Genomic DNA, 55374 nt, shown 5'->3' with positions numbered 1-55374 from the left:
AGCCGACTTCCCGATGCCCGCTGCGATGGGCGAGACCGAACCCTGCCCGGCCGAGAAATCCCGAGGCTCCTTCAACCCGCCACTTCGACCAGCCTCGCGTCCGGTGTTCAGCGATGAAGCTTTCCAGCCGCTCGCGGGTTGCCGCGCGAGTCTGCGGACCGGTCGTCATGTGCTGCATGACTTCACGGTCGGCGTGCAGTGCGGCGAGGTCGTCCAGATCGTCGGGCAGCCAGGTGGTCAGCCGCAGCCGCGGGGTGCGGAGGATTTCTTCCCGCCCGGTCACCAGCCGGGGTGGTACGGCGGCAGCGGGGTTTTCGGCCGCAGCCACGCGCCGGTCGCGCGATGCGCCGCCAGCACCAGAGCGGCGACCGGGACGATCAGCCAGAGGAAGCCGCTCGGGAACGTCATCTGCAGCGTCGTAGGCGCGCTCTTCCGGACGAAGCTGGAACCGATGCTGACGATCATGAAGACAACGATGTCGAGCACCGCCAGACTGCTGCCGACCAGCACGCAGACCCGGCCCGCCGAAGAGCGTTTGAACAGGCCGATCGCACCGGCGACGGTCAGGGCCGCGATCGCCAGGTCCGCGGCGCCGACGATTCCGTTGGACAGCAGCCTGGACGACGACGGATTGGCGATCATCCGGACCACGGCCACGACGAAGCCGATCGTGGCGACTAGGCCGATGACCGACGCCAGAGTCGCCGCTGCGACGGCGGTCGCGCCGAAGTACGCGGTCTGCGGCGCTGGCGGCTGCGGCATCGGAGGCTGTGTCGCGAACTGGCCGCTGTACGGGGCTTGCCCGCCGTAAGCGGGCGGCAACGGCGAGTACTGCTGCGGTTCCGTTCCGGGGTAGGGCGGCTGTCCGGGTTGCGGCGGTTGCGTCACGACGGCGGTTCCTCCGAGGTCAGGAAGACATTCGCGGCTCATCCTGCCAGTTCAGCGGGCCTTTCCCGGCCCGACCGCCCGAACGGGCGGCGCGCGGTTCGCCCGCCCCTCTCGCGATGCGGCCAGATAGGTGTTACCTTAGGTAACAGTGAATCGCGGTAACGCCTAGATCGATGACGCTCAGGGAGGACCGAATGACCAGCGCAGACGTGCGACAAGCACCGGAAGCAGCCCCGTCCGGCCGGCACGAGACCGCGCAGCGGCTGCTCGACTCCTCCGCGACCCTGTCCTACGACCCGGCGACCGAGGTCGACTGGGAAACCCCGCTGGACAAGGACTTCCACGGGGCCAGCCCGGAGTGGAGCACGCTCTACGGCACGAGCTACTGGGCCGAGATGACCCCGGAGCAGCAGAAGGAGCTGACCCGCCAGGAGGCGGCGTCGGTCGCGAGCACCGGCATCTGGTTCGAGATGATCCTGCAGCAGATGGTGCTGCGCGATTTCTACGCCAAGGACCCGACCGACCCGGCGTTCCAGTGGGCGCTCACCGAGATCGCCGACGAATGCCGCCACTCGATCATGTTCGCCCGCGGCGCGCAGAAGCTCGGCGCTCCCCCGTACCGGCCGCGCAAGCTGGCCGTCGAACTGGGCCGGGTCTTCAAGGCCGTGGCCGGCGGCGAAGCGGCGTACGCGGCGATCCTGGTCGCCGAAGAGGTTCTCGACGTGATGCAGCGCGACTGGATGCGCGACGAGCGCGTGGTCCCGTTCGTGCGCACCATCAACAACATCCACGTCGTCGAAGAGTCGCGGCACATGAAGTTCGCTCGTGAGGAAACGCGCGAGCAGCTGGAGGGCGCGGGAGCCGTGCGCCGTCAGTTCAACGCGCTGGTCATCGCGATCGCGTCGTACTTCATCGTCAGCAGCATGGTCAACCGCGACGTGTACAAGAACGCGGGACTGGACGCCGAGCGCGCGCTGCGCGAGGCGAAGGCCAACGAGCACCACAAGTCGATGATGCGGTCGAGCTGTGCCGGGCTGATGGAGTTCCTCGGCTCGTGCGGGCTGCTCACGAAGCCGGCGCTGGTGTTCTACAAGCGGGCGAATCTGATCTGACATGGCCTTCGCGATCACCCAGACCTGCTGCAACGACGCGACGTGCGTGTCGGTCTGCCCGGTCAACTGCATCCATCCGACGCCGGACGAGCCGGACTTCGGCACCACCGAGATGCTCTACGTCGACCCGGCGTCCTGCATCGACTGCGGCGCGTGCGCCGACGCGTGCCCGGTCGACGCGATCTTCCCGGTGGACCTGCTGACCGATTCGATGAAGGTCTACGCCGGGATCAACGCGGACTTCTTCGCCGACCGCCCGCAGGTCGCCGCGAACCCCGCGCCGAACTTCCACCGGTGGGGCCCGCCGACGTTCGACCGGGACATCCCGAGCGACCTCGAGCCCGCGGACGTGGCCGTCGTCGGCACCGGCCCGGCCGGGATGTACGCGGTGGAAGACCTGTTGCTGCACACCAACGCGCGCGTCACGCTGATCGACCGGCTTCCGGTCGCGGGCGGTCTCGTGCGCTTCGGCGTCGCCCCCGACCACCCGGACACGAAGCGAATCGGCGAAACCTTCTCGCGGTTCCACAACCACCCGCGGTTGAAGCTGAAGCTCGGCGTCGAAGTCGGCCGCCACGTGACCGTCGACGAGCTGGCCGAGCGGCACGACGCCGTGATCTATGCAGTCGGCGCTTCCTCCGCACGCGCTCTCGGTCTGGCTGGCGAAGACCTCCCCGGCAGCCTCGCCGCGACGACGGTGGTCGCCTGGTACAACGGCCATCCCGACGTCCCCGCCCACGCGGTCGATCTCTCCGCGGAACGGGTGGTGCTGATCGGCACCGGCAACGTCGCACTGGACGTGGCCCGGATCCTCACTGCCGATCCCGACGATCTCTCCGGCACGACCATCGCCCCGCATGCGCTGGAACGGTTGCGCTCCAGCAAGATCCGCGAGGTCGTCCTGCTCGCTCGGCGCGGTCCGGAAGACGCCGCCTACACCTCGCCCGAGCTGATCGCGCTGGCCCAGCGGGAGAACGTCCCGCTCGTCGTCGACACCGAAGACCCGCGCACCGCCGCCGCGATCGACGCTGGCGATGGAAAAGCCGCGCTGTTGAAGGACTTGGCCCGCGAAACGGTCGACTGGACGGCCCCTCCTGCGGACGGCCCACGACGGATCGTGCTGCGGTTCCACTCCGCGCCGCTGGAGATCACCGGCGACCGGCAGGTGCGCGGGCTGCGGGTCGACGGACCTTCCGGTCCCGTCGAGATCGCCGCGGGCCAGGTTGTCCGCGCGGTCGGCTACCGGGGCCGCCCGGTGCCCGGTCTCCCCTTCGACGAGGCGGCCGGAACGATCCCGAACACCGCGGGCCGGGTCGAGGGCCGCACCGGCGCGTACGTGGTGGGCTGGATCAAGCGCGGCCCGTCCGGCGGGATCGGCGCGAACCGGACCTGCGCCCGGGAAACGGTGGCTACCTTGCTGGCGGACATCACTTCCGGCGAGGTCCCCTTGCGGGGACGCCGGTCTCCGATCGCGGCGCTGGCTGCGCGGTTCCGGGGGCGGGTCAGCAGCAGCACGCCCTAGAGATCCGTGAGGGGAACCCTGAGGGAATCTGATTCCGTCAGGGTTCCCCTCACGAACCTCCGCACAGGTCAGGGAGAACGCCGCGGGGCGGTCACTCCGTCTTCTGCCGAGCTGCCAACGTCTCCTCCACCTCCGGCACCCAGTAACTCAGCTCCAGCGTCTTCACACTCGCCCAATGCGACAGCAGCCGCCCCTGCGCGACCAACGCCGGGCACGCCACCGCGAACAGCACCGCGGCGCACGCCGCGAACACCCAATGCGACCCGACGATCAGCTCCACCACCGACGCCACGAACCCGAACACCATCGCCGGGCTGGAGTTGCGCAGCATCAGCCCGGCGGTGCGCAGCCGGGTCGCCTCCATCGCCCCGTCGGCGTCGTGCAGCTGCAGCGCAGAAAGCAGCAGGAACGAGTCCGCATCGACGAACGCGCACCCGCGCGCCGACGGGTTCCGCCGCAGGAACTCCTCGCGCGCGTTCCGCTTCCGCCGCCGCGGCAGCCACCTCGACATCCGCGCGCCCAGCGGATAAGCCAGGTACCCGAGCAGATAGCTGGCCACCGCGACGCCGATCACCAGCAGCACTCCCGGCCCGCGGGCGACGGCGACCAGGTCGATCCAGTGCAGCCGTCCGGCGAGATAGGCCAGGACCGCCAGGTGCAGGGCGCCGGGAACGGCGTAGGCGAAGAGGTCGAAGAGTCCGATCGCGAAGGTCACCCGGCGATCCAACTACGACCGGACCCCCTCCGGTACGGCTTTCCGGCAATCACGCCGACGAACCGCCTCCCCTGGCGAGCGCCTCCACGCGGTTCATCGGCCCGTTGTAGTAGTTCTGGTCGCCGGGCAGGCTGCCGGTGCGCGAGAACTGCCAGATGCTCTGCTTGTCCCAGCCCGCCGGGAGTTCGCCGATCTCCGGGGCGTACCGGGCGAGCCACAGCGGGTTGGTGTCGCCGAATCCGCCCGCGTTGCCGGTGCAGAGCTTCCACCACGACGTCGAGGTGTAGATGATCGCGCTGCGCCGCTGTTTCGCCAGGTAACGGTGGGTGAAGTCGGCGATCCACGCGGTCATGTCGGCCTGGCTCTTGCCGTAGCAGGCGTCGCCGTACGGGTTGTATTCGATGTCCAGCGCGCCCGGCAGCGTCGTGCCGTCGCCATGCCACGCGCCGCCGTGGGCGATGAAGTAGTCGGCTTGTTCCGCGCCGCTGGAGACGTCCGGGCGGGCGAAATGGTAGGCGCCGCGGATCAGGCCCGCGTCGTGCGCGCCGTTGTACTGCTGGTCGAACTGCGGACTCACGAATCCGGTGCCCTCGGTGGCCTTGACGTAGGCGAACCGGGCGCCCGCGCCGGCGGCCTGGCCCCAGTCCACCGCGCCCTGGTGCCCGCTCACGTCGTGGCCGAGGGTCTGCCCGGTCGACGGGTCGAGCCGCGGGCTACCGCTTCGCACGCCCTCGTGCCGGAGGATTTGGGAACCGGCCACGTTTTCGGCGGCCTTCGAGTAGTCCGCGGCCGCGGCGGGGCCGGCGGTCGCGACGCCGCAGGCCATCGCGAGAGCCGACGCGACGGCGGCGAAGCCGAACCGCCAGGTGTTGTCCGTTGCTGTCCGGGTCACCGAGACTCCGATCTTCACGGCGGCAGGTCCAAGGTCATCGTGGAACACAACGCGGCGCGAGGCAGGCTGGGTCACCCGGACGTGAACGGAATTCCGATAGCCGGAATCGCGAGTGGTCCAGACAACCGTGACCGAGTTGTGACCGGCGGCGCCGAGCGGGGCGTTTAATTTGTTGTGGCCGACCACAAACTGGTGGGTAAATTCCCTACCGCGGAGGTGTCCCCACATGAACCGCGCTTCTCGACCACCCGGACGGCCGTCCCGATCCCGCGGACCTGCACTGATGGCGCTGACCCTGCTCGCCGCGGCCGGGCTCGCCGTCCCCGCCGCCGCGGCCCCAGCGTCCGGGCAGGCTGGCTGCACCGGCTCGGATCAGCCGGATTTCGGGCCGAACGTGCACATTTTCGACCCGGGAATGCCTTCCGCGACGATCCAGGCCCAGCTGGACAAGGACTTCGAGGCGCAGAAGGACACCCAGACCGCGCAGTTCGGCCCGGGCCGCGTCGCGCACCTGTTCAAACCGGGTACCTACGCGGTGCACGACAACGTCGGCTTCTACACCTCCGTCGCGGGCCTCGGCCAGAATCCGGACGACGTCCAGATCAACGGCGACATCACCGTGGACGCCTTCAATCCGTCCGATCAGGGCTCCGCCTTGCAGAACTTCTGGCGTTCGGCGGAGAACATGGCCGTCACGCCTTCCAGCGGCAGCGACCGCTGGGCGGTGTCGCAGGCCGCTCCGTTCCGCCGCATGGACATCAAGGGCGGGCTGCAGCTGTTCCCGGCCAGCTACGGCTACGCGAGCGGTGGCTACGTCGCCGACACCCGGGTGTCCGGCCAGGCCGCCTCGGTATCGCAACAGCAGTGGTACACGCGGGATTCGGCGCTGGGCAGCTGGGACGGCGGCGTGTGGAACATGGTCTTCTCCGGGACCACCGGCGCGCCCGCCAACTCGTTCCCGAACCCGCCGGAAACCACGCTCGACACCACGCCGGTGTCGCGCGACGTGCCGTACCTGTACGTGGACGACGGTGGCAACTACCGGGTGTTCCTGCCGTCGCTGCGTACGAACGCGTCCGGGCCGAGCTGGGCGAACGGCGGCACCTCCGGCGATTCCGTGCCGATGAGCCAGTTCCGCGTCGTCAAGCCCGGCGACACCGCGGAGAGCATCAACAGCTCCCTCGACTCCGGCTGCAACCTGTTCTTCACCCCCGGCACCTACCACCTCGACCAGACGCTGAACGTGACCCGCCCGGGCACGACCGTGCTCGGCATCGGCTACCCGACGCTGATCCCGGACAACGGCGTCGACGCGATGCACGTGTCCGATGTGGACGGTGTGCGGATGAAGGGCCTGCTGTTCGACGCGGGGACCCAGAATTCGCAAGCTCTGCTGACCGTCGGCGACCCCGGCCAGCACACGAGCCACGCGGCGAATCCGACTTCGCTGCAAGACGTGTTCTTCCGCGTCGGCGGCGACCTGGCGGGCAAAGCGACCAACAGCCTGGTAGTGAACAGTGATAACACGATCGTCGACCACGTCTGGGCGTGGCGCGCCGACCACGGCAACGGCGGCACGGTCGGCTGGACCACGAACACCGCCGACACCGGCGTGCTCGTCAACGGCGACAACGTGACCGCGACCGGGCTGTTCGTGGAGCATTACCAGAAGTTCCAGGTCGTGTGGAACGGCCAGAACGGCAAGACGATCTTCTTCCAGAACGAAATGCCCTACGACGTCCCGGATCAGGCTTCGTGGAATTCCGCGCCCGGCACCGCCGGGTACGCCGCGTACAAGGTCGGCCCGGACGTGACGTCGCACGAGGCGTGGGGCCTGGGCAGCTATTGCTTCTTCGACACCAACCCGGCGGTTTCGAGCTATCACGCGTTCGAGGTGCCGCAGAACGGCGGGGTGAAGCTGCACAGCCTGCTCACGGTGTCGTTGAACCACCGCGGCACGATCACCCACGTCGTGAACGACACCGGCGACGTCACTCCGGACGGCACCAAGCCGGTCAACGTCCCGAATTATCCGTGATCCGCGCTGGTGGCCGCCTCTCCACGCGGGAGGCGGCCACCAGCCCTCAGTCCAGCGCGGTCGCCCGGCTCACCGCCTCCCACGAGTCGAGATCCTTGGTCAGGGCCGCGATTTTGCCGCGAATCGCGTCCACCGCGTCGCCGCCGAGCGCGAGCCGAAGCGGTGCGTCCGGCGCGTCCACGGCGCGGAGAATCGCCGCCGCCGCTTTCGCTGGGTCACCGGGCTGCGTCCCGTCCATCCCCTCGATCGCGGCGCGGGTGGCGGCGGTCGATTCGGCGTAGGCGTCGATCGTCCGGGACCGGTGCATCGCCGCGCCGCCGAACGACGTCCGGAACGCGCCCGGCTCCACGATCAGCACCTTGACCCCCAACGGCGCGACCTCCGCCGCGAGCGCCTCGGAAACGGCCTCCAGCGCGAATTTCGCCGCACAGTAGGCCCCGAACGCGGGCGGGGCGAGCAATCCGCCCATCGAACTCATCTGCACGATCGTGCCGCTCCCCTGTTCCCGCAGCAGCGGGACGACGGCCTTGGTCATCGCGACCGCGCCGAAGAACATCACCTCCAGCACCGCGCGCAGCTCCGGCAGCGTCAGTTCTTCCACCGCGCCGACCGACCCGTGCCCGGCGTTGTTGACCAGCACGTCGATCCGGCCGAACTCGTCCAGCGCGGTCCGCACCGCGGCGTCGATCTGCGCCGGATCGGTGACGTCCAGCGCGGCTGTGCGCACTCGGTCTCCGCCGGAGTCCAGCAGGTCGGCGAGCGTCTCCTGCTTGCGCGCGGTCGCGAGGACCCGGTCCCCCGCGGCGAGCGCGGCCTGGGCGAGTTCGCGGCCGAAGCCGCTGGAGCACCCGGTGATCAGCCAGACGCGGCCGTCGGTTTCCTCGGTCATTGAGCAGTCCCTCCAGTGCTTTCGTCTGCCCGTCGATCGTGGCCCGCGCTCGCCGGGGTCCGCCAACACTGGTTCCCTGGCGGGCTACAGTCTCAGCCTGTGACCCCTGAGCTGCGGCAGCTGCGCTACTTCGTCGCCCTCGCCGAAACGACGAGCTTCACTCGTGCGGCCGCGACCCTCCACATCGCACAGCAGTCGCTCTCGCAGCAGATCACCGTCCTGGAACGTCAACTCGGCGCGAAACTCTTCGACCGCGACGCTCGCGGCACCCGGCTCACGCCGATCGGCGAGCTCTTCCTGCCGGAAGCACGCGCGGTGCTCGCCCGCGCCGACTCCGCGGTGGCGACCGTCGCCCGGGCGGTCCGCGGCGAGATCGGCACCCTGCGGCTGGCTTTCCTTGCCAGCACAGCGAATTACCTGCTCCCACCCGTCGTGCGCGCCCTCCGGGAACAGCTTCCGGAGTTGATCGTCACCACCGCCGAAGTCGCCATCGCGGAACTGGCCAACGGCGTGCTAGGCGGCCGCTTCGACGCTGGCTTCACCCGCCCTCCGCTGGTCGACGGCCTGGAGACGCACACCCTGCTGACCGAAGAGGTCTGCGCGGTCCTCCCGTCCGGCCACCGCTTGGCCGACCGTCCGTCGCTGCGCCTGGCCGACCTCGCGGACGAGCCGTGGGTGCTGACGCCGCGCACGTCGTGGGAACCCTGGCACCGCAAGTACGACAACGACTTCGCCGCGGCCGGGTTCACTCCGCAGGTTGTGCAGCGCACCGCGACAGTGCAGGGGTTGCTGGGCCTGGTCGCGGCCGGAGTGGGAGTGACGAGACTGGCGCGGTCCGCGCACAGCCTGCGCCGCACCGGGGTGGTGTTCGTACCGCTGGAAGGCGAGTCCGCGCACACGGTGGTGGCGTGGCGCGCGAACGGCCCGCATCCGGCCGCGCTGCTGGACGTGGTGACGCGGTTGGCGGAAACGACGGATCTTTCCGGCGCGGGCTGACATTCCGGGATACTGCCGCGGTGACATACACCGAGTGGATGGTCGAGCGGGCGCAGGATTTCGATTCGCTGCGCGGCAGGCGCATCGAGTCGTGGGCCGGCGCGGAGATGGCTCTGCGGGAACACGGCCCGGACGGCGGTCCCCAGTTCACCGACCCGGCGGTGCCCTGCCTGCAACTGTGGGGCATGCAGGCGTATCTGGACGACGGCCGCGCGCTGCGGATCGGCACGTACCAAGACGACGACCTGTTCGGGTTGTGGCCGCATCGCCGCCCGGATTCCCGGCTCGAGAACCGGGAGATGTGGGACGGCATCTATCGCTGGACGGCTCTGGCCGAACTTCCGACCGGCCCGGTCGAGGACGTCGTCGTCTTCGCCGAAGAAAACGTGCTCGCCGAAGTCGACCTGCGCGTCGGCGGCCGTTCGCTGCTTCTCGTCGCGGGCGAACTGGAGGAGTGCGGCCCCGGGCTCTCGTTCATCCGCCTCGACGAATCAGTCCTCGCGTTCACCGATCCCGCCGCGGCCGAGCGCGTCGCATGGTCGACACCCCAGCGCGACCGCGTCCGGATCGACCCGTGGCCGAAGATCAGCTTCCGCTGACCTTCACCGAAAACGCGTCGATGCTCATCCCCGCTCCCGGCGTGATGTCCGCCCCCGGGCTAGTGCACCCGCACACTTTGTTCGGATAAGACCCGCCGATCGCCACGTCGAAGATCGCGAAGAACCCGTGGTCCACCGCCGCCTTCCACGTAGCATCAGACACCTGGTTCTGCTTCACCGCGAAGGTTACCTTGCCGTCCAAGGAAAACCGCAGCTCCTCCGCAGCCGCGTCCCGTCGGTCCACCACCACCGAATACGTGTGGTACCCGGACTTGCATCCGCCGCAGTCCTGCAGGTCGCTGCTGATCCCGTCCGGATCGTGGCACTCCCCCGCCCACTGTCCACAGTGGAACGTACTGGAATGCTTGTCCAGCGCGTTGACGTTCTCCATGACGTCCAGCTCGCCGATGCTCGGCCAGTTCGTCGCGCCGACCGGCCGGGCGTCCGCGCCCATCGCCCAGAACGCGGGCCAGTAGCCCAGTCCGTGCGCGGGGTCGGGCTGCTGGATGGTCGCGCTCATCTCCATCTGCCCGCCTTCGGGGGCGCCGAAGTCGGTGCGCTGGGTTTCGATCCGCCCGGACGTCCACGCGCCGTTCGCGTCCCGCAGCGGCTTGATCACCAGGTGCCCGGCTCCGTCGTGGTAGACGTTGTCCGTCGAGTCGGTCGCCGTTTCGATCTCGCCGGTGCCCCAGTTCGCCGCGCCGCCCGGGTAGCCGGTTCCCTTGTCGTAGAGCCAGTTCTGGGGATCGAGACCGGTGCCGGCGGGGCCGTCGAAGGTGTCCTCGAACACCGTGGTCCAGGTTTCGGCCGCGTGCGCGGGCGCGGTGGCCATCGACGCGGCGGTCACGACTGCCAGGAGGAGCGGGATTCGGCGCATGGTTCGCCTTTCCGGTGGTGGGGTCCTCCCAGCAGGGTCGGCCAGGTCCGCTGACCAGTCAAAACAGTCTGCCTGCCGGTTCCGCGGCCGAGGTCCGGGCGGGCACAGCGGCGCGGGAGAGGTTTGAACCACTGCGCCGAGGGGTACCGCGAGGGTGGGAGAACCACACCCCCTTTGCGTCCCCCGCGGCCGCCGCGGCCGATCTAGCCTGGTCCTATGAGCGACAGCAACCTTCTCGGCGAGTTCCTGCGAGCCCGGCGCGGCATCACCGCACCGGCGGACGCGGACCAGCTCGCCGACACCCGGCGCCGGGTCAGCGGCCTGCGCCGGGAGGAGGTCGCCCAGCTGGCCGGGGTGAGCACCGACTACTACGTGCGGCTTGAGCAGGGCCGGGAGCGCACGCCGTCGGCGCAGGTCGTCGAGGCGCTCGGCCGGGCGCTTCGGCTCGACGACGAGGCGCTCGCCCACCTGCATTCGCTGGCCCGGCCGAAAAAGCCCAGGCGACGTCCGGCGAAGGAACGCGTCAGCTCGCGCCTGGTGCAGCTGATGGACGCGTGGCCGCAGACGCCCGCCGTCGTGCTCGGCCGGTGCATGACCGTGCTCGCGGCCAATCTGCTCGGCGAAGCGCTGTTCGCCGGGCACGAGCACAGCGGCGACCTGCTGCGGCTGGTGTTCCTCGACCCCGACGCCCGGGACTTCTACCCGGAGTGGGAGCAGGTCGCGGTCAACACCGTCGGCGGGCTGCGCTCGGCGGCGGGCGCCGATCTGGACGATCCGCTCTTGATCGAGGCGGTCGGCGAGCTGTCGCTCAAGAGCGCCGATTTCCGCCGGTTGTGGGCGCGCCACGATCTCCGGCAGAAAACGCACGAGACGAAACGGTTCCGGCACCCGCTCGTCGGAATGCTCACCCTGCACTACGAATCGATGACCGTGAACAGCGCTCCCGGCCAGCAACTCGTGGTGTACCAAGCGGATCCGGGCAGTCCGTCGGAGGCCTCTCTGGGGCTGCTCGGGAGCCTCGCCGCGGGCAACCGCTGATCCTTTTTCACCATTTCCGAATTTCTCCAGGGGTAGATCCATGTCTGAAAACACCGCACCCGTCTGGTTCATCACCGGGTGTTCCACCGGCCTCGGCCGCGCGCTGGCGGCGGCCGTCCTCGATCGCGGCCTGCGCGCGGTCGTGACGGCCCGCGATCCGGAACGCGTCGCCGACCTCGTCGCCGCGCACCCGGGACGCGCACTGGCCGTCGCGCTGGACGTGACCGACCAGCAGCAGATCACCGATGCGGTCGCCGAGGCACACCGCGTCTTCGGCCGGATCGACGTGCTCGTCAACAACGCCGGCTACGGCTACCTCGCCGCTGTCGAAGAGGGCGAGGACGCCGAGATCCGAGCGTTGTTCGAGGCCAACGTCTTCGGCCTGATGGCGATGACCCGCGCGGTCCTGCCCGGGATGCGGGCGCGGCACAGCGGCCACGTCGTCTCGGTCTCGTCGCTCGGCGGGCTGGCCGCCTTCGGCGCGACCGGCTACTACCACGCGACCAAGTTCGCCGTCGAAGGCTTCACCGAGTCGCTCGCCGCCGAGGTCGGCCCGCTCGGCATCGGCGTCACGATCGTCGAACCGGCCGCGTTCCGCACCAACTGGTCGGGTCCGTCCATGCGGGAATCCGCGATCCGCATCGACGATTACGCCGGCACCGCGGGCGCGCGCCGCACCTCGACGCTCGCCGCCTACGGCAAGCAGCCCGGCGACCCGGACCGCGCCGCGAGCGCGGTGATCGACGCCGTCGCCTCGGCCGAACCGCCGCTGCGGCTGCTTCTCGGAAAGGCGGCCTACGACATCGCCACCGCCCGCCTCGACACCCTCCGCACGACGTTCGACGACTGGCGCGACGTCACGCTGTCCGCCGATTTCCCGAAGGAAGCCGAATGAGCAAAGTCGCCCTTGTTACCGGTGCCAGCAGCGGCATCGGCGAAGCCACCGCCCGCCGCCTCGCCGCGGACGGCTGGCGCGTGATCGCCGGAGCGCGCCGCGAAGACCGGCTCGAAGAACTCGCCGCCAGCACCGGCGGCATCGAAGCCCGCCGCCTCGACGTGACCGACCGAGCCGACGTCGCCGAGTTCGTCGACCGCGCGGTGCGCGACCACGGCGAGATCGACGCGTTCATCGCGAACGCCGGGGTGATGCCGCTGTCCCGGCTGGACGCCGGGCTGGTCGCGGAATGGGACCGGATGATCGACGTCAACGTCCGGGGCCTGCTCCACGGCATCGCCGCAGCGCTGCCGCACTTCACCCGCCAGGGCCGCGGCCACTTCGTGACCGTCGCGTCGATCGGCGCGCACCAGGTCACGCCGACCGCGGCGGTGTACTGCGGGACGAAATACGCGGCCTGGGCGATCACCGAGGGCCTGCGGCAGGAATGCGACCCGTCGATCCGCGTCACCACGATCTCCCCCGGCGTCGTCACCTCGGAACTGGCGGAGACAATCAGCGATCCGCAGTCGCGGGAGTTCATGCGGAGCTACCGCAAGGACGCCATCGCACCGAAAGCGATCGGCGACGCCATCGCCTACGCTCTCGACCAGCCGGCCGACGTCGACGTCAGCGAGATGATCGTGCGCCCGGCCCGGCAACGCTGAGCGAAGGAGGCGACCGTGCCGCAGTACCTGCTCGGGATCTGCCAGCCCGACAGCGGAACCCCGGAACCCGAGGTGCTGGCGGACATCGCGGCGCGCCTCGAAGCAGTGACCGACGAGATGAAGGCAACCGGCGTCTGGGTGTTCTCCGGCGGGCTGCATCCGGCGGCCGCCGCGAAGGTGGTCCGGGCGTCCGGCGATGACGTCCTGTACACCGACGGCCCGTTCGCCGAGGGCAAGGAACACTTGGGCGGCTTCACCATCGTGACCGCACCCGACCCGGAAGCCGCGACGGAATGGGCGCGGCGAATCTCGGAAATCACCACCTTGCCGGTGGAAGTCCGGCAGTTCCAGTGATCTCGACGGCCGTGCTCGAACGGGTCTTCCGCGCCGAGCACGGCCGCGCGGTCGCCGTGCTGGCCCGCGTCTTCGGCGATCTCGGCCTCGCCGAGGACGCGGTCCAGGAGGCGTGCGCGATCGCCACCGTGAAATGGCGGGCCGAAGGACTTCCGCCCAGCCCCGCGGGCTGGCTCGTCACCACCGCCCGCCGCCGCGGCATCGACCGGCTCCGCCGCGAATCGGCCCGCGCCGACCGGCACGCGCAAGCCGCGCTCCTGCACGCCAGCGAACCCTTCGACGAAGGCGCGGTGCCCGACGAACGACTGCGGCTGATCTTCACCTGCTGTCACCCCGCTCTCGGCACCGCCGCCCGCGTCGCCCTCACCCTCCGGCTGCTGGGCGGACTGACCACCGCCGAGATCGCGCACGCGTTCCTCGTCCCGGAATCGACGCTGGCCCAACGACTGGTGCGGGCCAAAGCCAAGATCCGCGCCGCCCGGATCCCCTACCGCGTACCCGAGGCGGCCGATCTCCCTGACCGGCTCAACGCAGTTCTCGCCGTGCTGTACCTGATCTTCACCGAGGGCCACACCGCCAGCAGCGGCACCGACCTCACCCGGCCGGACCTCGCGTCCGAAGCGATCCGCCTGACCCGGATCCTGGCCGACCTGCTTCCCGGCGAACCCGAAGTGCTGGGCCTGCTCGCCCTGCAACTGCTCACCGAATCGCGCCGCGCGGCCCGGCTCGACGCCGACGGCGTCCCGGTGCTGCTGCCCGACCAGAACCGCGATCTCTGGAACCGGACCTTGATCGCCGAAGGCCAGGACCTCGTCCGCCGTTGCCTTCAACTCGACCGTCCAGGGCCGTACCAGATCCAGGCCGCGATCAACGCCGTGCACAGCGACGGCACCGATTGGGCCCAGATCGTCGCGCTCTACGACCACTTGCTCGCACTGGCCCCCACCCCGATCGTCGCGCTCAACCGCGCCGTCGCGGTCGCCGAGGTCGAAGGCCCGGCCGCCGCACTGACCATTGTGGACAGTCTGGACCTGCGAGACCGGCACCTGTTCCACGCCGTCCGAGCCGACCTGCTCGCCCGCCTGGGCCGTGCCGCCGAAGCCGCCGAGTCCTACGACACCGCGCTGCGACTGGTCGCCAACGAGGCCGAACGTCTTCTGCTGCAAAGAAAACGCGCCGCGCTCAGCTCGGCCGCCCCCGGCTGATCACGCCTTCGACGATCTTCGTCAGGTGCGCGCCGACGTTCTCGACGCCGCCGTTCTGCACCGCGATCTGCGCCCCCTCCATCGCGAACGTCAGCTCCGCGGCGCCCAGGTCCGGGTCGGGCAGGCCGAGCCCCTCGCACATCGCCCGGAGCCTGCCGAACTGCCGGGTCTTGTGCTCGCGGATCAGCCGCCGCGCGGGATGGTCCGGGTCGGGCAGCTCCGCGACCGAGTTCGTGAACGGGCAGCCGCGATGGGAGAACCCGGGCAGGCCCTCGACGATGAACCGCCCGACCGCGCGGATCTGCTCCGCGTAATCGCCGGGATGCCCCTGTTCAGCCGCGTCGAACGCGGACGAATAGTCGTGCACGACGATCCGCAGCCATTCCGCGATGAGCGCGTCCTTGGTGCCGAAGTGCCGGTAGATCGCCATCTTCGTGGTCCCGGCGCGGTCCGCGATGGCCTGGACCCCCACCCGGACCACGCCCTCGTTGAGGAACAGTTCCTCGGCCGCGTCGAGGATGCGCTCGCGGGGCGGCAAGGTCGCGACCCGCGTCGGCCGCCGGGCGGAGGCACTCGTCATCGGTTCTTCCTCCGGGGCTCTGGCAGTGCGGTGCGTCACCGGCTACGGTACACAACCGTGCCCTGTGATACCACTCGGTATCACCTGATCCCGCTGAGTCTCACGAAGGATGCGCTGGTGAAAATCTCCGAATACGCGAGCCACGACGCGGTCGGCCTGGCCGATCTGATCGCCCGAGGCGAGGTGACCGCCGCCGAAGTCGCCGACGCCGCCGCGCGAGCAGTCGAAGCGGTCAACCCGCAGCTCAACGCCGTAGTCGAAACCTGGCCGCCCGAAGACACCCCGGCACCCGGTTCTGCCCCGCTGGCGGGCGTCCCGTTCCTCATCAAGGACCTCGGCGTCACCATGGCAGGCAAACGCAGCGAACTGGGCAGCCGGTTGGCCGCAGGCGCCGTGTCGCCCGAGGACTCGTTCCTGATGCGCCGCTTCCGCCGCGCCGGCCTGGTCACGATCGGCCGCACCACCACCCCGGAAATGGCCTACAGCACCACGACCGAACCAGAGTTCTACGGCGCGACCCGCAATCCGTGGTCCGTCGACCGCAGCGCAGGCGGCTCCAGCGGCGGCTCCGGCGCAGCGGTCGCCGCCGGAATCGTCCCGCTCGCCCACGCCACCGACGCCGCGGGTTCCATCCGAGTCCCCGCTTCGTGCAACGGATTGTTCGGCCTGAAACCCACCCGAGGCCGGGTTTCGCAGGGCCCCGGCGCCGACGAGATCTTCAACGGCCTGGCCGTACAAGGCAGCCTGAGCCGAACCGTGCGCGACAGCGCCGTCCTGCTGGACCTGATCGAAGGCCCCGAACCCGGCGACCCGTACTTCGCCCCGCGCCCGGACCGCCCCTACGCTGCGGAAGTCCAACAAGACCCAGGCCGCCTGCGAATCGCAATCCTGCGTGACCCCTGGGGCGGCCGCCGCCCCACCGACCCAGTCTCCACGGCCCTGTCCGAAACCGTGCGACTGCTGGAATCCCTAGGCCACACCACCGAAGAGACCCCGCTCGCCCTAGGCGTCTCCTGGGAAGAGTTCGTCCTGAGCAACGCCCGGATCTGGACCGCGAACCTCGCCCCGTGGATCGACAGCATCGCCGCCGCCACCGGCCGCCCGGTCGACGAGACCACCCTGGAGCCAGTCACCCTCGCCAGCTACCGCTACGGCCACCAGGTCACCGCCGACGAGTTCGTCCGCGCCCTCGCGATCCGCAACCAGGTGTCCCGAACCTTCGCCCAGCACTTCGCCCGCTACGACCTCCTGCTCTCCCCCACCCTGCCCGAACCGCCGCTCCCGCTAGGCGTCTATGGCGAGGGCGCGGACCAGCTCGACGGCCTGGGCTGGCTGGACCGCGTCCTGACCTTCTCGCCCTACACCGCCGCCGCGAACGTCTCCGGCGTCCCGTCGATGTCCATCCCGCTCGCCGAACCGGACGGACTCCCGATCGGCATGCAGTTCACCGCCGCCTTCGCCCGCGAAGACCTGCTCTTCCGCCTGGCCGGACAACTCGAACAAGCCGCCCCCTGGACCCACCGCAAACCACCGGTCTGGGCAGCCGCCTGACCCTCCATGAGTCCACAATGGACAGCTACCAGGCGGTGACCCGCGTCCCAGCCTCCGCGATCCCTGACGTCGGGGCCTCAGTTCTCGCTAGACTTGGCGAGCGATGCGACGATTCCGGTGGTGGTGGGGGGCGCTGGTCCTCGCCTGCGTAGCTGTCCTGGCGGGCTTTTTCGTCTTTTTCGGCAGCGAAAGCCGCCCTGGCCAGCCCTTTCCGCGCCAAGGCCCGCCCGGCCGCGGCCCGCTGACCGTCGTCGCGATCGGCGACAGCACCGTCTCCGGCGAGGGCGCGGGCGCCTACAGCCCCGACACCGACGGCAAGAACGGCGACTGGTGCCACCGCTCGTCCGCGGCGTTCGTGCAGAAGGTCCGCCTCCCCGGCATCACCGCCCGGGTCAACCTGGCCTGCTCCGGCGCCCCCGCCGCCCAAATAGCCCTAGGCGACGCCAAACAATGGGGCGAACGCTCCCAAGCCGCCCAATTGGCCGACGTGGTGAAAAACCACCGGGTCGCAGCGGTCGTGATCGCAGTCGGCGCGAACGACGACCCGAAATTCTCCGCCCAGGTGAACGAATGCTTCAAGGCTTGGTTCTCCGCCGACGGCCCGTCCTGCAACGTCGCACTGAAAGAAACCTGGAAGTCCAAAGTGGACGCCATGGTCCCCAAAGTCGCGAACGCGGTAGGCGACGTGAAAAAAGTACTGGCCGACGCGGGATATGTTCCCGCGGACTACCAGTTGGTTCTCCAGTCCTACGCCACCCCGGTCGGCCCGGACATCCCCGCAGACCTGCAAAGCCTCAACGGTTGCCCCTTCCGCACCGACGATCTGCAGTGGATTTCGACCACCGGAATCAGCACCCTCTCCGCAGGAATCAAACAAGCAGCCACCCAATCCGGCGCCCGTTTCCTCGACCTGGCCCGAGCAGGCGAAAACCACGAAGCGTGCTCCGGCGGCCCGAACCCGGCGTCAGAATGGTTCACCCGCCTCACCCTGCACCTGAACGACCTGACCCAGGTCGACCGGGCAACCCACGCACTGCAGGAATCCTTCCACCCCAACGCCGCCGGACACGCCGCCATCGCCGACTGCCTGACCGACTTCCTCAAGACCCAGCAAGGCAACGCCTCCTGCCTAGCCGGCCCCGACGGAAAACTCCACGCCGTCCCCGAACCAGTCAGCTAGCCCCCGCCTGCCCCTTGCGCAGGCCCGTGAGGGCCACCCTCACGCCCCCTGATTCCCCCAGGGTTCCCCTCACGACCCACCACCGTCCGCGAGGGGAACCCTCACAGCCCACCCGCACCCCGGTGCCAAACGCCCCCTATGCCCATTCGGTGCATCTCACGCACCCAATGCCACATTGGGGCGCGCCCCCCGCCCTAACAGACAGCCGCGAAACCCACCCCCCGCCAAACACCCAACCCCCGCGCCCCACCCACCAACCCGCACCCCACGCACCCAACCCCCCAAGGCACCCACACTCCCCCGCACCCCGATACGAAGCCAAAAACGCGGGCGGCGGGTGCTTGTCAAGGCATCTTTCCCGCCTTGACAAGCACCCGCCGCCCGTCGTCACAATCCAGCTTCGGGGTGCCCACCCACGACACCACGGCAATGTCGCCCCCCAGGGCGACGAGCCGAACCCCCCACAAGACTCACAAATCCAACGCAGCCCTCAAAGCCACATCGATCTGCTCCTGAACATCCGCGTCAACCTCCGCGATCCGCTCCGCCAGCCAAGGCCGATACAACCGCGTGAGATTCAACGTGGACACCCAATACCGAGCATCCACCGCCACCCCGAGAATGTCCTGCGGATCCCGATCCAGCAGCTCCGTCCCGAGCAGCCAAGGCCGCTCGGACTCATTCACCCCGTCGGACGACAGCAGCACCACAGTCCGCTGCCGCGCGGGATCAGTAGGCGGGTGGTAAGTCCAGACCTCACCCCTGCGCACGCATCTCCTTCTCCGCCGCGGCCCTCTCCGCCTCGTCCGCCTCAGCCGACGGCGTGGCAGGAGCGCGCTGCGGGGTATACCCGGTCCGGACAGCCTCGCGCCGGGCCGCCTTGGACAGCCAGGACGAGACCGAGATTCCGTGTGCTTTCGCGGCTCGCTCGGCGTACTCGAGCGCACCGGTGTCGAGCGAGAGTGTCACCTTACGTGTCGCCATACCTTTTACCGTACCACTCTCACAGCGTCGGCGACCTGCCTTCGAACGGGGTGGACAGCACGACGGTGGTCCGGGTGGACACTTTCGCCGCCTCGCGGATCCGCCGGAGCAGGTCCTCGAGGCCGAGCGGGGAGGCGACCCGCACCAGCAGGATGTAGGACTCGTCCCCGGCCACCGAGTAGCAGGACTCGATCTCGGTGATGTGCTGGATCCGCTGCGGGTAGTCGTCGGGCGCGGCCGGGTCGTTGGGAGTGAGCGAGATCAGCGCGGTGAGCGGGAGCCCGATCTGCTCGCCGTCGAGCCGGGCGGTGTAGCCGAGGATGACACCGCGCTGTTCGAGGCGGCGCACCCGCTGGTGCACCGCCGACACCGACAGCCCGACCCGTTCGGCGAGGTCGGTGAAACTGCGCCTGCCGTCGGCGGCCAGCTCCTGCACGATCGCCTGGTCGAGCGGTTCCAGCGGCCCGCTCATGCCGTCACCTCCGTACCGAGTCGCACGCGGGCCGATCCGGCGGCGACGGCATCAGCAGCGATGATTCGCTCGCGAGCTTCGCTCATGCGTCCAGCACGACCAGTTCGTGCGGCCGGGTGTTCACCGGCTCGACGCCCGAGTCGGTGACGAGCACGATGTCCTCGATCCGCGCGCCCCAGCGGCCCGGCTGGTAGATGCCCGGTTCGACGCTGAACGCCATGCCCGCTTCGAGCGGCAGCGCGTTGCCCGCGATGATGTAGGGCTCCTCGTGCACGTCGAGGCCGATGCCGTGGCCGGTGCGGTGGATGAAGTACTCGCCGAACCCGGCGGCGTCGATGACGTCGCGCGCGGCCTTGTCGATGCTCTCGGCGGTGGCGCCGGGGCGGACCGCGTCGACCGCCGCCTGCTGCGCGCGCTGGAGCACGGCGTAGGTCTCGGCGACGTCGGCGTCGCGGGGTTCGCCGATCGAGTAGGTGCGGGTGGAGTCGGAGTTGTAGCCCTCGGGCACCGGTCCGCCGATGTCGATCACGACGACGTCGCCGCGTTCGATGACGCGCTCGGACACGTCGTGGTGCGGGCTGGCTCCGTTGGGGCCGGAGCCGACGATGACGAAGTCGGCGTGCGTGTGGCCCTCTTCGACGATGGCGGCGGTGATGTCCGCGCCGACCTCGGCCTCGGTGCGGCCTGCCCGCAGCCATTCGCCCATCCGCGCGTGCACGCGGTCGATCGCCGCGCCCGCCTTGCGCAGGGCTTCGATCTCGGCGGCGTCCTTGCGCATCCGCAGCTCGCGCACGATCGGCCCGGCGAGGGTCTGCTCGGCGTCGCCGAGGGCGGCGCGCAGGGACAGCACGTGCAGCGCCGGGGTGAAGTCGCTGACCGCGATCCGGCCGGGCTTGCCGAGCCGGTCGGCGACCAGCCGGTACGGGTCGTCGCCGTCGACCCAGGTGAGCACCTCGACGCCGAGTTCGTCGGTGGGCACGCCGGCGTAGCCGGGGGCCTCGAGCTTCGGCACCACGAGCGCGGGAGTGCCGTCGGCGGGAACGACGAGGGTGGTCAGCCGCTCGAACGAACCGCCCGCCTGGCCGAGCAGGTAGCGCAGGTCGGATCCGGGCGCGACGAGCAGCGCGTCGGTGCCGGCGTCGGCAGCCGCTTTCGCGGCGCGGTCGAGACGGGCGCGGAGCGCGGCGGCGTCGGGAGCGGGCGTGTGGAGGGATCGGCTCGACATGACGCCGAGCCTAGTACCCGGAGCCGCCGCTGCCGTCCCGACCGGCCGGGGACGCGGCGGGACGGTCTTCGCGCAGGCCGGAGATCAACTGCACCAGCTGTTCGCGGAACCGCTCGTCGGCGACCGCGGCCCCGAACGAGCCGGTGCGGTCCCGCTCGGCGCGGACCGCCCGCGCGTGCACTTCGCGTCCGGCCGCGGTGATCGCGACGAGCCGGCGGCGGGAGTCGGCGGGGTCGGGCGCGCGGGCGACGAACCCTTCCCGGGAAAGCCGTTCGAGGGTGCGGCTCATCGTCTGGTCGGTCACCTCGCAGCGGCGGGCGAGCGCGCGCTGCGCGAGCGAACCTTCGCCGAGCAGGTGGAGCACGATCAGCCCGGCGTGGGTCAGTCCCAGCTCCGCGAGCACCGAGGTCCACCGCTGTTCGACCAGCCGCGCCGCGACGGCGAGCAGCCGCCCGGTCGGCCACGAGGCCAGCTCGTCGGGGCCGGGCGCGGTCTCCCCTGGGTCCATCGGTCCTCTCCCGTGCGATATGTTCAGCTTGCTGAACGTTTCTCCCCGTCATTCGCCTGAAGGACTGTATCCACCATGGCCGAGCCCGCACTCCCGCCCGCGTCGAGCCGCCGGATCCGCTGGGTGCTGCCGGCGCTGCTCGTCGTCGTCTGGCTCGCCGTCGGCGGCATCGGCGGGCCGTTCGCCGGAAAACTGAGCACGGTTTCGAAGAACGACAACGCCGCGTTCCTGCCGCGCTCGGCCGAGGCGACGCAGGTGCAGGACGAGCAGAAGGCGTTCGCTCCGCGCCCGACGCTGCCCGCGGTGGTCGTCGCCGAGCGCGAGTCCGGGCTGACCGGCGCCGACCGCGCTTACCTCGGCGGCCTGCCCGCGCGCACCGCCGCGGTGGCCGGGGTCGCCGGCCCGGTGAAGCCCGCGACCTTCTCCGAGGACGGCAAGGCCGCGCAGCTCTCGGTGCCGGTCGACGCGGCCGGGAATCCGGCGCAGATCGTCAAGGAGGTCCGGGAAAAGCTCGGCGGCGGCCCGGACGGGCTGACCGTGCTGGTCACCGGGCCGGGCGGGCAGATCGCGGACCTGGTGACCGCCTTCGGCGGGATCGACGGCGTGCTGCTGATCGTCGCGGGCGCGGTCGTCGCGCTGATCCTGCTCGTGGTCTACCGCAGCCCGCTGCTGCCGTTGCTGGTCCTGGTCTCGGCGGTGTTCGCGCTGGCCCTGGCGAGCCTGGTGGTCTACCTGCTGGCGAAGAACGACGTCCTCGCGCTCAACGGGCAGAGCCAGGGGATCCTCTCGATTCTCGTGTTCGGGGCCGCGACCGACTACGCGCTCCTGCTGGTCGCCCGGTTCCGCGAACAGCTGCGCGACACCCCGGGCCGCTTCGAGGCGATGCGGCTGGCCTGGCGGGCGACGCTGGAGCCGGTGGCGGCGTCGGCGGGCACGGTCGTGCTCGGCGTCCTGTGCCTGCTGTTCAGCGATCTGAACTCGAACAAGGGACTCGGCCCGGTCGCCGCGATCGGGATCGGCGCGGCGCTGCTCGCCTCGACCACCTTCCTGCCCGCGATGCTCGTGCTGTGCGGGCGGGGCGCGTTCTGGCCGTTCATGCCGCGGCACGGTTCGCCGCATCCGGAGGCTTCCGGGATCTGGGGCCGGGTCTCGCGCACGGTCGGCACGCGCCCGCGCGCGGTCTGGGTGCTCTCGGCGCTGGTGCTCGTCGCCGGGGCGGCGTTCCTGCCGCAGCTCAAGGCGTCCGGCACCGCGCAGTCCGACGTGTTCCTCGCCAAGGTGGATTCTGTCACCGGCCAGGAGGTGCTCGGCCGGCATTTCGCCGCCGGGTCGGGATCTCCGGCGGTGATCGTCGCCAACGCCGGCGCCATGGGCGAGGTGGCCGAGGCCGCGCGGGTGCCGGGCGTCGCGGCGGTCTTCCCGCTCGCCGGGCCCGACCGGCGTCCGCTCGAAGCCGGCGGCCGGGTCGAGTTGCTCGCGATCCTTTCCGCGCCGGCCGATTCCGAGGACGCGGTGGCGACCGTCGGCAGGATGCGCGACGCCGTGCACGCGGTGCCCTCGGCGGAGGCGAAGGTCGGCGGGCAGACCGCGATCCAGCTCGACACGCAGGAGACCTCGCGCCGGGACCGGGCGGTGATCATCCCGATCGTGCTGGTGGTGATCTTCGCGGTGCTGGCCTTGCTGCTGCGCGCGCTGCTGGCTCCGCTGCTGCTGATCGCGACGGTGGTGCTGTCGTTCGCCGCCACGATGGGGGTCTCGGCGCTGGTGTTCAACCACCTGCTGCACTTCCCCGGCGCGGATCCGGTGGTGCCGTTGTTCGGGTTCGTGTTCCTCGTGGCGCTGGGGATCGACTACAACATCTTCTTGATGACGCGGGTGCGCGAGGAAACGAAACGGCGGGGCACCCGGGACGGAACGCTGCACGGGCTCGCGGTGACCGGCGGCGTGATCACCTCGGCCGGGGTCGTGCTGGCGGCGACGTTCTCGGCGCTGGCGGTGATCCCGATCCTGTTCCTCGCCCAGATCGCGTTCATCGTCGCGTTCGGCGTGCTGGTGGACACGCTGCTGGTCAGGTCGCTGCTGGTGCCCGCGCTGACGGTGGATCTCGGCGGGCGCGTCTGGTGGCCGTCGCGGCTGGACCGGCGCGTCGGATGAGCCGGCGGGCCGGGCGTGGCAGGCTGTGCGGGTGACCGGACCACTCGCTCTCCTCGATTCCGCGAGCCTCTACTTCCGCTCGTTCTACGCGCTGCCCGATTCGATGACCGCGCCCGACGGGACGCCGGTCAACGCCGTGCGCGGGTTCACCGACACGATCGCGCGCATCCTGACCGACCGCCGTCCGTCGCGGCTGGTCGCCTGCCTCGACGCGGACTGGCGGCCGAAGTTCCGCACCGATCTGCTGCCGAGCTACAAGGCGCACCGGGTCGCGGTGCCCGGCGACGGCGGGGCGGACGTCGAAGAGGTGCCGGACACGCTGACCCCGCAGGTGCCGATCATCCTGGAGGTGCTGGAGGCGTTCGGGTTCGCTGTCGCGGAGGCGGACGGGTACGAGGCGGACGACGTGATCGGCGCGCTCGCGACCCGGGAGAAGGACGCGCCGGTCGAGGTGATCACCGGCGACCGCGACCTGTTCCAGCTGGTGCGCGAGGAGCCGACGCCGACCTCGGTGGTGTACGTCGGGAAGGGCTGGGCGAAGGCGGAAGTGCTGGGGCAGCGGGAAATCGCCGAGAAGTACGGCGTTCCGGCCGAGCACGCCGGGCCCGCCTACGCGGACATGGCCGCGTTGCGCGGCGACCCGTCGGACGGGCTGCCCGGCGTGGCGGGAATCGGCGAGAAGACCGCGGCGAAGCTGATCACCCAGTTCGGTTCGCTGGAGGAACTCGTCGCCGCGGCCTCGGCCGGGGACCCGCGAGTGCCGCTGAAAACCCGGCTGCGGCTGTCGGAGGCGGCGGACTATCTCGCCGTCGCGCCCACCGTGGTGCGGGTCGCGGTGGACGCGCCGGTCGAGCAGTCCGGGCCGGACGCGGTGCCCGCCGCTCCGGCTGATCCGGAGCGCGTGGCGGAGCTGGCCGAACGGTGGAACCTGGGCCGCTCGGTGGAGCGGCTGCTGGCGGCGCTGCCCGGAGCGTGATCGTCGGGGAGGGTTCCCGCTGAACGCCGGAACCCTCTCCGACGGTCAGAAGTGCGTGCCGGTCCAGGGTTGCGCGCCGGTGCGGAACAGCGCGTCCACCCGGGCCAGCGTTTCCGCGGTCGCGCCGGTGATGCGGCCGGACAACGCCAGCGGACCGGCCTCCCACGCGCCGAGGTACAGCATGGCGAGGGTGTCGACGTCGAGCTGCAGATCCGCGTCGTCCTCGGTGCGCTCGACCCCGCTGCTGCCGACCCGGTACCGGCCGCGGTTGTTCGGCAGCATCCGGTCGTTCACCTCGAACACCACCGGTTCCGCGGAGCCGTACGTGCGGGCAGCGAGCGCCGCTTGCACGTCGAGCAAGCGCAGCCACAGCTCGTCGTCGACGCCGACCGTCTGGGCCCGGCGCGGGTCGGCGAGCAGCAGGCCCACCGGGTCGTCCACGGGGCAGCCGCGCGCGTTGACGACTTCGACCAGGTCGACCGACAGCAGGAACCGCCACAGCCCGGCCAGTGCTTCCGGGGTCGCGGCGTGCATGTCGTGGATTTCGAGCGCGGCGCCGCGTTCCGGGTCGAGGTAGCTGTTCTGCGGCACGACCTGGAAGGCCGCGTAGCCGTCGTCGCCGTCGGGTCCACTGTGGACAGCGACGCGGCGATGGCCGCCGTCGGGGTGGAGATGCCAGTTGAAGGCGATCGGCCACCACAGGTCCGGGCGGGCGATCCAGCCGGGACGGCCGGTCTCGATCCGTTGGTACAGCGAGGGAATCGTCGCGATCGCCTCGTCGGCGGAAAGCAGCCGGACGCGGCCGGGGGCGGCGACGGTTTCGCGCAGCGGAGCCGGTTTCCGGACTTGCAGGGTGGCCATGCGGGTCGCGACGCCGTAGCCGAAGCGGCCGTAGATCACCGCTTCGCTGGCGTGCAGTGCGGCGACGACGTGGCCGCGCCGCACGAAGTCGTGCAGTTGCCGGTCCATCATCGCGGTGAGCACGCCGCGGCGGGTCCAGTCCGCGCGGACGCCGACGCCGTCGACCGCGGCCATCGAAACCGTGGCACCGCCGGGGACGGTGAGCCGGGTGGCGAACGAGCTGGCGATGCCGATGGGTTCGCCGTCGTGGAACGCCCCGGTCCGGCCGTCCGCCGTCCAGGACTCGCCGATCCGCGCCCAGCGCTCGTCCGAGGGCGGGTTTCCGTGCAGGGACCGCACCAGAAGGTCGAAGGTCGCCCGGCTTTCGGAATCGGTGATCTGGCGTACCACGTAGTCGCTCATGCCCCGATTGAACCAATTGCCGCCGTCGTCCGGCTATCGGATTTACTGCGGCGGGTCGACGCGGTAGTCGCCGTCCGCGCCGGTCACCGTGATGGGGACGTGTTTCGTGGCGCCCGCGATGTCCACAGTGCACTGAAACCGCGAGCCGTCGGCGACGGGCTGCCGGTCCGGGCAGGACACCGTGCCGACGTTCGCCATCTTGTAGTCGGTGGTGAGGAGCCGGGCGACGGCCGAGGCCATCGCCCGGGAGTCGAACACCCGCCTCGCCGCTGAGCTGGGCGGCGCCTCCGACGACGACGCGGCGCCCGGCTGCGCGGGGGTGTCCGGCGTGACCGTGACGGTGCGCACCGGGGGCTCGGGAGTCCCGCTGTCGCATCCCGCGGCGGCGAGCAAACCCATGCCGCACAACAACAGCACCCGCACGGCGCGCATCAAACCCGCTCCTCTGCGCGAAACCTCTGGTCAACGGTCAGAAGAACGTACCGCACCACACCGATTCGCGCGTGCCGAAGAGAACGTCGGCGGCCTCGGGCGCGGCCGGGTCGAGCACCTCGATCCGGCCGGTGTCAGCGAGCGCGGACGCGCGCCACGTTCCGAAGTAGAGCATGGCGAGGGTGTCCACGGAGAGCCGCAGCGACGGCTCGGCGTCAGTGCGGGCGGCGCCGTCGGGGCCGACGAGGTAGCGGCCGTCGTTGCCGGGCAGCGACCGGTCGGAGACTTCGAGCACGACGGGTTCGGCCGAACCGTAGGTGCGGGCGGCGAGCGCGGCGGGCACGTCGACCAGCCGGAGCCAGCTTTCGTCGTCGGTGCTTTCGGTTTTCGCCATTCGCGGGTCGGTGAACAGCAGCGTGTGCGGTTCGTCGAGCGGGCGCATCGGGAGGACGATCTCGTCGACCAGGTCGACCGACAGCAGGAACCGCCACAGTCCGGCGAACGCGGCCGGGTTGGCGTAGTGGAACGCCATCACCTGCAGTTTGGCGTGCTCGTGGGTGTCTCCTTCGACGTGGTAGATCAGGAAGCCGTCTTCGCCGTCCGGGCCGCGGTGCACGGCGGTCTGGAGCAGTTTCGCGCGGCGGCGAAGCGATGCCTCGTGCCCCGGCCAGTAGACCTCGGGCCGGGTCATCGCGGCGACGCGGCCCATCGCGGTCGCGGCGTACAGCTCCGGCCATTTCGGGGCTGCCTCGTCGACGCCGAGGACGGTGACCTCTCCCCCGGCTGGCACGTCCGGACGCAGCTCTGCCCGATGCCGGTCCACCACGACTCGCTTCGCGAGCGTCGCGATTCCGTAGCCGTAGCGGCCGTAGATCGCGCCTTCCGAGGCGTACAGCAGCGCGAGCGCGACGCCTCGTTCGGCGAAGTCCGCGAGCTGCGCGGACTGCAACGCGCTGAGCACCCCGCGCCGGGTGCGTCCGGCGCGGACGCCGACGCCGGTGACCGCGGCCAGCGGAAGCCGGGCTCCGCCGGGGACGACCATTTCCGCCGCGAAAGACCGGGCCGTGCCGATGAGGTCCGGTTCGAAGACGCCCCAGCTGCGTTCGGCTTGGTACGCCGTCGAGACGCGGTCCCATTCTTCGTCGGTGCCGGGCTGGACGTGCAGCGCGGCCCGGAACAGGTCCCACGCCTCGCGCTGCTCGCCGGGACGGAGGATGCGGACGGTGCGGTCGCTCATGCCCCGATCATCGCCGGGACGGCCGCCGCACCGCCACTGAATTGAACGGCGTCACTTGGCCGCGGGCGGCGAGACCTCGTAGTTGCCGTCGTTGCCCTTGACCGTGATCGGGACCTGCTGCGGTTTGCCGTTGATGGTGGCGGTGCACTCGAATTTCGCGCCGTCCTCCACCTTCTGCTCGGCCGGGCAAGTGACCCCGCTGACGCCCTGGATCTTGTAGGTGTCGGTGAGCAGCTTCGCGACGTCGGTCTGCATCTGGTTGTTGTTGAAGACCTGGGTCTTGAAGAAGCCGGGCGCGACGAACCCGAGGATCGCCACGACGGCCACCACGACGACGAGCGCGCCGATCCCGATGAACAGGCCCTTCTTCGACCCGCCGCCCGAGGATTCCGGCGCGGCTCCGCCGGGCTGGCCGTAGTCGTACTGGCCGGGCTGCTGCTGGCCGCCGTACTGCTGCTGCGGCTCGCCGTAAGGCTGCTGCTGGCCGTAGGAGGGCGGCTGCTGCCCGTACGGCGGCGGCTGCTGGCCCCACTGGGGTTGCTGCTGCTGTTGCGGGTATCCGCCGGGCTGCTGGCCGTACTGCGGGTCCTGGCCGTAAGAGGGCTGCTGGCCGTACTGCTGGGGCGGGTAAGGCTGCTGCTGCGGCCCGCTCTGCGGGTACGCGCCGCCCGGCTGCTGCCCGTAGTTCGGGTCCTGCCCGTAGGGCTGCTGCCCGTACTGGGGCTGCTGCCGCGGGTCGTTGCCGCCATACGGCGTGCTCATCGTTAGCCTCCGCCTTCGTCTGTCCGCATCCGCTGCCCGGGCCGCGGGTGTCGTGCGCGATCCAACCACAGGTCTGGACCTGGCACACGTGTCCGCGCGCAGTCGCTGCGAAGGTGTGTCCTCGCGGTCACGCCGCGCCCGCGGCCACTACGCCGCGGCGCAGCGCCCGGACCGCTTGCGCCGCCGCCGAGCCGACCGGGTCCTCCTTGCCGAGGACGTCGCGGATCTGGTCGAGCAGGTCGATCACCTGGCGGCACCAGCGGACGAAGTCGCCCGCGGACAGTTCCTGTCCGTTGGTCTCGGCCGCGGTGAGGACCTTCTCCAGGGATTCGCCGCGCGCCCAGCGGTAGACCGGCCACGCGAACCCGGCGTCGGGTTCGCGGGTGCGGTCGAGGCGGTGGCGGCGTTCGTCCTCGGTGAGTTCGACCCACAGCCTGCTGGTTTCCTGCCACGCGCCGGGGACCGCGCCGCCGGGAAGCCGGGGTTCGCCCGCGGTGTCGCGGCGGGCCTCGAACACGAGCGTGGACACGACCGCGGCGAGTTCGGCCGGGCCGAGACCGGTCCAGACGCCGTGCCGGATGCATTCGGCGGCGAGGAGGTCGGATTCGCTGTAGAGGCGGGTGAGGCGGCGGCCGTGTTCGGTGACGCGGTCCTCGCCGTCGCCCGGGCGGACGTAGCCGCGTTCGCCGAGCAGGCGCAGGATCCGGTCGAACGCGCGGGCCAGCGAGTGCGTGGTGGCCGCGACTTTGCGTTCGAGCTGTTCGGTTTCGGCGGAGAGCCGCTGGTATCGCTCGACCCAGCGGAGGTTCGCTTCGCGTTCGGCGAGGCCGTGGCACGGGTGGGCGCGCAGGGCGCGGCGCAGCGAGGCGAGTTCGGCGTCGTCGGCGGCCGCGGTGCGGCGGCGCTGGCGGCCGGGCAGGGCGATGCCGGAGTCGCGCAGCGCCGAGGCGATGTCGCGGCGGGTCTTGGGCGAGCGCAGTTCGAGGTGCTTGGGCAGCCGGATCCGGCCGAGCGCTTCGACCGGGGCCGGGAAGTCGGCGACCGACAGCGGTCCGGACCAGCGGTCCTCGGTGACCACGACCGGCCGCGGTTCGCGAATCGGGTCGAGGCCGGGGTCGACGACCACGGCGAGCCCGGCGCGGCGGCCCGCCGGGACCGGGATGACGTCGCCCTTGCGGAGTTTCTCCAGCGACTGGGCGGTCTCGGCGCGGCGGGAGGAGGTGTTCTGCCGCGACAGCGTCTTCTCGCGGGCGGAGATCTTCGCGCGGAGTTCGACGTATTCGAGCATCTGGTCGAAGTCGCCGGAGATCGCGGCGGTGTAGCCCTTGAGGGCTTCCTTGTTGCGTTCGATCCGCCGCGCGGTGCCGACCACCGACCGGTCGGCCTGGAACTGCGCGAACGACTGTTCCAGCAGGTCGCGGGCGGCGTCCGCGCCGACCTGGGAGACCAGGTTGACCGCCATGTTGTAGCCGGGGCGGAACGACGAGCGCAGCGGGTACGTGCGGGTCGACGCCAGCCCGGCGACGGCCTTCGGGTCGACTCCGGGCTGCCAGGCGACGACGGCGTGGCCTTCGATGTCGATGCCGCGGCGGCCGGCGCGGCCGGTGAGCTGCGTGTACTCGCCCGGGGTGAGGTCGACGTGCGCCTCGCCGTTGTATTTCACGAGCCGTTCGAGCACGACGGTGCGGGCGGGCATGTTGATGCCCAGTGCGAGGGTTTCGGTCGCGAACACGACTTTGACCAGCCCGCGGACGAACAGTTCCTCGACGGTTTCCTTGAACGCGGGCAGCAGCCCGGCGTGGTGGCCGGCGAAGCCGCGTTCGAGCGCCTCGCGCCATTCCCAGTAGCCGAGGACGCCGAGGTCGCCCTCGGGCAGTTCAGCGGTGCGCTCGTCGACGATCCGGCGGATCTCCTCGACCTGTTCGGGGCCGTTGAGCCGCAGGCCGGAGCGGACGCACTGGGCGACCGCGGCGTCGCAGCCGGCGCGGGAGAAGATGAACACGATCGCGGGCAGCAGCCCGGCGTGGTCGAGCCGTTCGACCACGTCCACGCGCGACGGCGGCCGGAACCTCGGGCCGCGCGGCGGGGCTCCCCGGCGGCCGCCGCGCGGGCCGCGGAAGGTGGGCGCGAACCGGCCCATTTCGTCGGTTTTGCGCAGCAGGGTGGGGTTGATCCGCAGCTGCTCCCCCGGGTCGGCCTCGTTCTGCCCGGCGAACAGGTCGAGCAGCTGGTTGCCCACCAGCATGTGCTGCCACAGCGGGACCGGCCGGTGCTCGTCGACGACGACGGTGGTGTCGCCGCGGACCTCGACGAGCCATTCGCCGAATTCCTCGGCGTTGCTGACGGTGGCGGACAGGCCGACGACGCGGACGTGGTCGGGCAGGTGGAGGATCACTTCCTCCCAGACCGCGCCGCGGAAGCGGTCGGCGAGGTAGTGGACCTCGTCCATGACGACGTAGCCGAGTTCGGGGATGGCCGAGCTGCCCGCGTAGAGCATGTTGCGCAGCACCTCGGTGGTCATGACGACCACCTGGGCGTTGCCGTTGATCGAGGTGTCGCCGGTGAGCAGGCCGACGGCGTCGTTTCCGTAGCGTTCGACGAGATCGGCGTACTTCTGGTTGGACAAGGCCTTGATCGGGGTGGTGTAGAAGCATTTGCGGCCCTCGGCGAGGGCGAGGTGGACGGCGAACTCGCCGACCACGGTCTTGCCCGCTCCGGTGGGGGCGCAGACCAGGACGCCGTGGCCCTCTTCGAGCGCTTCGCAGCCGCGGATCTGGAAATCGTCGAATTCGAAGGCCGATTCGGCGGAAAACCGGGTCAGCTGGGGGTGCTTGGCGCGGCGACGGGAGGCAGCGTAGGCCTCGGCCGGCGATGGTGAAGGGCTAGTGGCCACCCCGTCAGGGTTCCACACGCCCCCGGCATTCCGCACGCGGCGTGCGCGAACGCCCTCACGCGGCCAGACCGCTGCACCGGGGCTGGGCGTGGGGCTCGTGAGTGCTGGCACCGGTTCTAACCGGCACGAACACTCACGACACGACGGTGAGCGCGGAGGGCACGCAAGTGGCTTCGACCGGGGCTTGGCCCTGATCCTCGCCGTCGGCGTAGACCGGCCAGCCGGGCGCTTCGATGCGCAGCGTCCGGGTGCGGAAGGTTTCGACGCTGTCCTTGTGCACGTGCTCGCCGGTGCGCAAGTGCGGGAGCATCCGCAGCAGCCGGGCGCGGCCGGGGGCGCCGATGACGGTGACGTCGAAGAGGCCGTCGCCCGGGTCGGCGCCGGGGCAGATCGGGATGCCGCCGCCGTAGTACGGGGTGTTGCCGACCGCGATCAGGCTCGAATCGGCGGACAGGACGCCGTGGTCGGTGTGCACGACGAGCGGGCGGGGCTGGAACGCGGCGAGTTCGGCGAGGATCGCCAGGTCGTAGCGGCGGGGTCCGGTGGGCCAGCGCATGGCGTTGGCGCGGGCGTTGACGGCGGCGTCGAATCCGGCGCACAGCACGGTGGCGAACCAGGTGTCGCCGACGCGGCCGAGGTCGAGGCTGCGCCGGCGCCCGGCTTTCAGCGCTTTCGCGAGCGCGTCGGTGGCCGCTCGCGGGTCGGAGGGGACGCCGAGGGCGCGGGCGAAGTCGTTGCCGGTGCCCGAGGGGACGAGGCCGAGCGCGACGCCGTGGTCGGCGCAGAACTGGACGCCTTGGTGGGCCGCGCCGTCGCCGCCGAGGACGATCAGCACGTCGAGCCCTTCGGCGTGCGAGGACCGCATGAGCGCGCGGGATTCCTCGACGCTGGTGGCGGTGAGGAGGTCGAGCCGGTCGACGGCGGGCCGCAGCCGCGCCGCGACCGCTTCGGCGACGCGGGCGGCCGCGCCGCGACCGGAGGCCGGGTGGACGGCCAGTGCTGCGTTCAGGCCCACGGTCAGGTGATGTCGTCGGTCGAGCCGGGGCGGCCGGGCGACGGCTTCCGCGCGGCGGGTTCCTCGCCGTCGGCGGTGCTCGGGGTGTAGTCGAACGGCGCGGCCTCGTCGTCGGCGAGCTGGTCCCAGCCCTCGTCGTGGCGGACGCGGTCGAGCTTGCGGTCGTGGAAGCGGGCGAGCTGGATCGAGATCTCGAACAGCAGGGTGAGCGCGGCGGCGAGGCCGAGCATCGAGAACGGGTCCGAGCCGGGGGTGGCGAACGCGGCGAACACGAACAGCGCGAACACGATGCCGCGGCGCCACTTCTTGAGCTGCTGGTACTTGAGCACGCCGACGCGGTTGAGCATCACGATGAGCAGCGGGAGCTCGAAACTGACGCCGAAGATCACCAGCAGCGACAGGATGAACGAGATGTACTTGTCCGCGGTGAGCGCGGTGACGAACTGGTCCTGGCCGAAGCCGGCGAGCAGGGCCAGCGCGTGCGGGACGAGCAGGTAGGCCAGCACCGCGCCGGCGGCGAAGAGCACCGAGGCGAAGCTGACGAAGATCAGCGCGTACCGGCGTTCCTTGGCGTAGAGACCGGGGGCGATGAACGCCCAGAGCTGATACAGCCAGGCCGGCGACAGCAGCACCGCGCCCGCCGCGACGCCGACCTTGAGGCGGATCATGAACGCTTCGAACGGCACGGTCTGCAGCAGGCGGCAGCCGGACTGGTCGCCGGCGAAGCGCTGCGAGGCCGGGATGGCGCAGTACGGGTGCGTCATGATGTCGCCGAGCGACGGGATCGGGCCGAGCCGCTGCTCGAACCAGATGAACCCGAAGATCGCGCCGACGACGACGAAAACGACCGCCCAGCCGAGGCGGCGGCGGAACTCGTAGATGTGCTCGATGAGCGTCATCGTGCCGTCGGGGTTTTTCCGACGGCTGCGCCGGCTCCGCTTGCTGGACCGGCTGCCGTTGCCGTTGGCGGCTTCCGCCACTGGTCGTTCCGTTCTCGTCAGAGCCCGCCGGGGCGCGCCGCGCCGGCGCGCCGCCGTGGACCGGGGACCGGGTGGTGCGCGCGGAGGGTCAGCTCGCGTTCTTCTGCGGCTGGTCGGCCGAGGCCGCCTGCTGCCGCTTCAGTTCGTCGAGCTGGCGCTGGAGGTCGGCGACCTGCTTGTCCTGCGCGGTCTGCGCGGGCGCGGCGATGTGCCGGGTGTCGGCGGACTCGGCCTCGGCTTCGGCCTTCTGCTCGCCGGTCAGGTCCTTGGTCTCGGCCTTGAAGATCTTCATGGACTTGCCGATGGACCGGGCCGCGTCCGGGAGCCGCTTCGCTCCGAACAGCAGAACCACCACGAGCACCAGAACGATGATGTGCCACGGCTGCAGCGCGTTCATGGTCGTCTGCCCTCCTTGTCTGGGGTCAGTGCTGATGTTACTTGTTGCCGGGCGCCGGGCGGCGTTCGGCCACGGCCACACGGAGTGCCGCCGACCGGGCCCGGATCAGTCCGGTCCGGTCCTGGGTGTCCGCACTGACCATGCTCATGGTGCGGCGGAAGCGGCGCAAGACTCCAGCGGTCCGTACCAGCAGCAGGACCAGGACGAGCAGGCCGGCCGCGAGCAGAGCGTAGACGGGCAGGTACGGCACGAAACCACCTTATCGGTCGGACATGGACGTGAGGTGACGGGCACGCGCCACGGCGTCGGCGGCTCGGCGACCGACTGCCTCGGCGAGTGTGGCGGGGCTCTCCACCTGGGCTTCCCCGCCGAGGCTGAGCACGAGCCGGACCATCCAGGGCTCGTCGCTGTAGCGCATGGCGATGCGCAGCCGTCCGCCGTCGAGCTCGTCGAGTTCCTCGCAGGGGTAGTACTCGGCGACCCAGCGGGCGTCGGGGTCCAGGACCAGATGGGCGACCCGCTGGCCGGGACGGGCGGAGAAGACGCCGTCGGACAGGTCGGTGGGCCGCGCGTGGGCGGGCGGGGCCGCGGGTTCGTCCAGCACGGTGAGCGCGTCCACCCGATCGAGGCGGAAAAGGCGGACGCCTTCGACCCGTCGGCACCACGCTTCGAGATAGCCGACGCCCTGGACGATGACGAGCCGCATCGGATCGACGGTGCGTTCGGTGATCTGGTCGCGCGAGGCGGTGTAGTAGCGCATCCGCAGCGCGCGGCCTTCTTGCAGCGCGCCGGCGACGGTTTCGCGGGTGCGGGCGGCGCGGGCTCCTTCGCGCACTCCTCCCCCGACGACGACCCCGGCCGGGCGGGCCTGCCCGGCGGCGTCCTCGATTTTGGCGATGGCGCGGCGGACCGCGTCGCCGTCGGCCACGCCCGGGGTTTCGGCGAGCGCGCGCAGCGCGACCAGCAGGGCGGTGGCTTCGCCGCCGGTGAGGCGCAGCGGGCGGCTCATCCCGGCGTCGTGGGTGACGACGATGGTGTCGCCTTCGAAGGACAGGTCGATGAGGTCGCCGGGGCCGTAGCCGGGAAGGCCGCACATCCACAGCAGTTCGAGGTCCTTGCGCAGCTGGCGCGGGGTGACGTCGAAGTCCTGGGCGGCCTCGTCGATCCGGATGCCGGGCCGGGCGAGCAGGTAGGGCACGAGCGCGAGCAGTCTCGGCATGCGTTCGCCGGAGGCGGTCACCGGACGCTCCCCTGTCCGGCGCGGGCGAGGACGGCCTCGAGCCGGTGCTGCACGGATTTGGCCAGCACGTCCGGTTCGAGCACGAGCACGTCCGGTCCTTGCGCGGCGATCCAGTCGGCGGCCGATTCCGGGAAGTACAGGCCGATCTCGATCACGTCGCCTTCCTCTCCGGCGACGGTTTCGCGGCCCACGGCTTCGCCTCGGCGGCGGACTCCCGCGGCGCGGCCGTCGGCGACCCACAGCCGGGCGGTGGTGACCGGCGCCGGATCCTCGCTGCCGCCGGTGACCGACACGAGCTGCATCAGGTTGACGCCCTCGGGCCGCACCACCGCGCCCGGTTTCCCGATCGCGGCGACCTTTCCGGTGACGCGGGAGAGCCGGAAGCAGCGGGTCGCGTCGCGGTCGCGGTCGTGCCCGACGACGTACCAGCGGGCGCGCCAGGACACGACGCCCCACGGTTCGAGGGTGCGGATGCGCCGCTCGGGCGAGCCGCTGCGCCGGTACTCGAACCGGACCGCCTGCCCGGCCTGCACCGCGGCGAGCATCGGCGCGAACGCCGGTTCGGCCCGGACTCGCGGTTCGATCACCGTCGGCGCCTGGTCGTCGACCTCGACTCCGGCCGCGCGCAGTTTCACCAGCGCGCCCTGGGCCTGCCCGGTCAGCTCCGGCGAGTCCCAGAGCCGGACCGCGAGCCCGACGGCCGCGGCTTCGTCCGGGGCGAGGTCGATCTCGCCGAGTTCGTAGTCGCGGCGCGCGATGCGGTAGCCCTCGACCGGGTCGAAGACGGAGTTGCGGCCGGTTTCGAGCGGGATGCCGAGCTCCCGCAGTTCGGTCTTGTCCCGCTCGAAGGTGCGGAAGAAGGCGTCGTCGCTGGCCGCGTCGGCGTACCCGGGCACGATCCCGCGGATCCGCTCCGCGGTGAGGTACTGCCGGGTGGAGAGCAGGGCCAGCACGAGGTTGACCAGCCGTTCGGCGCGTGCGGTGGACACCAGACGACTCTAGCTCTCCCCGTCCCCGGCGATCGCGAGGTCCGGCCTGCGCGCGTCGCGCCTGGTCAGCCCGCGTGCCGCGAAGGGACCCTCCGCGCCGGTCCGCCTCACGCACCGCCGTTCCGGACGGCCCGGCGCCCGGATCGGGTCCCTCCTTACGGCACCAGTTTCGCCGCCCGCCCCTTCGCCCCGCTGGCCCAGCACGCCCCGCTTCCCGTGCAGTCGACGGTGTCGAAGCCGCCGGTGTCGAAGGAAACCCAGTGCCGTCCGCCGTCGCGGCTCAGATCGCTCCCGCCCGGTCCGACAGCCAGCACCGTTCTCCCGCGCCAAGCGAGCCCGGACCGGTACCCGGCGGGATGCTCCGGCGGCGTACGCCAGCTGCGTCCGCCGTCGCGGCTCACCGCGACCGCCGGGCCGGGCGCGGTGGGATTGGCGTAGTCGCCGCCGATCGCCACTCCCTGCCACGGCGTGCGGAACGCGACCGCGAAAACCCCGGCCGACGCGCTGCTGGGCAACGGCGTCGCAGTGGCGCTCCAGTGCCGGCCGCCGTCCCCGGAGTGCAGAACGCGCGCGTGCGCACCACCGCCGGTAGCGAGCCACGCGTCAACCGGCCCGGACGTGGTGACGCACTGGCCGCTGGCAGCGAATCCCGCTTCCCCGGGCTCCGCAGGCGGGAACGCGTCGTCCGGGATCTGCCGCCAGCTGCGCCCGCCGTCGAAGGTGGCCTGCACGCGGAACTTCCCGTTGACCGGATCGCTCATCGCGAGCCCGCGCCACGGGTCGAAGAAGGCGAGGCAGTCGTAGAACGCGGCGGAATCGGGGTTGCCGAACGTCTGCCGCCAGTGTTTCCCGCCGTCGTCAGTGCGGTAGATCCGCGAATCCGCGCCGGGCCCGATCGACAGCACTACCGCGTGGTCCGCGTCGAACGCCTCGATGTCGCGGAATTCCAGCTTCCCCGTGTCCGGCGGCCCGACCCGCAGCCAAGTGCCCCCGCCGTCGACCGTCCGCAAGACCGTGCCCTGGGTGCCGCTGATCCACGCCACTCGCCCGCTCACCGCGGACAGACCACGGAACTGCGCGGTCGTGCCCGTGGGCAGAAGCCGCCACGACGGCAGCGAGGACGCCGCGGCGACCCCGCCCAAGGAGACCGACAGCACGACTAGGAGGACCAGGACCGTCCGTAACGCACGCATGCGCAGATCCTGCCGCACCTGTCCGGCGACTTTTGTCGGGTTCTCGGCCTGCGGCAACGCTTCCTGTGCTTCGCCGCTCTCTCAGGCGAAGCACAGGAAGCACGGCCAAAAAATTACAGCGAGCCGATCAGCCGTTCCACCCGCTCGTCCACCGAGCGGAACGGGTCCTTGCACAGCACGGTCCGCTGCGCCTGGTCGTTCAGCTTCAAGTGCACCCAGTCGACCGTGAAGTCGCGTCCGGCCGCCTGTGCCGCCGCGATGAAGTCGCCGCGCAGTTTCGCCCGGGTCGTCTGCGGCGGGGTGTCCTTGGCCGCCTCGATCTCCCCGTCGTCGGTGACCCGCCGGACCAGGCCTTTCCGCTGCAGCAGGTCGAAGATCCCGCGTCCGCGCCGGATGTCGTGGTACGCGAGGTCCAGCTGCGCCACCCGCGGGCTGGACAGGTCCAGGTCGTGCTTGGCCCGGTACCGCTCGACCAGCCGGTGCTTGATCGCCCAGTCGATCTCGGTGTCGATCTTGCTGAAGTCCTGTTCCTCGACCGCCTCCAGCGCCCGCCCCCACAGCTCCACGACCCGCTCGTTGGCGGGCGTGGACCCGTTCTCCTTGAGGTGCTGCACCGCCCGGGCGTGGTATTCGCGCTGGATGTCCAGCGCGGAGGCCTCGCGCCCGCCCGCGAGCCGGACCTGGCGGCGTCCGGTGAGGTCGTGGCTGATCTCGCGGATCGCCCGGATCGGGTTGTCCAGCGTGAAGTCGCGGAACTGGACCCCGGCCTCGATCATCTCGAGCACCAGGTGCGCCGAGCCGACCTTGAGCATCGTGGTGGGTTCGGCCATGTTGGAGTCGCCGACGATGACGTGCAGGCGCCGGTAGCGCTCGGCGTCGGCGTGGGGTTCGTCGCGGGTGTTGATGATCGGCCGGGACCGGGTGGTGGCGCTGGAGACGCCTTCCCAGATGTGCTCGGCGCGCTGCGAAAGGCAGTACACCGCGCCGCGCGGGGTCTGCAGGACCTTGCCCGCGCCGCAGATGAGCTGGCGCGTGACGAGGAAGGGCAGCAGCACGTCGGCGATCCGGGAGAACTCGCCGGCCCGGGTGACCAGGTAGTTCTCGTGGCAGCCGTAGGAGTTGCCCGCGGAGTCGGTGTTGTTCTTGAACAGGAAGATGTCGCCGCCGATGCCCTCGTCGGCGAGCCTGCGCTCGGCGTCCACGAGGAGGTCCTCGAGGATCCGCTCGCCGGCCTTGTCGTGCGTGACGAGCTGGGTCAGGTCGTCGCATTCGGCCGTCGCGTACTCCGGGTGCGAGCCCACGTCGAGGTAGAGCCTGGAGCCGTTGGACAGGAACACGTTGGACGAGCGTCCCCACGAGACGACCCGCCGGAAGAGATAGCGCGCGACCTCGTCGGGCGAGAGCCTGCGCTGGCCGTGAAAGGTGCACGTGACCCCGAACTCGGTCTCGATGCCAAAGATCCGCCGCTGCATCCCCCCAGAGTAGGCGCTGGACCCCCGCCGAAGGTGCGCCGTTCGGGCGGCGACACGCGGTCGGTACGTTGCAAGTGGTGACAATGCGGCGGAAACCGGTCGCCGGGACCGGTCGGCGATCCGGCGCGGCCAGCGGAGGTGGGCGAGAGTGTTCCAGCAGGTCGGCCGGGCGTTCCGGCAGGTCGGGCAGCGGGATCGGGCGTTGATGCGGCGCAGTGCGGCGCTGCCGCGCACCCGGGCCGACGACGTCGTGACCGCGTTGTCCCGAAGTGCGAACAAATCGCGGCTCTGGTGGGGCGTGGCGGCCGTGCTCGCGGTCCGGAAGGGCCCGGCGCGACGGGGCGCGCTGCGCGGGATCGCCGCCATCGCCGGGGCGAGCGCCGCGGCGAACCTGGTCGCGAAGCCGTTGTTCCCGCGCCGCCGTCCGGCCGAAGAGGAAGTTCCCGCGCACCGTCGGCTGCGGAAACGGCCGACGTCGTCGTCGTTCCCGTCCGGGCATTCGGCCTCGGCCGCCGCGTTCGCGACCGCGGTCGCGATGGAGTCGCCGAAGGCCGGGCTGGCGATCGTCCCGCTCGCCGGGGCGGTCGCCTACTCGCGCGTCCACACCGGGGTGCACTGGCCGAGCGACGTCGCGGCGGGGCTGGCGATCGGGACCGGGATCGCCGTGCTGACCCGGCACTGGTGGCCGCTGCACCCGGACGTCCGGGCCCGCACCGCGCACGCCGCCGAAGCGCCGGAGATGCGCGACGGCGAGGACATGCTGGCGCTGGTGAACCCGAATTCGGGCATCGACGGGCTGGACCCGACCGAGGACGTCCGCTACGCCTGGCCGAAGGCGTCGCTGATCTACCCGGACCCGTCCCGCGACCTGCGCGAACAGCTCGCCGCCGAGATCGAAGCGCACGGGTCGGTCCGCGCGCTGGGCGTGGCGGGCGGGGACGGCACCGTCGCGGCGGTGGCGTCGGTCGCCGCCGAACGCGGGCTGCCGCTCGCGCTCATCCCGGCCGGGACGCTCAACCACTTCGCCCGCGACATCGGGGTCCGGTCGATGCCGGACGCGGACGAGGCGACCGAGGGCGGGCACGCGGTCGGCATCGACCTGGCCGAGGTCGAGGTCGACGGCTCCGGCGAGCCCGAACACCGCTGGTTCGTCAACACCGCCAGCCTCGGCGGGTACCCGGAAATGGTGCGGCTGCGCGAAAAGCTGCAGAGCAAATTCCCGAAGTGGCCCTCGGCGGCGCTCGCGCTCGTGCGCGTGATGCGGCGCGCGAAACCGCTGCGGGTCCAGCTGAACGGGAAGCCGACGCAGGTGTGGCTGATCTTCGTCGGCAACGGCACGTACGCGCCGAAGGGCTTCGCGCCGTCGCGGCGCCCGGCGCTCGACACCGGCCTGCTCGACGTCCGGTACGTGCGGGCCGACGTGCGCTGGTCGCGGGTCCGGTTCGTGCTCGCGAGCCTCACCAACAGCCTGCACGCGAGCCACGTCTACCGGCAGCGGGACCTGCCGGAGCTGCACGTGCGGCTGCTCGACGGGAACCGCCGGGTGGCCACCGACGGCGAGGTCGGGCCGCTCGGGCGGGAGTTCCGGTTCCGTTCGCGGCCAAGCGCGCTGACCGTCTACCGCAAGCCGGACGGTGCCAGCTGACCGGCTTGTGCCCTAAGGTTCATCCGGCGACGTCCGGCGGGGCACCGTGTTCTTCCACTCAGTGCTCCGCCGGCCCCGGCTCTGACCTGCGCGCTTGCCGTCGGCTGACCGTCCTCCGCGTTTTTCTTGACCCTTTCTTTACCTTTTCTCAACGAATCCACAGCGAAGCCTCAATAGCGTGATCTTCCAGATGCGGACAGCCCTGTCCGCATCCAGTTCACGGCAGGGGTCTTTTCAGTGCGTTTTTCCTCCCGCGGTCGCAGCTGCCCGTCTCCGGCAGGCCGCGGATGACGCCGATGCTGCCGCGGGCCGTCGACCCGGTCCTGCCTCCTTCGGTCACCTCCCAGGCGAGGGACATCGGGCCGCTCGAATCCCCCTTGCTCTGGCTCACGTTCGCCGGGGCCGCCGCGGCGGTCCTGGCCGTCACCATCGCGCTCGCGCATCGCCGCCGCGTGCGCCGCTGGGGCGTCAGCGGTTCGATCGCGCTGTTCCTGATCGCCGCGGTCACCGCGGTGAACAGCTACGTCGGCTACGTCCGCACGCCCAGCGACCTCGGCAGGCTCCTGCAGCGCGGGGGCGGCGTGATGAACGTGGCGGGCACCCTGCTGCGCAGCGGCAGCGACGATCCGGCCGACAGCGCCGATCCCAGCGCGCCGGACCGCTCCGCCAGCGGGAGCAGCGGCAGCTCCCCGACGGCCGCCCGTCCCCCGGCCAGCGACAACGGCAGCACCGAGGTGCTGAACGTGCCCGACCCGGCGCACGGCGTGTCGAACGGCGAAAACTACGTGGTCCTCCCGGCCGGCTACCGCGACCCGGCGAACGCGGGCAAGCGCTACCCGGTCGTCTACCTCATCCACGGCTACCCCTACGGCGGGCCGCGCGACTGGCTCACCTCCGGCTCCGCGCCGCAGACGCTCAAAAGCCTCGAGGACGCCCGCGTGATCCAGCCGATGATCATCGTGAGCGTCGACCTCACCGCCAACCGGCCGAGCACCGACTGGGAATGCCTGAACGTCCCGGGCGGCCCGCAGCTGGAGACGTATCTGGCCAGCAGCATCGTGCCCTCGGTCGACAAGCACTACCGCACGATGCCCGACCGCGGCCACCGCGCGCTCGGCGGCATGTCCGGCGGCGGCTTCGGCGCGCTGAACATCGGCCTGCACCACCTCGACGAGTTCGGCACGCTGCTGATCTCGCTGCCGTACGACGACCTGAACGATTCGGTCGGCGTCCTGGGCGGCAACCAGGCGGCGATCGCGGCGAACACCCCGCGCCGCTACATCCCGACGATGCCGTTCCCGCAGAAGATCGCGGTGATGCTCACCGTCGGCACCGGCGCGCCGACCGACGTCGCGACCGCGCACCGCATCGCCGGGTCGCTGCAGCGGCGCGGCCAGGAGGTCGTGGTGCACGCCGAACGCGGGTTCAACCACACCTGGCACACCGCCCGCGCGACACTCCCCTACATGCTCGCCTTCGCCGACCAGAACTTCCGCACCGCCCCTGCCGCCTCCTGAGCGGACCGCCCGGGAAATAATCTTCCGGGCCCTGTCCATCCGGGCGGGCGCCGTTCGTGGTGAGGTCAGCGCGGCACTCCGGCCGCGCTGCCCGACGAAGGAGCCCGACCATGAAGTACCTGCTGCTGATCCACGCCTCCGCGGCCACCGAGCAGGGCGGGGCCGCCGGCTGCGAGCCCGCCGACTGGATGGCCTACGACAAGGAAGTCCGCGACGCGGGGGTGTTCGTCAGCGGGGAGTCGCTCGCCGACCTCGTGACCGCGACCAAGGTCCAGGTCGGCGCGGACGGCGAGCGGTCGATCACCACCGACGGCCCGTTCGCCGAGACCCGCGAACTGCTCGGCGGGTTCTACGTGCTGGACGTGCCGGACCTCGACGCGGCGCTCGACTGGGCGGCCCGCTGCCCCGGGTCACGGGACGGTTCGGTCGTGGTCCGCCCGATCGCCGACTTCGGTGCCTGACGCGCGGGAGTCCGTGGCGGCCGTGTTCCGCGAGGAGCACGGCCGCCTGCTCGGCGCGCTCGTCCGCCGGTTCGGCGACCTGGACCTGGCCGAGGAGGTCGCCGCCGAAGCGGTGGAGGCCGCGCTGGTGCGCTGGCCGGTGGACGGCGTTCCGCCGAAACCCGGCGCGTGGCTGATGACCACCGCGCGCCGCAAGGCCGTCGACCGGCTCCGCCGGGACCAGGCGTACGCGGCGAAACTGGCCGTCCTGCAAGCGGAATCCGACCGCGGCGACCCTCCCCCGCCGCCCGGGGCCGACGGCGACCTGCCCGACGACCGGCTCCAGCTGTTCTTCACCTGCGCCCATCCCGCGCTGGCCGCCGAGGACCGGCTCGCGCTCACCCTCCGCTGTCTCGCCGGGCTCACGACGCCCGAGGTGGCGCGGGCGTTCCTCGTGCCGACCGCGACGATGGCGAAGCGGATCGTGCGCGCGAAGAACCGGATCCGCGACCATCGCATCCCGTTCCGCGTCCCGTCCGGCGACGAACTGCGCGTCCGGCTGCCCGGCGTGCTGCAGGTGCTGTACTCGCTGTTCACCGAGGGCTACGCGGCCAGTTCCGGCCCGGACATCCAGCGTCCGGACCTGGCACAGGAAGCCATCCGGCTGGCCCGGATCCTGCACCGCCTGCTGCCGGACGAACGCGAAACCACCGGGCTGCTGGCGCTTCTGCTGCTCGTCCACGCCCGCCGCGCCGCCCGCACCGGACCGGACGGCGAGTTCGTCCCGCTGGAAGACCAGGACCGTACCTCCTGGGACGCGGCCCTGATCGACGAGGGCCGCGCGCTGGTGCCAGTCGCGCTCACCGGTGGACCGCCCGGGCCGTACGGCGTGCAGTCGGCGATCGCCGCGCTCCACGCCGAAGCACCGGATGTCGCCAGCACCGACTGGCCGCAGATCGTCGCGCTGTACGACATCCTGCTGACGCTCACGCCGACCCCGGTCGTCGCGCTCAACCGCGCGGCCGCAGTCGCGATGCGCGACGGACCCGAAGCGGGGCTGAAACTCCTGGACGCCTTGGCCGACGAACCGCGACTGCAGGGCTACCACCCCTACGCCGCGGCTCGCGCAGACCTGCTGCACCGCCTCGGCCGCGACGACGAAGCAGCCGCGGCGTATCAGGAAGCCTTGGCCAGCGCGGGAACCGAGCCGGAACGCGCATATCTGCGTCAGCGCTTGGCGGCGCTCTGACCCGGAGCCCACCGGCTGAGCACCGGATCGACGAGCGTCGTCAACGGCGCGGACAGCGTCTGCCCGTGCTGGCGGAACAACTCGTCGCGAGAATCGAACCGGCCCAGATCCGACAGCACCGTCGCGGACAGATCGCACGCTCCGCCGGTCTCGCAGGTGACCCCGTCCCAGTCGATCGCCGTGCGGGCCACCGCGTCGAACAACGTTTCCCCGCTGTCATTGGAAAATCCCGGACCCGCCGCCAGCTCGGGCAACGAACCGAAAAGCTCCCCGGCCGGCAGCCACGCGTCCGCGACCCGGAACTCCGGCCACGCCACCAGAACCCGCGACGGAACCAGGAACTTCACCCGCGGAAAACGCGGATACCAGAACCGGCCGTCCACGAGCAGACCCCGCACCCGCGTCGGAATCCCTTGCGCCCGCGCGACTCCCTCCAGAACCGCCAGCCGCTGACTGCACGAACCCCGCCCGCGCCGCAACGTCCGCGAGATCGGCTGCCGCTCCCGCACCGCGTACACCGGCCGCACCGCCCCGGCGATCATCCGATGCGCGGCCCGCAATCCGGCCAGCCGATCCTCGGACGCCGTCGCCCGCATCAACGTCTGCACAGCCGGATCGCGCCAGTCGAGAATCGCCGTCGGGACCACCCCGCCCGCAGCGGAACTGTCCCCGGCGACGCGCCGACGCCACCACGGGGTCACCAGCGCACACGTCACCCCGTCAGTATTCCCGAAAACGACTGTGGGCCGCCGGGATTTCCCCGGCGGCCCACGGTTCCGTCACGTCATTCCTTCTCGGCCGAACCCTTGTCGGAATCGTCCTTGCCGTCCTTGCCGTCGTCGTCCGGCTTCTCGGCAGGCTCCGCCTTCTCCGGCAGCAACGCCTCCAGCGCCGCACCGGACAACCGCCGGAACGCCCGCCGCGGCTTCGCCCGGTCCAGCACCGCGACCTCGAGCTTGATCTCCGCCTCGGCCGCCGCCGACCCGTTCCCGTTCGACGACGCAGCGGTCGCCCGCAACCCCTCGATCGCCGTCGCCAGCGCCGTGGCCAGATCGTGCTCCGGATCCACGACGTCCTTGAGCTTCGCGGTGATCGGCTCCGTCTGCCCGCCCATCACCACGAACGGCGACTCGTCGAAAATCGACCCGTCGAACGTCAACCGGTACAGCTGGTCCTCCGCCGCGGTCGCCCCGACCTCGGCCACGCACACCTCGACCTCGAACGGCTTCAACTGCTCGGTGAAAATGCTGCCCAGCGTCGCCGCGTACGCGTTCGCCAGCGCCCGCGCGCTCACATCCCGCCGGTCGTACTGGTAGCCCTTCAAATCCGCGTGCCGGATCCCCGCCACCCGCAGGTTCTCGAACTCCGAATACCGGCCCACCGCGGCGAACCCGATCCGGTCGTAGATCTCGGACACCTTGTGCAAAGTCGCCGACGGGTTCTCCGCCACGAACAGCACGCCGCCCGCGTACTTGAGCACCACCACGCTCCGGCCCCGCGCGATCCCCTTGCGCGCCAGCTCGGAACGCTCCCGCATCAGCTGCTCGGGAGAGGCATACAACGGCATCGTCACGGTGTCGGCTCCACGTTCTCCGAAAACTCGGCAATCATTGATTCAGCGGACATCGGCGGCCTCACACCGGCCGGTGGTGATTGCGCTCCGCACGCCCGGCCACCACCGCCTCGGCCACCGCACCCGTCCGCTCCGCGGGCAGCACCACCGCGCCGTCCTCCGCGGTGATGGTGATGACGTTCGGGAAAATCCGCCGCACCAGGTCCGGGCCGCCGCTCGCGGTGTCGTCGTCCGCCGCGTCGTACAACGCCTCCAGCGCCGTCCGCACCGCCGTGTCCGCATCCGCGTCCGGATCGTACAGCTTCTTCAACGACGACTTCGCGAACAGCGAACCCGAACCGACACTGGCGTACCCGGCGTGCTCCTCGTACCGCCCGCCCGCCGCGTCGTACGACACGATCCGGCCCGCGTGCTTCGCGTCCTCGGCCTCCAGGTCGTACCCGACGAACAACGGCACGACCGCCAGGCCCGCCATCGCCATCTCCAGGTTCGCCTTCACCATCCCGGCCAGCTTGTTCGTCTTGCCGTCCAGCGAAAGCGAAACGCCCTCGATCTTCTCGTAATGCGCCAGCTCCACCGCGTACAGCCGGACCATCTCCACGGCCAGCCCCGCGGTCCCCGCGATGCCCACCGCCGAGTACTCGTCCGTGACGTGCACCTTCTCGATGTCCCGGCTCGCGATCAGGTTCCCCGACGTCGCCCGCCGGTCCCCGGCGATCAGCACCCCGCCGGCGAACGCGACCGCCACGATCGTCGTGCCGTGCGGCACGTCCAGCTCACCCGCGGGCACCCGCCGCGCCGGCAGCAGCTCCGGCGCGGTCGCGCGCACGAAATCCGCGAACGACGACGTCGCCGGCGAAAAGTAGGCCGACGGCAGTCCGGGCCCGGAAAAACCCGCCCCAGAGGAGGTGTTGTCCATACGTGCTCTCGGTTCCCATCTCATCCCGTGCCCGGCAACGCCGGGAACAACCTGCCCCCGGCGCCACCGCGCGAAACCTCCGGCCCAGCGCGCCCCGCCGCACCGCCCCGCACCCGGGACGGCCGCGACGGGCGGACGGCTACTCGCCGCCCTTCTGCACGTAAGCGCGGACGAAGTCCTCGGCGTTCTCTTCCAGCACGTCGTCGATCTCGTCGAGGATCGTGTCCACGTCCTCGCCGAGCTTCTCCCGCCGCTCCTGGCCCGCCCCGCCGGCGTCGTCGAACTCCTCGTCGGAATCGCCGCCGCCGTGCTTCTCGATCTTCTCCTGCGCCATCTCGCCTCCCGGTCTGGCCGATGTTCCCTAGCCTACCCAGCGGTACCGACGAAAAGGGCCTTCCCTCGGCCCGAAACGCCGGGATCGCGCTAGTCCGAACCGGTGATCGCCTCCACCAGCTCCTCCGCCGTCGCCGCCGCGTCCAGCAGCTTCCCGACGTGCGCCTTCGTCCCCCGCAACGGCTCCAGCGTCGGGATCCGCACCAGCGACTCCCGGCCCACGTCGAAAATCACCGAATCCCACGACGCCGCCGCGATCGACGACGCGTACTTCTCCAGCGCCCTGCCCCGGAAGTAGGCGCGCGTATCCGACGGCGGAGTCGTGATCGCCGCCTGCACCTCCTCCTCGGTGACCAGCCGCTTCATCGAACCCCGCGTGACCAGCCGGTTGTACAGGCCCTTGCCCAGCCGGACGTCCGAATACTGCAGGTCCACCAGCCGCAGCCGCGGCGCGCCCCACGCCAGCTGATCCCGCTCCCGGTACCCCTCCAGCAGCCGCAGCTTCGCCGGCCAGTCCAGCCGGTCCGCGCACTCCTGCGGATCCCGCGCCAGCGCGTCCAGCACCTCGCCCCACACCCGCAGCACTTCCTTCGACGCCTCGTCCGCGCCCGTGCGCTCGAGATTCGCCGCCGCCAGCTCGTGATAGGCGAACTGCAAGTCCAGGCCGGTGAACTTCTTCCCGTTCGCCAGCTCCACCTTCGTCTTCAACGTCGGATCGTGGCTGATCTTGTGCACCGCCCGCACCGGCTCGTCCAGCTTGAGGTCGTCGAACCGCACGCCGGCCTCGATCAGGTCCAGCACCAGCGCCGTCGTCCCGACCTTCAGATACGTCGAGTACTCCGACAGGTTCGCGTCCCCGATGATCACGTGCAGCCGCCGGTACTTGTCCGCGTCCGCGTGCGGCTCGTCGCGCGTGTTGATGATCCCGCGCTTGAGCGTGGTCTCCAGCCCGACCTCGACCTCGATGTAGTCCGAGCGCTGCGAAAGCTGGAACCCGGCCTCCTCGCTCTGCTGCCCGATCCCCACCCGGCCCGAACCGCAGATCACCTGCCGCGACGCGAAGAACGGCGTCAGCCCGCCGATCACCGCGGTGAACGGCGTCGAGCGCTGCATCAGGTAGTTCTCATGCGTGCCGTAGCTGGCGCCCTTGCCGTCCACGTTGTTCTTGTACAGCTGCAACGGCGGCTGCCCCGGCACGGTGGCCGCCTTGAGCGCGGCCTCCTCCATCACCCGCTCGCCCGCTTTGTCCCAGATCACCGCGTCCCGCGCGTTCGTGACCTCCGGCGCCGAGTACTCCGGATGCGCGTGGTCCACGTACAACCGCGCACCGTTGGTGAGGATGACGTTCGCCGCGCCGAGGTCCTCGACGTCCGGGTCGTGCCCCGGCCCGCCCGGGCCGGTCAGATCGAACCCGCGCGCGTCGCGCAACGGCGACTCCACCTCGTAGTCCCAGCGCGCCCGGCGCGCCCTCGGGATGTCCGCAGCCGCGGCGTAGGCCAGCACCACCTGAGTCGAGGTGAGCACCGGGTTCGCCGTGGCGTCCCCGGGCACGGCGATGCCGTACTCGACTTCGGTTCCCATGATCCGACGCATGCCACCACCCTACGGGTTCGACGCGTGCGACGATGCCCCCATGCCAGGCAGTGACGAACTCGTTGCCCTCTATGACGACGCGGGTTACCCGGCAGGCGAGGCGCTCCGCTCCCGCGTGCGCGCGGAAGGACTCTGGCACGCCGCCGGCGTCGTCCTCGTCCGATCGGGCGACGGCCGGTCCGTTTACGTGCACCTCCGCGCCCCCGACAAGGACGTCTTCCCCTCCACCTGGGACTGCTGGGCGGGCGGGGTCGTCGCCGCGGGCGAAACCCCCGCCGACTGCGCCCGCCGCGAACTCGCCGAAGAACTCGGCGTCCACGGAGTGGAACCGCAACCGCTGTTCACCAAAATCTACGACGACGGCACGATCCGCTGCCACAACTTCGCCTTCGAAGTCCGCTGGGACGGCCCGATCCGCCTGCAGCCCGAGGAAATCGTCGAAGGCCGGTGGATCTCGCTGGAGGAACTCCGGGCCTGGGTCTTCGACCCGGAACGCCCGTTCATCCCCGACGGCGGGCGTGCAGGAATGGTTCCGGAAGTGTATTTGATTGCTGTGTTTGATTGCGCCGGCTCCGCCGTCGCGGGCGGGATCGCCTGGAAGTCCGCGATCCCGCGCTTCGGTCCGGTTCGAGGAAGGTGGGGGGTAGCTGCGTCTATGGCTGGGTTGTGAGTTTTGCGGTGAGCTTGGGCAGTAGTCGCTTCGCGGCGTCTTGTGCTCGCGCCGGGGTGCTCGCCGCGACGCTCAGCGCCGACACCAGATTCCCCTTGGCCACCAGCACCGCGCACGTCGAGCCCTCGCACCACGCCCGCTGCACGGCGATCCCCGGCTGCGGCGGCAGCGAAACCTCGCTGCCCGCGCAATGCGCACCCGTCACGACGTCCTCGCCGGAACGGTCCGCGTACACCGTGACCTCGTGCGTCAACGCCGAACCGCTCGGATACACCCAGCTCACCGACTTGCGCTCGCCCGCGGCCAACCCGCTCAGGCATCCGGAAACGCGCCCCGACCCCGGAGCCACGCCTTCCTCGGCAACGTCCGAATCGGACAGCAGCACCGCCTCCGCGCGCCGCGGATCCGGTGCCACCGGAGAAGAAACCGCGGGCGGATCGACCGCACGCGACACCGGCGGAGCCACCGGAACGCTCGTGCCCGGCGTCGGAGCCGGGTCGTCGTAGTAGGTCTCGAGATTGTTGGGCCGGTTGCCGCATCCGGCGAGCCCGGCCAGCGCCCCCAGCCCGACCAGCACAGCGACCGCTGGCACCTGACGACGCACGTTGCCCCTCCGCGCTCAGTGTTGCCCGTCCGCCCCGGGCCATGCTGGGCCCCGAGGGTAATGCAATCGCTCAGCTCCACCCGAGGTGGGATCGATGCGTCCAGTACTCCCGCGGGTCCTGCGCGAGTTGTCCCAGCACAGCGCGGTCCTCCTCGCCGAGCCGCACCCGCGCGGCGGCCAGGTTCGCGGCCAGTTGCGCCGGACTCGACGGACCCAGCACCGCCACCGGAGCCCACTCCTGCCCGAGCACCGCCGCCACCGCGATCGCGTCCGGGCCGACGCCGTACGCCTCGGCGATCCGCCGCAGCGGCTCCGGCGCCTCCGCGACGAGCCGTCCGTTCGCGAGAGTTTCCTTGACCAGCACCCGTTTCCCGGCAGCGTCGGCCTCGGCAAGCGCCGGGCCTGCCGAAGGCTCGAAAACGTTCCAAGTGGACTGGACCGACGCGAACACCGGCTGCCCGGCCGATTCCAGCTCGAACGCCCGGCGGACCACGTCCGCCTGCGCGGGTCCGGACGTGGAGAAGCCGACTTCGACGCCGTCGGCGGAAAGCCCGGCCAGCGCGTCGATCAGCTCCGGATCAGCGAAAAGCGGACTGTCCACAGTGAGCGAATGAACCTGGTACAGGTTCACGTGCCCGGCCAGGAGTTCCCGCGTCTGGGCCCATTGCTCGCGCAACCGCGGCAGCGTGTGTTCCTTGACCTCGTGGACCTCCGCGTCGAGCCGCCAGTCGCCGACGTAGCGGTAGCCCCACTTGCTGGACACCGTGACGTCCTGATGTCCGCGGTCGGCCAACCAGCCGCCGAGGAACTCCTCCGAACGGCCGTAAGACCGCGCGACGTCGACCCATCGGATTCCCGCTGCGTACGCGGCGTCGAGCACCGCATGCGTCGCCGCTCGCATCGACGGCACATCGCGAACCGCGGGCAAGTCCCGCCCCAGATTGATATATGCCGGACGGCCGAGCGCGGCCAGCCCCACCGCGATGCGGTCCATGAGCTTTTCCTTGTCTTGAGAAGGTTTGTTAATGGTCTGATTGCTTAGGCGAGATAACGCGGAGCGTTTTTTCTTCGCCAGATGTATAGGTCGTTATACACTTTGTTTGTGCCGGAGGATGGCGAGCCATTGGCTGGAGTTTTGGGCTTGGCGGTGGAGTTTTTCGAGGCGGGCGGCGGGTGCGCGGACGTAGCCTTTGCCGAAGACCGGGGCGATTTGGCGGAGGCTGGCTCCTTCCTCGCGGGCGGCCAGCAGTGCCCAGTCCGAGGCGTCGGCGCAGGCCGCTGAGGCGCGGCGGAGCTCCCCTAGCAGGTCGATCAGGTCGTTCGCGTTCAGTTCTCCTGCCTGGACGGCGGCGGCTGTCGTCTCCAGCCAGGCCAGGACGTCGGCTTCGGTGATCGGCGGGCGCGGGCGGTTGGTGTCGGTGCTCACGCGGCGCAGTATAGGGCGTTATACACCAAGGTGGAGCGCGACGACCGAAACCTGCTGGACCGCGGGCGTGGCGCGCACGTTGACTGGCCGCGGAAGTCCAGCAGGTTTCGGAGGTTCAGTGAGGTTCGGCATCGCCGCGCGGTTCGTCGCGCTCGCCCTCGTGTGGGGCGCGAGTTTTCTGTTCATCAAGGTGGGCTTGCAAGGGCTCTCGCCGGCTCAGGTGGCGCTGGCCCGGGTCGCGCTGGGCGCACTGACCCTCGGCGGGTTCCTGGTGCTGCGCAGGCGATCGCTCCCCCGCGATCCCGCGTTGTGGGGGCATCTGGCGGTGGTTTCGCTGCTGTTCTGCGTGGGGCCGTTCCTGTTGTTCTCGTGGGCCGAGCAGTACGTGGCGTCCGGGCTCGCCAGCATCTTCAACGCCACCACTCCCCTGCTGACGATGCTGTTCGCCGCGGCCGCGCTGCCCGCCGAACGGCTCACCCGGCCGAAAACCGCCGGGCTGCTCATCGGGTTCGCCGGGGTGCTCACGCTGGTCGGCGTCTGGCGCGGCATCGACCTCGGCCACGAGCTCCTCGCCCAGCTCGCCTGCCTCGGCGCGACCGCCTGCTATGGCCTGGCTTTCGTCTATCTGCGGAAGTTCGTGTCGCCCCGCGGGCCGGATCCGGTCGTCGTCGCCTTCGGGCAAACCGGGTTCGCCACCGTGATCCTGCTGGCCGCGACGCCGGTCATTGCGACGCAGCCGGTGCATCTGAGTCTCGCCGTGGTCCTGTCGATGCTCGCTCTCGGCGTGTTCGGCACCGGCGTGGCTTATGCCTGGAACACCGCCATCGCCACCGCTTGGGGCGCCGCCAACGCGTCCGCTGTGACCTACCTCACTCCGGTGGCCGGAGTGCTGCTCGGCGTGCTGGTCCTCGACGAGCCGGTGCACTGGAACGAGCCCGTCGGAGCGGTGCTCGTGGTGCTCGGGATCCTGGCCTCGCACGGCCGGCTTTCCCGGGCGCGGCAACCGGTCCTGGAACGGGTCTGAAACGGCCTGTGGGGCCGCCGGAGGAGATCCGGCGGCCCCACAGGTTCGCGGTGCGCTACAGGTACTGACCGGTGTTCGTGGCGGTGTCGATCGCCCGCCCCGATTCCTGGTTCTTGCCGGTGACGAGCGTGCGGATGTAGACGATCCGCTCGCCCTTCTTGCCGGAGATCCGGGCCCAGTCGTCCGGGTTGGTGGTGTTGGGCAGGTCCTCGTTCTCCGCAAACTCGTCGACGATCGCGTCCAGCAGGTGCTGCACGCGCAGGCCGGGCTGCTTGGTCTCCAGCACCGACTTGATCGCCGACTTCTTCGCCCGGTCCACGATGTTCTGGATCATCGCGCCCGAGTTGAAGTCGCGGAAGTACAGGACTTCCTTGTCCCCGTTGGCGTAGGTGACCTCCAGGAACCGGTTCTCGTCGCTCTCCTCGTACATCCGCTCGACGGTGTGCTGGATCATCGCGTCGAACGTCGCCTTCTGGTCCCCGCCGAACTCCGCCAGGTCGTCGGCGTGGATCGGCAGGCCCTCGGCGAGGTACTTCGAGAAGATGTCCTTCGCGCCCTCGGCGTCCGGCCGCTCAATCTTGATCTTCACGTCGAGCCGGCCCGGCCGCAGGATCGCCGGGTCGATCATGTCCTCGCGGTTGGAGGCGCCGATGACGATGACGTTCTCCAGCCCCTCGACGCCGTCGATCTCCGACAGCAGCTGCGGCACGATCGTGGTCTCCACGTCGGAGGACACGCCCGACCCGCGGGTGCGGAAGATCGAGTCCATCTCGTCGAAGAACACGATGACCGGGGTGCCCTCGGAGGCCTTTTCCCGCGCCCGCTGGAAGATCAGCCGGATCGACCGCTCGGTCTCGCCGACGAACTTGTTCAGCAGCTCCGGGCCCTTGATGTTGAGGAAGTAGGACTTGCCGTCCGCGTTGTCCCCGCGAGCCTCGGCCACCTTCTTGGCCAGCGAGTTCGCCACCGCCTTCGCGATGAGCGTCTTGCCGCAGCCGGGCGGGCCGTAGAGCAGCACGCCCTTCGGCGGGCGCAGCTGGTACTGCTCGTAGAGGTCCGCGTGCAGAAACGGCAGCTCCACGGCGTCGCGGATCTGCTCGATCTGCCGGGTCAGGCCGCCGATGTCCTCGTAGCGGACGTCCGGAACCTCCTCCAGCACGAGGTCCTCGACCTCCGCCTTCGGCACCCGCTCGTAGGCGTAGCCCGCCTTGGAGTCCACCAGGAGCGAATCGCCCGGTTTGAGCGGCTGCTCGGCCAGCGGATCCGACAGCAGGACGACCCGCTCCTCGTCCGCGTGCCCGACCACGAGGGCGCGCGTGCTGCCGCCCTCCACGTCCGGTGCGAGCACTTCGCGCAGCGCGCACACCTCTCCGGTGCGCTCGAAGCCGCCGCCTTCGACGACGGTGAGCGCCTCGTTGAGCCGCAACGCCTGCCCGCGCCGCAGCGACGAGACCTCCACCGCGGGCGACACCGAGACGCGCATCTTGCGCCCCGCGGTGTAGACGTCCACGGTGTTGTCCTCGTACGCCTCGACGAACACCCCGTATCCGCTCGGGGGCTGGGCCAGCCGGTCGACCTCTTCGCGGAGGGCGAGCAGCTGACCCCGCGCCTCGCGCAGGGTTTCGACGAGTTTCGTGTTCCGCTCGGTGAGCTGACTCACGCGTTCCGACGCCTCGGCGAGACGTTGTTCGAGAACGCGGTTCTGTCGCGGGGAATCGGTGAGCCTGCGGCGCAGCAGCGCCACTTCTTCCTCGAGAAAACGGATCTGCCGGGCTTGTTCCTCTGGTGTCTGCCCTGCTCCGCCGGTTGCTGAAGGGTCGGCCTCCTCGCGCCGACCTCCGGGAAGGTCATGATGCATCGGGCACCTCCTCGGAGTGCTTTTCATTCCACGGTACCGGCGATCACCGACAAGAAAAGGCCTTTCCGCATCACAAGACCGGCGCGTCGCGCTTTTTCCTCCGGAGAAGCACGGCCGCAAGCGCAGCGCAAGCGGCCGTTTCGGTGCCGCGGCCGGGATTCCGCTCCGCGCGGTTTCCGCAACGCGGAACTGAACGCGCTCCGGATGCCCCGCCGGAGAGCGCGCGAAACCGAGTTGCGGGTTGGCTGCGCGGAAGGGCGCGCGGATGGCTAGCATCCCCGGGTGGCCACGCTCCGCTCGTGGCCTGGACTTTCGCGAGCACGGCAGGGGGAACCGAGATGACGTATCCGCCGCAGCAGCCCGGCGGCTGGGACCAGGGCGGCCGGCAGCCGAACCCGTACGGGGGCCAGCCGCAGTACGGGCAGCAGCCTCAGCAGGGCGGATGGAACCAGGGCGGGCAGCCGCAGTCCGGCGGATTCCCCGCCGCTCCCGGTCCCGGCTCCCCCGGGCAGGGCGGCCCCTACCAGGGCGGATACCCGCAGCAGGGCGGTCCCCAGCAGTACGGCCAGCAGCCGGACCAATTCGGGCAGTTCGGACAGCAGCCTGGTCAGCCTGGTCAGCCTGGCCAGTTCGGGCAGCAGCCGGGCCAGCCCGGCGGGCCGTTCGGGCAGCAGCCCGGGCAGTTCGGCGGGTTCGGCGAGGAGCCGCCGAAAAAGAAGAAGACCGGCCTCATCGTGGGCCTCGCGATCGGCGCGGTGGTGGTCCTGGGCGGCGCGACCGGCCTGGTCATCTGGCTGACCGGCGACAGCAAGGACACCAAGGACGCCAAGACCGCGGCGCCGGCGTCGTCCTCCGCCCCGGCCACCGGGTCGCCGTCCAGCAGTTCGAGCAGCGGTTCGTCCTCGTCCCCGTCGACCTCGTCGTCGGGTTCGAGCAGCGGAAACTACCCGGCGGCGTCCGGCGCGAAGGCGACCTCGGGCGAGCTGTTCCAGGCCGCGTCCGCGGCGTACAACAGCTCCGACACCGACGGGCTGTACTCGATGCTGTGCACCAGCCTCACCCAGGGCCAGAAGCCGACCGAGAAGATGCCCTCGGGCATCCACTTCGAGCTGACCAGCAGCCCGCAGGAGAACGGCGACCAGGCGACGGTGAAGTACCACGTCACCATGGCCGCCAAGACCGCCGACGGCACCCTCACCGCCCTTCGCCAGGGCGGGGCCTGGTGCCTCGGGAAGGTCAGCACGGACCACTAGGTGAGACGCCGGCTCGGCACGGCACTCGGCCTGCTCGCAGTCGTTGTCGCGGGCGGTGTCCTCGGCTTGCTCTTGATCGGGCTGCCGGGGCCCGCCCGCCCCTCTTCGGAACCGCCCGCTCCCCCACCGCCGCCGCGAAGCAGCACGTCCTCGACTCCCGCGCCCGCGGCGGATCAGGCCGCGATCGCGACGCTGGCGCGCACTCTCGTCGACGCGATCACGCGCGCGGACTCCGCCGAATTCGGCACTCTCGCTTGCAAACCGCAAACTGCCGCGGCGTTGCGGGAACTTCAAGCCAAATGGGACGCCGCCGGTCCGCTGCGCGTCACGCTCGCCGGGCCACCGGCGATCGCGGGCGACGACGCCACGGTGACCGTCCGGGTCGAAGGCACCGGCGGGCACAAGGAAACCCCGTTCCCGCTGCGGCGCGAGAACGGGCGATGGTGCATCCCTGGTTAGCCTTTGCCCTTGCTGGGCCGTCGTGAAACGCGCGGCGACACTGTGCCGTCCGCCAGCCGACGGGCAGTGAGCAGGAAAGCGGTGTGCGCGACCATCCGATGGTCCGGCCGCACCGCCAGGCCGACGACGTGCCAGGGCCGCATCAGCGTCTCCCACGACTCCGGCTCGGTCCAGCACTGCTGTTCCCGCAGCGATTCCGTGACGCGCGACAGCTGGGTGACGGTGGCGACGTACACGGTCAGCACCCCGCCGGGCACCAGATGCTCGGCGACGTTCGGCAGCTGATCCCACGGTGCCAGCATGTCCAGCACGACCCGGTCGACTTCGCCGGTGTGCGTGGCCAGATCGGCGACGGTGAGCGTCCAGTTGTCCGGCTTCTCGCCGAAGAACTTCACCACGTTGCGCTCGGCGTGCTCCGCGTGGTCGTCGCGGATCTCGTACGAGAACACCTGCCCCGCCGGGCCGACCGCGCGCAGCAGCGAGCAGGTGAGCGCGCCCGAACCGGCACCGGCTTCGAGGACGCGGGCGCCCGGGAAGATGTCGCCCCACATCACGATCTGGGCGGCGTCCTTCGGGTAGAT

General features: G+C 70.8%; 56 protein-coding genes and 1 pseudogene (2 of these 57 cut by a window edge). 22 read left to right on the top strand and 35 right to left on the bottom strand.

Annotated elements, in window-relative coordinates; translation table 11 throughout:
* Positions 1 to 283 carry the 5' portion of a GNAT family N-acetyltransferase gene (locus ACZ63D_RS23930; RefSeq protein ID WP_465356557.1) on the bottom strand. The gene continues 221 nt to the left of window position 1, outside the view, so the window shows 283 of its 504 coding nt (coding positions 1–283); it begins with the start codon at positions 281 to 283; its stop codon lies beyond the left edge, outside the window.
* Positions 280 to 888, bottom strand: a complete 609-nt coding sequence (locus ACZ63D_RS23925) for a hypothetical protein (RefSeq protein WP_465356556.1) — start codon at positions 886 to 888, stop codon at positions 280 to 282. The genes ACZ63D_RS23930 and ACZ63D_RS23925 overlap by 4 nt, the downstream gene beginning before the upstream one ends.
* A 194-nt stretch (positions 889 to 1082) precedes the next feature.
* Here ACZ63D_RS23925 and ACZ63D_RS23920 point away from each other — a divergent pair, with 194 nt between their 5' ends.
* On the top strand, positions 1083 to 2000 hold the full coding sequence (locus ACZ63D_RS23920; protein WP_465356555.1) for an AurF N-oxygenase family protein: 918 nt from the start codon (positions 1083 to 1085) through the stop codon (positions 1998 to 2000).
* A 1-nt stretch (position 2001) separates the two neighbouring features.
* Positions 2002 to 3522, top strand: a complete 1521-nt coding sequence (locus tag ACZ63D_RS23915; protein WP_465356554.1) for an FAD-dependent oxidoreductase — start codon at positions 2002 to 2004, stop codon at positions 3520 to 3522.
* A 91-nt stretch (positions 3523 to 3613) separates the two neighbouring features.
* Here the strand turns inward: ACZ63D_RS23915 and ACZ63D_RS23910 are convergent, their stop codons facing one another.
* Both ACZ63D_RS23910 and ACZ63D_RS23905 read right to left on the bottom strand, forming a co-directional pair.
* A complete protein-coding gene (locus tag ACZ63D_RS23910) occupies positions 3614 to 4237 on the bottom strand; it encodes a hypothetical protein (RefSeq protein ID WP_465356553.1) in 624 nt (207 codons plus the stop codon).
* A gap of 49 nt (positions 4238 to 4286) precedes the next feature.
* Positions 4287 to 5063, bottom strand: coding sequence for a lysozyme (locus tag ACZ63D_RS23905; protein ID WP_465356994.1), 777 nt, complete (start codon positions 5061 to 5063; stop codon positions 4287 to 4289).
* Between the two features lie 349 nt (positions 5064 to 5412).
* Between ACZ63D_RS23905 and ACZ63D_RS23900 the strand changes: the two genes are divergently transcribed.
* Complete coding sequence (locus ACZ63D_RS23900) at positions 5413 to 7167, top strand: hypothetical protein (protein ID WP_465356552.1); 1755 nt, start codon at positions 5413 to 5415, stop codon at positions 7165 to 7167.
* A 46-nt stretch (positions 7168 to 7213) separates the two neighbouring features.
* Here ACZ63D_RS23900 and ACZ63D_RS23895 read toward each other — a convergent pair whose 3' ends face one another.
* Positions 7214 to 8056, bottom strand: a complete 843-nt coding sequence (locus ACZ63D_RS23895) for an oxidoreductase (protein WP_465356551.1) — start codon at positions 8054 to 8056, stop codon at positions 7214 to 7216.
* Positions 8057 to 8155: 99 nt separating this feature from the next.
* Between ACZ63D_RS23895 and ACZ63D_RS23890 the strand changes: the two genes are divergently transcribed.
* Both ACZ63D_RS23890 and ACZ63D_RS23885 read left to right on the top strand, forming a co-directional pair.
* Positions 8156 to 9052, top strand: a complete 897-nt coding sequence (locus ACZ63D_RS23890) for a LysR family transcriptional regulator (RefSeq protein WP_465356550.1) — start codon at positions 8156 to 8158, stop codon at positions 9050 to 9052.
* 20 nt (positions 9053 to 9072) lie between these two features.
* The gene (locus tag ACZ63D_RS23885; protein WP_465356549.1) at positions 9073 to 9651 is read left to right on the top strand and encodes a hypothetical protein; all 579 of its coding nucleotides are present in this window, start codon (positions 9073 to 9075) and stop codon (positions 9649 to 9651) included.
* Here the strand turns inward: ACZ63D_RS23885 and ACZ63D_RS23880 are convergent.
* Complete coding sequence (locus ACZ63D_RS23880) at positions 9638 to 10528, bottom strand: glycoside hydrolase family 16 protein (RefSeq protein WP_465356548.1); 891 nt, start codon at positions 10526 to 10528, stop codon at positions 9638 to 9640. The genes ACZ63D_RS23885 and ACZ63D_RS23880 overlap by 14 nt on opposite strands.
* Before the next feature lie 216 nt (positions 10529 to 10744).
* Between ACZ63D_RS23880 and ACZ63D_RS23875 the strand changes: the two genes are divergently transcribed.
* The 5 genes from ACZ63D_RS23875 to ACZ63D_RS23855 are packed head-to-tail and all read left to right on the top strand — an operon-like array spanning position 10745 to position 14727.
* Positions 10745 to 11566: a helix-turn-helix transcriptional regulator gene (locus ACZ63D_RS23875; RefSeq protein WP_465356547.1), complete on the top strand. Its 822-nt coding sequence runs from the start codon at positions 10745 to 10747 to the stop codon at positions 11564 to 11566.
* Positions 11567 to 11606: 40 nt separating this feature from the next.
* Positions 11607 to 12461 carry an oxidoreductase gene (locus tag ACZ63D_RS23870; RefSeq protein WP_465356546.1) on the top strand — a complete coding sequence of 285 codons (855 nt, stop codon included), beginning with the start codon at positions 11607 to 11609 and terminating at the stop codon, positions 12459 to 12461.
* Positions 12458 to 13168, top strand: a complete 711-nt coding sequence (locus ACZ63D_RS23865; RefSeq protein WP_465356545.1) for an SDR family oxidoreductase — start codon at positions 12458 to 12460, stop codon at positions 13166 to 13168. The genes ACZ63D_RS23870 and ACZ63D_RS23865 overlap by 4 nt, the downstream gene beginning before the upstream one ends.
* A gap of 15 nt (positions 13169 to 13183) precedes the next feature.
* A complete protein-coding gene (locus ACZ63D_RS23860; protein WP_465356544.1) occupies positions 13184 to 13522 on the top strand; it encodes a YciI family protein in 339 nt (112 codons plus the stop codon).
* Positions 13519 to 14727: an RNA polymerase sigma factor gene (locus ACZ63D_RS23855; protein ID WP_465356543.1), complete on the top strand. Its 1209-nt coding sequence runs from the start codon at positions 13519 to 13521 to the stop codon at positions 14725 to 14727. Before ACZ63D_RS23860 ends, ACZ63D_RS23855 begins: the two co-directional genes overlap by 4 nt.
* On the opposite strand, the gene ACZ63D_RS23850 is transcribed toward ACZ63D_RS23855, so the two are convergent.
* A complete protein-coding gene (locus ACZ63D_RS23850; protein WP_465356542.1) occupies positions 14705 to 15307 on the bottom strand; it encodes a TetR/AcrR family transcriptional regulator in 603 nt (200 codons plus the stop codon). The two genes, ACZ63D_RS23855 and ACZ63D_RS23850, sit on opposite strands and share 23 nt — an antisense overlap.
* A gap of 117 nt (positions 15308 to 15424) precedes the next feature.
* Between ACZ63D_RS23850 and ACZ63D_RS23845 the strand changes: the two genes are divergently transcribed.
* Together ACZ63D_RS23845 and ACZ63D_RS23840 are read left to right on the top strand one after the other, a co-directional pair.
* Positions 15425 to 16858 (top strand): amidase, encoded by a 1434-nt coding sequence (locus tag ACZ63D_RS23845; RefSeq protein WP_465356541.1) that lies wholly within the window; start codon positions 15425 to 15427, stop codon positions 16856 to 16858.
* Between the two features lie 103 nt (positions 16859 to 16961).
* Positions 16962 to 18038: a GDSL-type esterase/lipase family protein gene (locus tag ACZ63D_RS23840; protein WP_465356540.1), complete on the top strand. Its 1077-nt coding sequence runs from the start codon at positions 16962 to 16964 to the stop codon at positions 18036 to 18038.
* Between the two features lie 470 nt (positions 18039 to 18508).
* Here ACZ63D_RS23840 and ACZ63D_RS23835 read toward each other — a convergent pair whose 3' ends face one another.
* The 5 genes from ACZ63D_RS23835 to ACZ63D_RS23815 all read right to left on the bottom strand — a co-directional run bounded on the left by ACZ63D_RS23835 (position 18509) and on the right by ACZ63D_RS23815 (position 21227).
* A complete protein-coding gene (locus ACZ63D_RS23835) occupies positions 18509 to 18808 on the bottom strand; it encodes a hypothetical protein (RefSeq protein WP_465356539.1) in 300 nt (99 codons plus the stop codon).
* The gene (locus ACZ63D_RS23830; protein ID WP_465356538.1) at positions 18795 to 19022 is read right to left on the bottom strand and encodes a hypothetical protein; all 228 of its coding nucleotides are present in this window, start codon (positions 19020 to 19022) and stop codon (positions 18795 to 18797) included. The genes ACZ63D_RS23835 and ACZ63D_RS23830 overlap by 14 nt, the downstream gene beginning before the upstream one ends.
* A gap of 19 nt (positions 19023 to 19041) precedes the next feature.
* A complete protein-coding gene (locus tag ACZ63D_RS23825; RefSeq protein ID WP_009078207.1) occupies positions 19042 to 19494 on the bottom strand; it encodes an Lrp/AsnC family transcriptional regulator in 453 nt (150 codons plus the stop codon).
* An 82-nt stretch (positions 19495 to 19576) separates the two neighbouring features.
* Entirely contained in the window at positions 19577 to 20719 is a 1143-nt protein-coding gene (locus ACZ63D_RS23820) for a M24 family metallopeptidase (RefSeq protein WP_465356537.1), read from the bottom strand.
* Positions 20720 to 20729: 10 nt separating this feature from the next.
* A complete protein-coding gene (locus ACZ63D_RS23815) occupies positions 20730 to 21227 on the bottom strand; it encodes a MarR family winged helix-turn-helix transcriptional regulator (protein WP_465356536.1) in 498 nt (165 codons plus the stop codon).
* A gap of 75 nt (positions 21228 to 21302) precedes the next feature.
* Here ACZ63D_RS23815 and ACZ63D_RS23810 point away from each other — a divergent pair, with 75 nt between their 5' ends.
* Together ACZ63D_RS23810 and ACZ63D_RS23805 are read left to right on the top strand one after the other, a co-directional pair.
* Positions 21303 to 23381 (top strand): MMPL family transporter, encoded by a 2079-nt coding sequence (locus ACZ63D_RS23810; RefSeq protein WP_465356535.1) that lies wholly within the window; start codon positions 21303 to 21305, stop codon positions 23379 to 23381.
* 31 nt (positions 23382 to 23412) lie between these two features.
* On the top strand, positions 23413 to 24357 hold the full coding sequence (locus ACZ63D_RS23805; RefSeq protein ID WP_465356534.1) for a 5'-3' exonuclease: 945 nt from the start codon (positions 23413 to 23415) through the stop codon (positions 24355 to 24357).
* Between the two features lie 45 nt (positions 24358 to 24402).
* Here ACZ63D_RS23805 and ACZ63D_RS23800 read toward each other — a convergent pair whose 3' ends face one another.
* From ACZ63D_RS23800 to pafA, 13 genes are all read right to left on the bottom strand, one after another.
* The gene (locus ACZ63D_RS23800) at positions 24403 to 25620 is read right to left on the bottom strand and encodes a GNAT family N-acetyltransferase (protein ID WP_465356533.1); all 1218 of its coding nucleotides are present in this window, start codon (positions 25618 to 25620) and stop codon (positions 24403 to 24405) included.
* A 42-nt stretch (positions 25621 to 25662) separates the two neighbouring features.
* Positions 25663 to 26052 carry a DUF4333 domain-containing protein gene (locus ACZ63D_RS23795; RefSeq protein WP_465356532.1) on the bottom strand — a complete coding sequence of 130 codons (390 nt, stop codon included), beginning with the start codon at positions 26050 to 26052 and terminating at the stop codon, positions 25663 to 25665.
* A gap of 37 nt (positions 26053 to 26089) precedes the next feature.
* The gene (locus tag ACZ63D_RS23790) at positions 26090 to 27289 is read right to left on the bottom strand and encodes a GNAT family N-acetyltransferase (RefSeq protein ID WP_465356531.1); all 1200 of its coding nucleotides are present in this window, start codon (positions 27287 to 27289) and stop codon (positions 26090 to 26092) included.
* Between the two features lie 51 nt (positions 27290 to 27340).
* Positions 27341 to 28051: a DUF4333 domain-containing protein gene (locus ACZ63D_RS23785; protein WP_465356530.1), complete on the bottom strand. Its 711-nt coding sequence runs from the start codon at positions 28049 to 28051 to the stop codon at positions 27341 to 27343.
* Between the two features lie 127 nt (positions 28052 to 28178).
* Positions 28179 to 30944 (bottom strand): DEAD/DEAH box helicase, encoded by a 2766-nt coding sequence (locus ACZ63D_RS23780; RefSeq protein WP_465356529.1) that lies wholly within the window; start codon positions 30942 to 30944, stop codon positions 28179 to 28181.
* A 133-nt stretch (positions 30945 to 31077) separates the two neighbouring features.
* The gene (locus ACZ63D_RS23775; protein ID WP_465356528.1) at positions 31078 to 31959 is read right to left on the bottom strand and encodes a diacylglycerol/lipid kinase family protein; all 882 of its coding nucleotides are present in this window, start codon (positions 31957 to 31959) and stop codon (positions 31078 to 31080) included.
* A 2-nt stretch (positions 31960 to 31961) separates the two neighbouring features.
* Positions 31962 to 32939 carry a twin-arginine translocase subunit TatC gene (tatC, locus tag ACZ63D_RS23770; RefSeq protein ID WP_465356527.1) on the bottom strand — a complete coding sequence of 326 codons (978 nt, stop codon included), beginning with the start codon at positions 32937 to 32939 and terminating at the stop codon, positions 31962 to 31964.
* Positions 32940 to 33027: 88 nt separating this feature from the next.
* A complete protein-coding gene (gene tatA, locus ACZ63D_RS23765; protein WP_465356526.1) occupies positions 33028 to 33336 on the bottom strand; it encodes a Sec-independent protein translocase subunit TatA in 309 nt (102 codons plus the stop codon).
* 37 nt (positions 33337 to 33373) lie between these two features.
* Positions 33374 to 33586, bottom strand: coding sequence for a bacteriophage holin (locus ACZ63D_RS23760; RefSeq protein WP_465356525.1), 213 nt, complete (start codon positions 33584 to 33586; stop codon positions 33374 to 33376).
* A 9-nt stretch (positions 33587 to 33595) separates the two neighbouring features.
* Positions 33596 to 34576, bottom strand: coding sequence for a helix-turn-helix transcriptional regulator (locus ACZ63D_RS23755; protein WP_465356524.1), 981 nt, complete (start codon positions 34574 to 34576; stop codon positions 33596 to 33598).
* Positions 34573 to 35565: a helix-turn-helix transcriptional regulator gene (locus tag ACZ63D_RS23750; protein ID WP_465356523.1), complete on the bottom strand. Its 993-nt coding sequence runs from the start codon at positions 35563 to 35565 to the stop codon at positions 34573 to 34575. The genes ACZ63D_RS23755 and ACZ63D_RS23750 overlap by 4 nt, the downstream gene beginning before the upstream one ends.
* A 155-nt stretch (positions 35566 to 35720) precedes the next feature.
* On the bottom strand, positions 35721 to 36758 hold the full coding sequence (locus tag ACZ63D_RS23745) for a WD40/YVTN/BNR-like repeat-containing protein (RefSeq protein ID WP_465356522.1): 1038 nt from the start codon (positions 36756 to 36758) through the stop codon (positions 35721 to 35723).
* 113 nt (positions 36759 to 36871) lie between these two features.
* Positions 36872 to 38230: a Pup--protein ligase gene (pafA, locus tag ACZ63D_RS23740; RefSeq protein WP_037806466.1), complete on the bottom strand. Its 1359-nt coding sequence runs from the start codon at positions 38228 to 38230 to the stop codon at positions 36872 to 36874.
* Between the two features lie 205 nt (positions 38231 to 38435).
* Between pafA and ACZ63D_RS23735 the strand changes: the two genes are divergently transcribed.
* The 4 genes from ACZ63D_RS23735 to ACZ63D_RS23720 all read left to right on the top strand — a co-directional run bounded on the left by ACZ63D_RS23735 (position 38436) and on the right by ACZ63D_RS23720 (position 43081).
* On the top strand, positions 38436 to 39875 hold the full coding sequence (locus ACZ63D_RS23735) for a phosphatase PAP2 family protein (protein WP_465356993.1): 1440 nt from the start codon (positions 38436 to 38438) through the stop codon (positions 39873 to 39875).
* A 287-nt stretch (positions 39876 to 40162) separates the two neighbouring features.
* A complete protein-coding gene (locus ACZ63D_RS23730) occupies positions 40163 to 41392 on the top strand; it encodes an alpha/beta hydrolase (RefSeq protein WP_465356521.1) in 1230 nt (409 codons plus the stop codon).
* A 110-nt stretch (positions 41393 to 41502) separates the two neighbouring features.
* The gene (locus tag ACZ63D_RS23725) at positions 41503 to 41853 is read left to right on the top strand and encodes a YciI family protein (protein WP_465356520.1); all 351 of its coding nucleotides are present in this window, start codon (positions 41503 to 41505) and stop codon (positions 41851 to 41853) included.
* Between the two features lie 22 nt (positions 41854 to 41875).
* Complete coding sequence (locus ACZ63D_RS23720; protein WP_465356992.1) at positions 41876 to 43081, top strand: RNA polymerase sigma factor; 1206 nt, start codon at positions 41876 to 41878, stop codon at positions 43079 to 43081.
* Here ACZ63D_RS23720 and ACZ63D_RS23715 read toward each other — a convergent pair.
* From ACZ63D_RS23715 to dop, 5 genes are all read right to left on the bottom strand, one after another.
* On the bottom strand, positions 43060 to 43797 hold the full coding sequence (locus tag ACZ63D_RS23715) for a transglutaminase domain-containing protein (protein ID WP_465356519.1): 738 nt from the start codon (positions 43795 to 43797) through the stop codon (positions 43060 to 43062). The two genes, ACZ63D_RS23720 and ACZ63D_RS23715, sit on opposite strands and share 22 nt — an antisense overlap.
* A 68-nt stretch (positions 43798 to 43865) precedes the next feature.
* A complete protein-coding gene (gene prcA / locus ACZ63D_RS23710) occupies positions 43866 to 44654 on the bottom strand; it encodes a proteasome subunit alpha (RefSeq protein ID WP_465356518.1) in 789 nt (262 codons plus the stop codon).
* 61 nt (positions 44655 to 44715) lie between these two features.
* Positions 44716 to 45573: a proteasome subunit beta gene (gene prcB, locus ACZ63D_RS23705; RefSeq protein WP_465356517.1), complete on the bottom strand. Its 858-nt coding sequence runs from the start codon at positions 45571 to 45573 to the stop codon at positions 44716 to 44718.
* Between the two features lie 139 nt (positions 45574 to 45712).
* Positions 45713 to 45907 (bottom strand): ubiquitin-like protein Pup, encoded by a 195-nt coding sequence (locus ACZ63D_RS23700; protein WP_037806475.1) that lies wholly within the window; start codon positions 45905 to 45907, stop codon positions 45713 to 45715.
* Between the two features lie 89 nt (positions 45908 to 45996).
* Entirely contained in the window at positions 45997 to 47499 is a 1503-nt protein-coding gene (gene dop / locus ACZ63D_RS23695; RefSeq protein ID WP_465356516.1) for a depupylase/deamidase Dop, read from the bottom strand.
* Between the two features lie 40 nt (positions 47500 to 47539).
* On the opposite strand from dop, the pseudogene ACZ63D_RS23690 reads away from it, so the two are divergent.
* A pseudogene (locus ACZ63D_RS23690) lies at positions 47540 to 48047 on the top strand (NUDIX hydrolase).
* A gap of 105 nt (positions 48048 to 48152) precedes the next feature.
* Here the strand turns inward: ACZ63D_RS23690 and ACZ63D_RS23685 are convergent.
* From ACZ63D_RS23685 to ACZ63D_RS23675, 3 genes are all read right to left on the bottom strand, one after another.
* Positions 48153 to 48761 carry a hypothetical protein gene (locus ACZ63D_RS23685; protein ID WP_465356515.1) on the bottom strand — a complete coding sequence of 203 codons (609 nt, stop codon included), beginning with the start codon at positions 48759 to 48761 and terminating at the stop codon, positions 48153 to 48155.
* 82 nt (positions 48762 to 48843) lie between these two features.
* Complete coding sequence (locus tag ACZ63D_RS23680) at positions 48844 to 49767, bottom strand: aldo/keto reductase (protein ID WP_465356514.1); 924 nt, start codon at positions 49765 to 49767, stop codon at positions 48844 to 48846.
* A 93-nt stretch (positions 49768 to 49860) separates the two neighbouring features.
* Positions 49861 to 50199, bottom strand: a complete 339-nt coding sequence (locus tag ACZ63D_RS23675) for a hypothetical protein (protein ID WP_465356513.1) — start codon at positions 50197 to 50199, stop codon at positions 49861 to 49863.
* A 118-nt stretch (positions 50200 to 50317) separates the two neighbouring features.
* On the opposite strand from ACZ63D_RS23675, the gene ACZ63D_RS23670 reads away from it, so the two are divergent.
* On the top strand, positions 50318 to 51223 hold the full coding sequence (locus ACZ63D_RS23670) for a DMT family transporter (RefSeq protein WP_465356512.1): 906 nt from the start codon (positions 50318 to 50320) through the stop codon (positions 51221 to 51223).
* Positions 51224 to 51278: 55 nt separating this feature from the next.
* On the opposite strand, the gene arc is transcribed toward ACZ63D_RS23670, so the two are convergent.
* Positions 51279 to 53081, bottom strand: coding sequence for a proteasome ATPase (gene arc / locus ACZ63D_RS23665; protein WP_465356511.1), 1803 nt, complete (start codon positions 53079 to 53081; stop codon positions 51279 to 51281).
* A gap of 299 nt (positions 53082 to 53380) precedes the next feature.
* Between arc and ACZ63D_RS23660 the strand changes: the two genes are divergently transcribed.
* Positions 53381 to 54334 (top strand): hypothetical protein, encoded by a 954-nt coding sequence (locus ACZ63D_RS23660; RefSeq protein WP_465356510.1) that lies wholly within the window; start codon positions 53381 to 53383, stop codon positions 54332 to 54334.
* Entirely contained in the window at positions 54335 to 54793 is a 459-nt protein-coding gene (locus tag ACZ63D_RS23655) for a hypothetical protein (RefSeq protein WP_465356509.1), read from the top strand.
* On the opposite strand, the gene ACZ63D_RS23650 is transcribed toward ACZ63D_RS23655, so the two are convergent.
* Positions 54790 to 55374: the 3' portion of a tRNA (adenine-N1)-methyltransferase gene (locus ACZ63D_RS23650; protein WP_009078143.1), read on the bottom strand. It continues 246 nt past the right edge of the window; only the last 585 of its 831 coding nucleotides appear in the window; its start codon lies off the right edge, out of view; its stop codon occupies positions 54790 to 54792. The two genes, ACZ63D_RS23655 and ACZ63D_RS23650, sit on opposite strands and share 4 nt — an antisense overlap.

The organism is Amycolatopsis sp. NPDC104775, assembly GCF_055583325.1.
Note: the sequence above shows the minus strand (reverse complement) of the source record. Positions and strands in the feature narration are given on the sequence as shown.

Bases quoted from the DNA above. Each gene is read 5' to 3' on its own strand.
- ACZ63D_RS23785 (WP_465356530.1), bottom strand. From the start codon at position 28,051: ATGAGCACGCCGTATGGCGGCAACGACCCGCGGCAGCAGCCCCAGTAC.
- ACZ63D_RS23815 (WP_465356536.1), bottom strand. From the start codon at position 21,227: ATGGACCCAGGGGAGACCGCGCCCGGCCCCGACGAGCTGGCCTCGTGG.
- ACZ63D_RS23795 (WP_465356532.1), bottom strand. From the start codon at position 26,052: ATGCGCGCCGTGCGGGTGCTGTTGTTGTGCGGCATGGGTTTGCTCGCC.
- ACZ63D_RS23735 (WP_465356993.1), top strand. From the start codon at position 38,436: ATGCGGCGCAGTGCGGCGCTGCCGCGCACCCGGGCCGACGACGTCGTG.
- ACZ63D_RS23905 (WP_465356994.1), bottom strand. From the start codon at position 5,063: ATGGCCTGCGGCGTCGCGACCGCCGGCCCCGCCGCGGCCGCGGACTAC.
- ACZ63D_RS23870 (WP_465356546.1), top strand. From the start codon at position 11,607: ATGTCTGAAAACACCGCACCCGTCTGGTTCATCACCGGGTGTTCCACC.
- ACZ63D_RS23800 (WP_465356533.1), bottom strand. From the start codon at position 25,620: ATGAGCGACTACGTGGTACGCCAGATCACCGATTCCGAAAGCCGGGCG.
- ACZ63D_RS23745 (WP_465356522.1), bottom strand. From the start codon at position 36,758: ATGCGTGCGTTACGGACGGTCCTGGTCCTCCTAGTCGTGCTGTCGGTC.
- ACZ63D_RS23920 (WP_465356555.1), top strand. From the start codon at position 1,083: ATGACCAGCGCAGACGTGCGACAAGCACCGGAAGCAGCCCCGTCCGGC.
- ACZ63D_RS23880 (WP_465356548.1), bottom strand. From the start codon at position 10,528: ATGCGCCGAATCCCGCTCCTCCTGGCAGTCGTGACCGCCGCGTCGATG.
- arc (WP_465356511.1), bottom strand. From the start codon at position 53,081: ATGCATCATGACCTTCCCGGAGGTCGGCGCGAGGAGGCCGACCCTTCA.
- ACZ63D_RS23725 (WP_465356520.1), top strand. From the start codon at position 41,503: ATGAAGTACCTGCTGCTGATCCACGCCTCCGCGGCCACCGAGCAGGGC.
- ACZ63D_RS23790 (WP_465356531.1), bottom strand. From the start codon at position 27,289: ATGAGCGACCGCACCGTCCGCATCCTCCGTCCCGGCGAGCAGCGCGAG.
- ACZ63D_RS23895 (WP_465356551.1), bottom strand. From the start codon at position 8,056: ATGACCGAGGAAACCGACGGCCGCGTCTGGCTGATCACCGGGTGCTCC.
- ACZ63D_RS23865 (WP_465356545.1), top strand. From the start codon at position 12,458: ATGAGCAAAGTCGCCCTTGTTACCGGTGCCAGCAGCGGCATCGGCGAA.
- ACZ63D_RS23840 (WP_465356540.1), top strand. From the start codon at position 16,962: ATGCGACGATTCCGGTGGTGGTGGGGGGCGCTGGTCCTCGCCTGCGTA.
- dop (WP_465356516.1), bottom strand. From the start codon at position 47,499: ATGCGTCGGATCATGGGAACCGAAGTCGAGTACGGCATCGCCGTGCCC.
- ACZ63D_RS23875 (WP_465356547.1), top strand. From the start codon at position 10,745: ATGAGCGACAGCAACCTTCTCGGCGAGTTCCTGCGAGCCCGGCGCGGC.
- ACZ63D_RS23820 (WP_465356537.1), bottom strand. From the start codon at position 20,719: ATGTCGAGCCGATCCCTCCACACGCCCGCTCCCGACGCCGCCGCGCTC.
- ACZ63D_RS23825 (WP_009078207.1), bottom strand. From the start codon at position 19,494: ATGAGCGGGCCGCTGGAACCGCTCGACCAGGCGATCGTGCAGGAGCTG.
- tatA (WP_465356526.1), bottom strand. From the start codon at position 33,336: ATGAACGCGCTGCAGCCGTGGCACATCATCGTTCTGGTGCTCGTGGTG.
- ACZ63D_RS23730 (WP_465356521.1), top strand. From the start codon at position 40,163: ATGACGCCGATGCTGCCGCGGGCCGTCGACCCGGTCCTGCCTCCTTCG.
- ACZ63D_RS23700 (WP_037806475.1), bottom strand. From the start codon at position 45,907: ATGGCGCAGGAGAAGATCGAGAAGCACGGCGGCGGCGATTCCGACGAG.
- ACZ63D_RS23680 (WP_465356514.1), bottom strand. From the start codon at position 49,767: ATGGACCGCATCGCGGTGGGGCTGGCCGCGCTCGGCCGTCCGGCATAT.
- ACZ63D_RS23850 (WP_465356542.1), bottom strand. From the start codon at position 15,307: ATGACGAGTGCCTCCGCCCGGCGGCCGACGCGGGTCGCGACCTTGCCG.
- ACZ63D_RS23900 (WP_465356552.1), top strand. From the start codon at position 5,413: ATGGCGCTGACCCTGCTCGCCGCGGCCGGGCTCGCCGTCCCCGCCGCC.
- ACZ63D_RS23830 (WP_465356538.1), bottom strand. From the start codon at position 19,022: ATGGCGACACGTAAGGTGACACTCTCGCTCGACACCGGTGCGCTCGAG.
- ACZ63D_RS23810 (WP_465356535.1), top strand. From the start codon at position 21,303: ATGGCCGAGCCCGCACTCCCGCCCGCGTCGAGCCGCCGGATCCGCTGG.
- pafA (WP_037806466.1), bottom strand. From the start codon at position 38,230: ATGCAGCGGCGGATCTTTGGCATCGAGACCGAGTTCGGGGTCACGTGC.
- ACZ63D_RS23915 (WP_465356554.1), top strand. From the start codon at position 2,002: ATGGCCTTCGCGATCACCCAGACCTGCTGCAACGACGCGACGTGCGTG.
- prcB (WP_465356517.1), bottom strand. From the start codon at position 45,573: ATGGACAACACCTCCTCTGGGGCGGGTTTTTCCGGGCCCGGACTGCCG.